The sequence below is a fragment of the Roseobacter sp. FCG-D35 genome (assembly GCF_033436665.1).
Classification (GTDB): Bacteria; Pseudomonadota; Alphaproteobacteria; order Rhodobacterales; family Rhodobacteraceae; genus JAWQFO01.
In genome coordinates this window covers 1-45,004 of record NZ_JAWQFO010000014.1, presented here as the reverse complement: position 1 = coordinate 45,004, position 45,004 = coordinate 1, and the positions used below count along the sequence as shown (strand labels likewise).

The window sequence follows — 45,004 nt, the reverse complement described above, 5'->3', positions numbered from 1 at the left end:
GTGGTCAACGTGACCGATCGTCCCGATGTTCACGTGCGGTTTCGTGCGTTCAAACTTTGCCTTGGCCATCTTTCCGGCGTCCTTCGTTTTCTGCGGGCCGTTCGCGGCCCTGTCCTGACATGGCGGGCGATGTATTGCCTCGCGCCGGGAAAATCAAGCACGTCGTCGCCGATCGAGACCCGCCTCCGATGCCCTTTCCCGGTGCGACGGATCGCCATTTCGCCATGCCCGCGCAACCGCTTATATTATGCCCAAGAGGCAAGGAGATCCGCGCATGTCCCTAGCGACCCAGAACGACACCGGCGCCCCCGCCCTGCCGGTTCGCGTGAGCCTGGTCACCGAGCCCTGGGGCATCTGGCGCAGCCTGACCGAGGTGCGCCGCAACGTGCTGAGCATCATCCCCGAGATCGCGACACGCCAGCCGATGGTGTCCGGCAAGACGGGCGCACGGTGGCACATGGTGATGGACCCAGGTGCGCTCCGGGAGATGCTGCTGGAGCGGCTCGACGCCTACCCCAAGTCGGTGGTCACCAAGAACCTGCTGAAGCCCGCGATCGGCGAGTCGCTCTTCATCGCCGAAGGGGCGCACTGGCGCTGGCAGCGTCGCGCCGCGGCGCCGGTCTTTTCGCATCGCAACGTGATGAACCTCTCTCCGATCATGACGCTGGCCGCCGAACGCGCCTGCGACCGCGTCGCCGCCGCCGGCCCCCGGGCGATCGACCTGCATGCCGAAATGGTCGCCACGACCTTCGAAATCATTTCGGATGTGACCTTCTCGGGCGGCGACACGTTCGACCTGCCGTCAGTTCACAAGGCAATCGAGGATTACATCTCTGAAGCTGGCAAGATTTCTCTCTTCGACATTCTCGGCTTTCCCGACTGGATCCCGCGCCCCGGACGGATGAGTGCGAGCGGCGCGATGAAGGAGATGAAGGCTGTGGCCGACCGGGCCATCGAGGATCGCGCTACGCGCGGCAAGGAGGGCGTGCCAGACCTGCTCGACCTGCTGCTGGCCGGCGAGGACCCAAAGTCGGGTCGCAAGATGACGACGGCGGAAATGCGGGACAACCTGCTGACCTTCATCGTCGCGGGTCACGAGACGACCGCTCTGGCCCTCGCCTGGTCGCTCTACCTCTGCGCTTTCGACCCCGACGTGCAGGAGCGGGTGCGCGCGGAAGCGCAAGGTGTACTCGATGGCGGTCGCGCGGCGACGGGCGCGGATGTCGAGAACCTGCCGTTCACGCGGCAGGTCGTGGACGAAGCACTGCGCCTCTACCCGCCCGCAGGGATGGTATCGCGCACCGCCAAGGAACACGACAGCCTGTGTGGACGCGAGATCCGCCCCGGCGATACGGTGATGATCCCGATCTACGCGCTCGGCCGTCACAAGATGCTGTGGGAAAACCCCGACCACTTCGATCCGGACCGGTTCGCCGACCGCAAGTCGATCGACCGTTACGCCTACCTGCCCTTCGGCGACGGCCCCCGCATCTGCATCGGCGCGTCCTTTGCGCTGCAAGAGGCGGTGATCATCCTGGCCACGCTGCTTGCGCGCTTCCGCTTCAAGCAGGTCCCCGGACGCAACCCGGATCCCGTGATGATCATCACCCTGCGGCCCCAGGGTGGCGTCTGGCTCACGGCCGAGCCGGTCTGAACACTGACCTGCGTGGACTTTTGTGCTATCGTTCTCACCGGGGTGCGCGATGCAATGTACCGAATGCTCAGGGACCGGGTTGAAAACCTGCCCCTCCTGTGACGGTGGGGGTCGAAAAATATCTTCATTCGGAAACCTTATTTTTCCAAACCTGCCGCAGGGATCTTGGTCCGCACCCTGTCCGGAGTGCGGTCGATCGGGAAAAGTGAATTGCCGCGTCTGCGACGGTACCGGAAACGCACCTGAGCAATCGTCTGGACGTGGCGAGCCATGTCGCCTGTGCCTCGGACGTGGAAGCATTCCCTGCAGCAGCATGCGGTGTCAGCAGGGCGGGTACATGACCTCGAGCGGCTATCGGCTCTGCGATACTTGTTTCGGCACCATGCGAGAGCGGTGTTATCTATGCCAAGGCACGGGACGAACCTCGCCTAGGTAAAGCGATTGTCCCGCGGGAACCCGCGCGGGGCCATCCGGCCGGACGAGGCCCGCTTGCCCGACCATTCCTCGAGCGCGGTCTCGGTGCGGGTCCGGCCTGCCGGGTCGCGCCAGCTAAGTCCCGCGGCGCGCTCGAAGGTCGTCGCGTCGCTCAGGCCGCCATCCTTGTACTTCTGCAGCCGCACGCCCTTGCCCCGGTTCATCTCGGGCAATTCGTCGAGACCGAACACCAGAACCTTGCGGTTCTCGCCCACGACGGCCACCGAATCCCCCGTCACGGGCTTGCAGATCATCGCGCGGGTATCGCCGCGCACGTTCAGCACCTGCTTGCCGGACCGGGTCTGCGCGATGACCTCTTCCTCGGGAACGACAAAGCCGTCGCCCGCGCTCGAAGCCACGAGCAGCCTCCGTCCGGGCTGATGGGTGAAGATGGTGACGATCTCGGCCTCCTGCGGCAGATCGACCATCAGGCGCAACGGCTCGCCCATGCCGCGCCCGCCGGGCAGGTTCGCCGAAGAAACGGTGTAGAAGCGCCCGTTCGAGCCGAAGACGACCAGCCGGTCGGTGGTCTCGGCATGGAAGATGAAGCGCGGCCCGTCGCCGTCCTTGAACTTGAGCTCGCGGTTCAGGTCGATATGCCCGGTCATCGCGCGCACCCAACCCATCTGCGAGCAGACCACGGTGATCGGTTCGCGGTCGATCATCGCCTCGAGCGGCACGTCCTCGACCTCGACCGCCTCGGCGAAAGCGGTGCGCCGCGCGCCGCCCGGCCAGTCTCGGCCGAACTGCTTGCGGGTCTCGCGCAATTGCCCCGCGATCTTCTCCCACTGCAGCGCTGGGTTCTCGAGCAGGTCCTCGAGCGCCGCGCGTTCTTCCATCAGCTCGGACTGCTCGCGCATCAGTTCGAGTTCTTCCAGGCGCCGCAGGCTGCGCAGGCGCATGTTGAGGATCGCCTCGGCCTGCACGTCGGACAGACCGTTCTCGCGCCCGGCGAACCGGCGCGGAACGCTTGCCGGCTGCCCCTCGGCGATCTCGGCGGGTGCCACCGCCTCCGCATCCGCCACGAGCACCAGCGCGTCGCGATCCACGCCGGAAAGCGGCGAGGCATAATCGGCCTCGGACGTCGCGCGCGGCACGCCGGACTGGTGCGGTTTCGACCAATCCTCGTACATCAGGGCCGCCTTCGGATCGTCGTCGTAGCGGATGATGTCGATGACCCGATCGAGGTTCAGGAAGGCCGTGATGAACCCCGCCAGAACCTCGAGACGATGGTCGATCTTGCCGAGCCGGTGCCGCGAGCGCCGAAGCAGCACGTCGCGCCGGAAATCGAGGAAGGCGCGCAGAACCTCCTTGAGCGAACAGACCTTTGGCGTCACCCCGTCGATGAGCACGTTCATGTTCATCGAGAAGCGGACCTCGAGGTCCGAGTTCCGGAACAGCATGCCCATCAGAACCTCGGGATCGACCGTTCTCGAGCGCGGCTCGATGATCATCCGTACATCCTCGGCGCTCTCGTCGCGCACATCGGCAAGGATCGGAATCTTCTTGGTCTGGATCAGCTCGGCGATCTTCTCGATCAGCTTCGACTTCTGGACCTGGTAGGGAATCTCGGTGACAACGATCTGCCACTGGCCGCGCCCGAGGTCCTCGACCTCCCACTTGCAGCGCAGGCGGAACGACCCGCGTCCCGTGCGATAGGCCTGCGCGATGTTCTCGCGCGGCTCGACCAGAACGCCGCCGGTCGGAAAGTCCGGCCCGGGTACGTAGTTGAGCAGCGTGTCGTCTCGCGCATCCGGTGTCTTGATCAGGTGAATGCAGGCGTCGCAAAGCTCGGCGATGTTGTGCGGTGGGATGTTCGTCGCCATGCCGACCGCGATCCCGCTCGACCCGTTCGCCAGCAGGTTCGGGAATTGTGCGGGCAGGACGACAGGTTCGCTGAGCGTGCCGTCGTAGTTGTCACGGAAATCGACCGCGTTCTCGTTCAGCCCGTCGAGAAGCGCCTCGGCCACCGCCGTCAGCCGTGCCTCGGTGTAGCGCGAGGCGGCCGGGTTGTCGCCGTCGATGTTGCCGAAATTGCCCTGCCCGTCGACCAGCGGGTAGCGGACGTTGAAATCCTGCGCCAGCCGCGCCATCGCGTCGTAGATCGCGGCATCGCCGTGGGGATGGTAGTTGCCCATCACGTCGCCCGAGATCTTCGCCGACTTGCGGAACCCCCCGGTCGAGGTCAGGCGCAACTCTCTCATGGCATAGAGGATTCGCCGATGGACCGGTTTGAGCCCGTCACGCGCATCCGGCAGCGCCCGGTGCATGATCGTGCTCAGCGCGTAGGTCAGGTAACGTTCGCCGAGCGCGCGGCGGAGCGGCTCGGACGGGTTGATCTGGGGTGTGTCGAGCTCGTCGGCCATAGATGCTGTGTAGCCGCACGTCCGACGACCGACAAGCGGTCAATGGACCTGGAATTGCGCCACACAGGCGTTGACGTCGATGCAACCATACCCGGGAAATGACCTGACAGGGTGGGTCCAATCTGCTAGGAACCGAGCAAAGGCTTTCGTGTTATCATTTCAAACAGTCTTTCCGGAGCCTGCCGTGTTCAAATTCATCCTGCTGACCTTCGCCTTCCTTGCCGTTCTCTTCTACCAGATGAGCGGCGGGTCGTCCTTCGACCCCGAGGCTGCGCGGCAGGCAGCGATGGAAGTTCGGGCAGATCGCGAAGGCGTCGAGCTTCCCGCAAGCGAGGTATCGAGTAGCGTGGTCGCCAAAGCGGATGCCGCGACGACGCAGTCCGAGACCGACCCTACCAGGGACGTCGGTATCGAGCCGCGCGACAACGAGGTCAGCCGTGTGGCGCTGAACCTCACGTCCGTGCGCGACGTGATCGACGAGGACAATACGCCGAAACCGCCAATCCTGCCGGCGGACGAGCTGTCGCCGTCCAACGCGCCGGAGGCTCCGGACGACGCCGACGTTACCGCGGCGCTCGAAGAGGCTCTTGTCGACGCGCCGACATCGCAGGAGGCGACCGAGGTCGTCCTGCCGAGCCTGATCTTCGAGGGTGAAAGCTATGCCGCCAATTCCGCGGCTGCTGCCCCGGGTGCCGATATCCGGCAGGTGACCGGAACGCTCGTCAACGTCCGCGGCGGGCCGGGCACCGACTTCGAGGTCGTCGGCCAGTTGAGTGAGGGCGCACCTGTCGAAATCATCCGCGACAATGGCGCGGGATGGGTGCAGATGCGCCCCGTCGACGGTGGCGAGACCGGCTGGATGGCGGACTTCCTGCTCAGCGACGGCTGACCTTGCATCCCTGCCACGCGCTTGGCATGAGGCTGGCGCGGGAGGGATGATGACCGAAAAATCCATACTGATCACCGGGTGTTCCTCGGGCATCGGACGCGATGCGGCGCTCGAACTGAAGCGGCGCGGGTGGCGCGTCTTCGCTGCCTGCCGAAAAGAGACCGATTGCGCCGCGATGCGCGATCTGGGCCTCGAAAGCCCGCGCCTTGATTACGAGGACCCGGCCACGATCGAGGCCGCGGTGAGCAGCGTTTTGGAGGCGACCGGCGGCACGCTGGATGCGCTGTTCAACAACGGGGCCTATGCGATCCCGGGCCCGGTCGAGGACATTCCGGCCGACGCGATGCGGGCCATCTTCGAGGCCAACCTGATCGGCTGGCACGACCTCACGGTGCGGCTGATCCCGGTCATGCGCCGGCAGGGCCACGGGCGCATCGTCAACTGTTCCTCGGTGCTCGGCTTTGTTCATGCCCCGTGGCGCGGCGCCTATGTCGCGACGAAATTCGCCCTCGAAGGGTTGACCGCGACCTTGCGTCTCGAGATGCGCGGAACCGGCATCGAAGTCGTGCTCATCGAGCCGGGCCCCATTGCCACCGAGTTCCGCAGCAACGCCATCGGCCAGTTCGAACGCTGGGTCGACTGGAAATCCTCTGCCAGACGCACTGAGTACGAGGCGCAGCTGCTGGACAAGCTCTACAAACGCGGCGCCGGCGATCGCTTCGAAAAGTCGGCCTCAGCGGTGACCGCGCGGCTGATCGAGGCGCTCGAGGCCCGGCACCCAAAGCCGCAGTATTTCGTGACGGTCCCCACTCATGCCGCAGGATTCCTGCGCCGGATCCTGCCCGCACGGCTGCTCGATCGGCTGGTCCGCAACGGCTGACAAGCGCGCATCGCCGCTGCCGCGACGCCGTGTCGGGTTCGCTTTCGCGGCGGATGCGGCTACATCTGCGGCAACACGCAAGGAGTCCGCCCCATGTCCGACCCGCTTTTCGTTGTCGTCGTCGTCGCCTGCCTCGCTGTCGTCGTCATTCTGATGATCGGACTCGGCGGGTTCGCCGGCGGCGGCGCGTTCAACCGCAAGAACTCCAACAAGCTGATGCGCTACCGCATTGGCGCGCAGGCCATCGCCGTGGCGCTTATCCTGCTCTACGTCTGGCTTCGGAACTGACGAAAGGCGCGAAGATGGTCGTCCTCAACAGGATCTACACCCGTACCGGCGACGCCGGAGAAACCGCCCTGGGCAACGGCGCACGTGTCGCCAAACACGCGCTGCGCGTCACCGCCTACGGCACCGTGGACGAACTGAACGCCTTCCTCGGTGTCGCCCGCAACGCCGCCGATGGCGACACCGACGCCGCTCTCGCCCGAATTCAGAACGACCTCTTCGATCTCGGCGCCGATCTCTGCCGGCCGGACATGGAGAAGGACGCCGAGGCCGAGTACCCGCCGTTGCGCATGGCGGCCGGCCAGGTCGACCGCCTCGAGACCGAGATCGATGCGATGAACGCAGACCTCGATCCGTTGCGCAGCTTCATCCTGCCCGGCGGTTCTGCGCTGGCCGCGCAGCTTCACGTCTGCCGCACCGTCGCGCGCCGGGCCGAGCGCCAGGCAGTCGAACTCTCCGGCCTCGAAACCGTGAACGCCGACGCGCTGCGCTATCTCAACCGCCTCAGCGACTGGTTCTTCGTGGCTGCGCGCACCGCAAACAACGGCGGTAAAGACGACGTGCTGTGGGTTCCCGGCGCGAACCGCTGACCCTGCGCCCCGGCATTGGGGAAAAACGCGGCGTCCAAGCGCCGCAACGTGACGATTTTGCGCTGTTTTCCGATCCGCGCCTTGGGTAAACCACGGCAGACCACGTCAGGCTGAGGGCCCAGCGCCTTGAGTCGCAACCAAGGAGAAAGACGCAGATGAAGGTTCTGGTACCTGTCAAACGCGTGATCGACTACAACGTCAAGGTGCGCGTCAAAGCGGACGGTTCGGGTGTCGATCTTGCCAACGTGAAGATGTCGATGAACCCGTTCGACGAGATTTCCGTCGAACAGGCGATCCGGCTCAAGGAAGCCGGTCAGGCCGACGAGGTTGTCGTGGTGTCCATCGGCGTCAAGCAGGCACAGGAAACGCTGCGCACGGCACTGGCAATGGGCGCGGACCGCGCCATTCTCGTCGTCGCCGCCGATGACGTCCACCAGGACATCGAACCGCTGAGCGTGGCCAAGATCCTGAAGGCCATCGTCGACGAGGAACAGCCCGGCCTCGTGCTCTGCGGCAAGCAGGCCATCGACAACGACATGAACGCCACGGGCCAGATGCTCGCTGCCCTTCTGGGCTGGAGCCAGGCCACCTTCGCCTCCGAGATCGCGATCGACGGCGACAAGGCCAAGGTCACGCGCGAAGTCGACGGCGGTCTGCAGACCATCGAGGTCGCGATGCCATCCGTGGTCACCGTGGACCTGCGCCTCAACGAGCCGCGATACGCCTCGTTGCCGAACATCATGAAGGCCAAGAAAAAGCCGCTCGACGAGAAGTCGGCCGCCGACTACGGCGTGGACGTCAGCCCGCGGCTGGAGATCCTCAAGACCGCCGAGCCGGAAGCGCGCGCGGCGGGCATCAAGGTGGGTTCGGTCGACGAGCTTGTGACGAAACTGAAGGAAGCGGGGGCAGTCTGATGGCGGTACTTCTCTTGGGTGAAGTGAACGACGGCGAACTGTCGATGGACGCGACCGCCAAGGCGGTCAGCGCTGCAACCAAGCTGGGCGACGTGACTGTGCTTTGCGCCGGCGGATCGGCTGCCGCGGCGGGCGAGGCTGCGGCGAAGATCGACGGCGTGTCCAAGGTTCTCGTGGCCGAGGATGCCACGCTCGGCCATCGGCTGGCGGAATCCACCGCGGCGCTGATCGTGTCGCTGGCCGGTGACTACGATCACATCGTCGCCCCGGCGACGACCGACGCCAAGAACGTGATGCCGCGCGTCGCGGCCCTGCTTGACGTGATGGTGCTCTCGGACGTCTCGGGCATCGTCGACGCCGACACGTTCGAACGCCCGATCTACGCTGGCAACGCGATCCAGACCGTCAAGTCGAAGGATGCAAAGAAGGTCGTCACGATCCGGACGTCGACCTTTGACGCTGCCGGCAGCGGAGACGCCGCCCCGGTGGAAACCATCGGTGCGGCCGAAGATCCGGGTCTGTCGAGCTGGGTCGAAGACAAGGTCGCCGAGAGCGACCGTCCCGAACTGACCTCGGCCGGCATCGTGGTCTCCGGCGGGCGCGGCGTGGGCTCGGAAGAGGACTTCGCGATGATCGAGAAGCTGGCCGACAAGCTCGGAGCGGCGGTCGGGGCCTCGCGCGCCGCGGTCGATTCTGGCTATGCGCCGAACGACTGGCAGGTCGGACAGACCGGAAAGGTCGTGGCTCCCGATCTCTACGTCGCGGTCGGCATCTCGGGCGCCATCCAGCACCTTGCGGGGATGAAGGATTCCAAGATCATCGTGGCGATCAACAAGGACGAGGATGCCCCGATCTTCCAGGTCGCCGACTACGGCCTCGTTGCCGATCTCTTCACGGCCGTTCCGGAGCTGATCGAGAAGCTCTGAACCGTTCTTATGTGCCGATGTCCAAGCCCGCGACCGTCCCGGTCGCGGGCTTTTTCACGTCACCAGCGGTTCCAGGACCGTCTCGAGTTGGGCCGCGACCTCGCCATGCACCTTCGGGCCCAGCATTTCGGCGGCGACCGCGGCATCCATCGGGTTGAAGACCATGCCCTCGGTGCCCGCCGCCAGCGCCGCTTCCGAGGCGACCACCTCGACCACACCATCGGCCTCCTGCGCGACCGCGTCCAGCATGGCGCGGGTCACCATCAGCGGCTCGCAGGCGGTATCGAGCGGCTCGACCTCGAGATCAGGGTTGTCACCCGGGGCCTCCCGGCCAATCCACAGCAACAGCGTCCGCCCCGGGATCCGATCCAGAAAGGTCCGCATTCGTGACACCCAAGCGGTCTGGATCTCGTCGCGCACGACCTCGAAACGATCCGGCGCCAGTGCGTGCAAGTCGCGCAACATGTGCTTGTTGAAGTTGAACTCGGCGAAATCCACGTCCTTGAAAATGCCGCGCAGCGCCTTCGATGCCGCAACGAAGCGGTCGTTGCGCCGCGGATGCACCGTGTAGAAGCGGTTCGAAAGGTTGTGCGCACCAAGAACCTGCAGCACCGTCACCTCGGCGCCGTGGGCCGCGTCGAGAACGAAGATGTCGTTGGCGAAGGCGTCGATCCCCGCGTTCGGTATCCCGAAGTTCACGCAGTTGACGCCCAATGCCGTTTCCACCAGGGCCGGGAATGGCGTTCGGATGTACTTGCCGTAGGTCTCGGTTCCGCCGAGGAAGGCGATGTAGGGCGCATCGAGCCGCCGCCGCGGCCCGCGGAACATCAACCTGGTCCTGTCATACTGGCACGGGCCGTAGTTCAACGACCCTTTTCCCCGTGCGTCGAAGCTCATCTTCTCACCCTTTTCCGACTCACCCGGGGCGGTTGTCGCATCGGCCTCCTACGAAGTTCTTAAGCCGCAAATTCGCGACGACTTTTCACAGTTGGCCGGCCTTGCGGGTGCCGCCGTCCAGCCCTTAGAGTGCGGCAGCGGAACAGGGGTGCATCATGGACATCAAGTCGGTCGGGATCGTTGGCGCAGGCCAGATGGGCAACGGAATCGCCCATGTCATGGCGCTGGCGGGCTATGATGTCCTGCTCAACGACATCAGCGAGGATTCGCTGGCGAAGGCGATGGCGACCATGAATCAGAACATGGAGCGGCAGGTCGGACGCGGAAAGATCAGCGAGAACGACAAGCGCCAGGCCCTTTCGCGCATCCGGACGACCGCCACGCTGACCGAACTGGGATCGTCCGACCTCATCATCGAGGCGGCGACCGAGCGCGAGACGGTCAAGACCGCGATCTTCGAGGACCTTGTCCCGCACCTGAAACCCGACACGATCCTGACATCGAACACCTCCTCGATCTCGATCACGCGCCTTGCCAGCCGAACGGACCGGCCCGAGAAGTTCATGGGGTTTCACTTCATGAACCCCGTGCCTGTGATGCAGCTTGTCGAACTCATCCGCGGCATCGCGACGGACGCGGAAACCTTCGAGACCTGCAAGGCGGTCGTCGACAAGCTCGGCAAGACGGCGGCCTCGGCGGAGGATTTCCCGGCCTTCATCGTCAACCGCATCCTGATGCCGATGATCAACGAGGCGGTCTATACGCTTTATGAGGGCGTGGGATCGGTCCAGTCGATAGACAGCTCGATGAAGCTTGGCGCAAACCATCCCATGGGGCCGCTGGAACTGGCCGATTTCATCGGTCTCGACACCTGCCTCGCGATCATGAACGTGCTGCACGACGGCCTGGCGGACACCAAGTACCGCCCCTGCCCGCTGCTCACGAAATATGTCGAGGCCGGCTGGCTCGGCCGGAAGACCAAGCGCGGGTTCTACGACTACCGCGGAGAGACGCCCGTGCCGACGCGCTGAGGCGCCGCCTCAGCTTTCGAGCGCCAGGGTGTGTTCGCGCAGCCAGGCCATGAAGCCACGAGGATCGTCGGCCCAGCGATCGACCTGCGCCTGCGTCAGAGGATGGCCCACAACGGGCGCTTGCGGCTTGTTCAGCGAATGCACGATCTCGTGCAGCAACAGCCCCTGGCGCAGCAGCGGCGACACCTTGTTGGCGATCTGGTAAGCGCGCGAGTTCTGCCCCGGGAACTTCATCGGAACCACGGTGGCGCCCGAGCGGCGGATCATCTTGGCGGTGAAGACGTTCCATTCACGCTCGATGGCCGGGCCGAAATAGGTGTCCGAGCTTGCGACCACGCCGGAGGGGAACAGGGCCACGACGCCGCCCTCCTTGAGATGCGTCATCGCCTTGTTGCGCATCTCGATGTACTTGCGTTGCGCGTCGGGATCGTGAGGGAATGGCACCGGGATCATGTAGGATCCCGCGACCTCGTCGATGGCGGTCAGCAGCGAGCGCGTGAGGATGCGGTAATCCGGGCGCACCCGGCCGATCAGGTCGGCGAAGATCATGCCGTCGACCATGCCGTGCGGATGGTTGGCCACCACGACGACCGGACCCTCCTTGGGGATGCGGTCGAGCTGTTCGCGCGGCGTGCCGAGATCGATGCCCATCGTGTCCAGGGCCGCGCGCCAGAACGCCTGACCCTGCGGCGCGCCACGGCGCTCGAACTCGCGGATCAGTCGCAGGATGGTGATCTTGCCGGTGAAGATCTCGATCATCCGGATGATCGACGACTTTATCGGATCGTCGAAGGTCGACGCATAGGACAGGCTGCGGCGGTCGTACTTGGTGAAGGTGACCGTTTCCTGCACAGGCGCGGAGTCCGTGTTATGCGTGCTGTCTACCAAGAACCGCCATCCTCTCTTGCGCGGGTGTGGTCCGTCGACCGGGTCAGACGCCCTCGCCGAACCTGTCTGCCACGAGGGCCGACAGGGCCTCGGCCAGCGCTTCCGCGTCCGGGCCGGAGGTCTGCACGTCAATAAAGCTTCCTTTTGACGCTGCCAACATCAAAAGCCCCATGATGCTGTCGCCCGAAGCCGACAGGCCGTCCTTGGTCACCTCGGCATGGGCGTCGAAGCCTTCGACCACTTCGACGAGTTTTGCCGAGGCACGCGCATGCAGCCCCTTTTCGTTGACGATCTTCAGTCTTCGCGTGGTCATATGGAAAGCGGGCTCTTACTTCTCGGCGCTGACGTTCTGGGCATCGATGTATTTCTTACCCGCTTCCAGCGCCGCGCGCACGGCCTCGGGCACCGTCTTCTTGCGGCTTTTCGCCAGCTTGATCAGCATGGGCAGATTAGCGCCGTAAAGGATACGACGGTTTTCCGGCGCGCAGGCCAGAAGGCTCAGGTTCGACGGCGATCCGCCGAAAAGGTCGGTCACGACAACCACCCCGTCCCCCCGGTCCACCTCGTCGGCCGCGATGCAGATCTCGCGCTCCTTCTGGGCCCGGTCGTGATCGGCGAGGATCGAGATCGCGCGGACACCGGGCTGCTTGCCGACGACATGCTCGATCGCGGCGAGGTACTCTCCCGCGAGGCCGCCATGCGCCACAATCACGATCCCGATCACGCGTTACGCCTCTTCTTCTTTCCTGCGGAGGTCCAGTTCGCGGTGTCTTATAGACACCTGCCAGCCATGCTCTGCAAGGCGCAAAGCATGCAGTTCGGCCATCACCACCGAGCGGTGTTGCCCTCCGGTACAGCCGAAGGCGATCGATAGGTAGGACTTGCCCTCCTCGCGATAGGCCGGCAGCAGGAACCGGCTGAGCTCCAGTGTCTTCTCGGCGAAGGGTGCGAAGCGCGGATCGGAGCGGACATGGCGTGCCACGGCCTCGTCGGTTCCGTTGAGCGGGCGCAGTTCGGGCTCCCAGTAGGGATTGGTCAGAAATCGGCAGTCGTAGACCATGTCGACGCTGCGCGGCAGCCCGCGCTTGTAGGAGAACGACTGTACCGAGACCGAAAGCTCGCGCTGGCCGTCCGGCGTGAACCATTGCTCGATCTCCTCTCGCAACTGGTGGACGTTGAGATCGCTGGTGTCGATCAGCACGTCGGCGCGCGACCTGAGCGGTCCCAGCATCTCCAACTCGCGCCGGATCCCGGCCTGCGGCCGGTCGTCCGGGGCTAGCGGGTGGCGGCGGCGGGTTTCGGAGTATCGCCTGAGCAGTACGTCGGTCGTGCAGTCGAGATACAGAAGTTCCGGCACGATCCCCGGCATCGCGCCCAGCCTGCCCAGCGCGTCCATCACCGCGTTGGTCGAGAAATCCCGGTTGCGCGGGTCGATCCCGAGGGCGAGCGACCGGTCAAGTCCAGAGGCATCGAACAGCGCTCCGACCATGCGCAGCGGGAGGTTGTCGATGGACTCGAAGCCGGCATCCTCCAGCACCTTGAGTGCGCTCGACCGGCCGGCGCCCGATGGGCCGGTCACGAGCACGAGCCGTCGTGCGGACTGTTGGTCGCCTGTCATCACGGTTCACTTCTTCCCGCCCTAAGATATTGCACGATTGCGGCCGTGAAATGTGTGGCCTCGACATTGTGAAGGCAGGGCAGTTCGACGCCTTGCACCGTGTGCCGATGCGCTCGCGGGAGCCGGTCGGTTTCGGTGCGGCTGAGATCGACGACCAGCGCGAGCCTGATGCTTGACACATGATGAGCTTTGAGCAGACCGACGCCGCGGGCTTCGATCAGACCGCGAATCGTATCCGGGGCCGTCGCCAGGATCGCGTCGCCCTGCCGCGCCACGATGGTGCGGTCATCCGCGACCAGCTGCGCGCCCAGCGCCATCAGCCGCAGTGCGAGCCCCGACTTGCCGCTGCCGGACGGGCCGAGGATCAGTACGCCCTTCCTGTCAAAGACCACGCAACTCGCGTGCAGCGTTTCGCCACGGTCCCAGGGGTCGCGGGCGTCGGGTGACATGGATCAGATCGGCAGACCGACGATGAAGCGCGCGCCGAGCGGGTCGGAGGTGATGTCGGCCTCGGTCGGGCGGATGTTCTCCGCCCAGATCACGCCGCCATGCGCCTCGACGATCTGTTTCGAGATCGCCAGCCCGAGACCCGAGTTGTTGCCGAAATGCTCTTCGGGCCGCTGCGAGTAGAAGCGCTTGAAAATCTTGGACAATGCCTCATCCGGGATGCCTGGCCCGGTGTCTTCGACCACGATCAGCACACGGTGTTCCTTCTTCCGCGCCCAGACTCGGATCGCGTCGCCGTCCTCGCAGAAGGAGACCGCGTTGGCGATCAGGTTGACGAAGACCTGCGCAAGACGGGCTTCGAGCCCGTGCACGATGATCGGTTCCTCCGGCAGGTCGCTGATGAAGTCGATGCCCTTGGCCTTGGCCTGATCGCCGAGATGCTCGCTGATGTTCTCAAGCGTGGCCAGGACGTTGAAGGGCTCTTCCTCTTCCTTGACCAGTTCGCTGTCGAGTCGCGAGGCATTCGAGATGTCGCTGACCAGCCGGTCGAGCCGTCGCACATCGTGATCGATGACGTCGAGCAGTTTCTCGCGCTGGTCCTCGCGCTTGACGCGCCGCAGCGTGCCGACCGCCGAACGCAGCGAGGCCAGGGGGTTCTTGATTTCGTGCGCCACGTCCGCCGCGAACTGCTCGTTACCCTCGATGCGGTTGTAAAGCGCCGACACCATACCGCGCAGCGCGCCGCTGAGCCGGCCGATTTCGTCAGGGCGCGCGGTCAGGTCGGGAATGCGGATCCGGCCAGGGTTCATCTTCCGGGCGTTCTTGTCGCGCCCGAGTTCCGCAGCCGCGGCGAGGTCCGCGAGCGGGTTGGCGATGGTGGACGCGAGGACCAGACTGAGACCGATCGAGACCAGAGTGGCGATCAGGAACATCTGCAGAACCTGCTCGCGCTCGCCCCGTACGAGGTTGTCGATCTCGCCCGCCGCGGTGGCCACTGCGACCACGCCCACAGCCTCTCCGGACCTCATCACCGGCGTCACGACGGTAAAGAGCGCACCGCCCGCGGCGTTGATCTCGTTCTTGATCTGCGTGCCGTCGCGCAGGCTGCCCGCGATCATCGGCGCGAGCTTCTCGCTCAAGGGGGTCCGGTCGACCTGTTCCGGCCCGTCGAAAGGCGCCGACGCCTTCGCCCAGATCCAGGACAGAGCGTCCGAGATGACCGTCCGGCCGCCGCCGCGGGCACCCTCGCCATCGGCGGCAAGCCGCCCTTCGGTATTGGCCACCAGGCGCTGGTCGTGATCGAAAACGAAGACTTCGATCCCGGTTCGGAGATCGAGCCCGGCCAGTGTGGCCACAACGTCGACCGGCCCGGACGCGTCAAGCTGTTCCGAATCGCCCGAAGGCAACTGCGCCTCAATGACGTCCGCGATCAGCTCGGCCTCGGAGACCAGAGACGCCGCGCGCTGGACGGCAAGACTGTCGCGCGAAGAATTCAGGTACAGGATACCGGCCGCGAGGACATTCAGAGCAATTAGGTTGAACGTGATGATTTTTCGCGTTAGAGGAGAAGTACGAAGGGACATGATCCCCCGCCTCTCCCGCGTGACGCGTATTTCACCGGGGGCTGCGCTGTCGGGCGCTACCCAGTCGTCACCCAGGACGACATCCGCATCCCGGCGCATGGTAGTCATGTCACGCACTTCTGGCTCTCTCGGCTTGCGCCGCGGGGGTTATTCCTCGTTGTATCTATAGCCGATGCCGTAGAGCGTCTCAATCGCCGAGAACTCCTCGTCGGCCGTGCGCATCTTCTTACGCAGGCGCTTGATGTGGCTATCGATCGTGCGGTCGTCGACATAGACCTGATCGTCATAGGCGACGTCCATCAGCTGGTCGCGCGATTTCACGAAGCCGGGGCGCTGCGCCAGCGCCTGCAAAAGAAGGAATTCGGTCACCGTCAGGGACACGTCGCGCCCTTTCCAGCTGACCGCGTGGCGCAGCGGGTCCATCCGCAGGTTCCCACGCTCCATCACCTTGGTGTCCTCGCCGTCGGCGACAACCTCGCCCGACACGGCATCCTGGCGCCGCAGCAGGGCGCGGATGCGCTCGACCAGCAGTCGCTGCGAAAACGGTTTCTTGACGTAATCGTCGGCGCCCATGCGCAGGCCCAGCACCTCGTCGATCTCGTCATCCTTGGAGGTGAGGAAAATCACCGGCATCGAGCTTTTCTGGCGCAGGCGCTGAAGCAGGTCCATGCCGTCCATACGCGGCATCTTGATATCGAGCACGGCCATGTCCGGCATCTTCTTGTTGAACGCGTCCAACGCGGACTGACCATCGTTATAAGTCTCGACCTCGAACCCTTCGGCCTCGAGCGTCATCGACACCGATGTCAGGATGTTCCTGTCATCGTCCACAAGCGCGATCTTCGACATTTCAATTTCCCCCATCCTGCTCATCCTGTGGCCTCTCCGGTCTTTCAGTATCTGACCCACGGATCAATCGTTAACAACGAATCAGTCTCCTGCACGGCAACAATCTGGCCAGAATTTGATTTCTAATGACTAAATTGCCGCAATCCCGCCTTTATCCCGGGATCCCGGGTCGCCCTGTATGGCACCTTTCGAGCGGCCTTAAACAATCTTTGATATGGTGGCGCTAACGCAGGTGCAGCGCCTGTTCAGCTTGCAAAACAACATGCTATGAGGCTGCGAGCCGCCTGTGAGACGGGCGAGGCGACCGGGTCAGACAGGAGTAGGCAGGATGGCGATTGGACGGGTGAACAAGAGTTTCCGTCTCGAGGATCAGGGCATATCCGGGCTCGGTGCCGTCCATTACAACCTGATCGAACCGAACCTGATCGAGGCCGCACTCGCCCGCGGCGAAGGCACGCTCGGCCAGGGCGGCACGTTTCTGGTCTCGACCGGCAAGTTCACCGGGCGCTCTCCCAAGGACAAGCACGTGGTCAAGACCGACAGCGTCGCCGACACCATCTGGTGGGACAACAATGCCGCGATGTCGCCGGAGGGTTTCGACGCGCTTTATGACGACATGATCGCCCATATGCAGGGCAAGGACTACTTCGTCCAGGATCTCGTGGGCGGCGCCGATCCCAAGCACGCCATCAATGTGCGCGTCGTCACCGAACTGGCCTGGCACGGTCTATTCATCCGCCACATGCTGCGCCGTCCCGACCGCGAAGACCTCGACGACTTCACGGCTGATTTCACGGTGATCAACTGCCCCAGCTTCCAGGCGCAGCCGGACCGGCACGGATGTCGCTCGGAAACCGTCATCGCCATGAACTTCGACCGCAAGCTCATTCTGATCGGCGGTACGGAGTACGCCGGCGAGAACAAGAAGTCCGTCTTCACCCTGCTCAACTATCTGCTGCCCGATGCCGGCGTGATGCCGATGCACTGCTCGGCGAACCACGCCAGCAACAACCCCGTCGACGCGGCGGTGTTCTTCGGATTGTCAGGCACCGGCAAGACGACCCTGTCGGCCGATCCCGCGCGCACACTCATCGGCGACGACGAACACGGCTGGTCGGACACCGGTACTTTCAACTTCGAAGGCGGCTGCTACGCCAAGACGATCAACCTCAGCCCCGAAGCCGAGCCCGAGATCTACGCGACGACGCAGAAGTTCGCCACGGTGATCGAGAACATGGTCTTCGACCCGGAGACCAAGGAACTCGACTTCGAGGACGACAGCCTGACGGCGAACATGCGCTGCGCCTATCCGCTGCATTACATCTCGAACGCCTCGAAAACAGCCGTCGGCGGGCACCCCAAGAACATCATCATGCTGACCTGCGACGCCTTCGGCATCCTGCCCCCGATCGCGCGGCTGAGCCCGGCGCAGGCGATGTATCACTTCCTGTCCGGCTTCACCTCGAAGGTCGCGGGTACCGAGCGTGGCGTGACCGAACCCGAACCGACCTTCTCGACCTGCTTCGGCGCACCGTTCATGGCCCGACGTCCGGAAGTCTACGGCAACCTATTGCGTTCGAAGATCGCGGCGCACGGCGCGACTTGCTGGCTGGTCAACACCGGCTGGACCGGCGGCGCCTACGGCACCGGCAGCCGGATGCCGATCAAGGCCACGCGCACGCTGCTGACCGCGGCCCTCGACGGGTCGCTTTCGGACGGCGTGTTTCGCAAGGATCCGAACTTCGGCTTCGAGGTGCCGGTGCATGTCGAGGGCGTCCCGAACATCCTGCTCGACCCGCGGCGCACTTGGGACGACGTCGAGGCCTACGACCGGCAGGCGCAGAAGCTGGTCCGGATGTTCTCCGACAATTTCGAGAAGTACCTGCCCTTCATAGACGACGACGTGAAGGCCGCCGCGATCGGCTGACCCTCTGTTGGCACGAATCGGGGCCGCACAAGCGGCCCCTTTGGTGATCAGGCCGCCATCTCGACGTATTCGCTGAGCGGCAGGTCGAGCATGAAGCGCAGATCCTCGTGGCTCATGTAGACCATCATGCACTCGAACGGCTGGTCGTTGCCTGTGAAGAACCAGCGCAGGCACCCCGGGTCAGTGTGCATGTATCCCTGACGCTCCACGAACCCCTTGTAGGCTACCTGCTTAGGCATGATCCCGAACAGGTAGTCCGGCGCCCAACGCTGCATGGCCGTAAGAAAGGCGATCCGCCCGAGGATCGCCGAAAGGCCGGTGCCGCGGAACTGGCCGCGCGTCCCGCCCAACCATACCTCGCCATGGTAGCAAACCTGGCCGCGAATCTGTCGCGCGCCAGGCCCGGCCCGGTACCGCGAGCGCCGGTAATCAATCGATACATCGGGCGGCGGAAAACTGCGGAAACCCTTCCGCATGTACTCACTGAGCGGAAAATAGCCGATGTCGAGCGCACGCAGAGCTTGCGTGTGCATAATTGTGCCATTTTCGTCACGACCGACGATCCACACCGCGTTTTTCTCGTTCAGATCATGCAACTCGGGGTCGAAAGGCGGTCCGACCGTGTGGTCCGGCCGGCCTTCGGCCAGCAGTTCTTTGTAGTCGCCAAAATTCGAACCGGTAGTGAGTGTTACTCCACACCGACGCAATATGTCGTTGCTTCCCGCGATAAAACGGGTGTCGTCGCTTGTGTTATGGATAGTCATGGGGGCGCTCCACGAGTTGTCGTACGCCCGAATACTAACCTAACGTTTTGATTTCCGCCCGAACTTTAACACATTTTCGTCCACCTCCATCACAAGGTCTTTCGGCATGCTGCGGATCTGGGTGTTTTCAAGGCCTTCGATCCGCAGGTCGTAGCATCGGTCAACGACCGACAGCAGCGCGAAGGAACCGTCAGGGAAGCGCCCTCCCATGAGCAGTCTCTGGTAACTGATTGGAACCAGAGCGTTAGTTCCTTCGCGATGCATCTGGGTATGAATATGGTCCAGTCGCAGCCCCATGGACCGATGCACCTCTTCGTAGGGCATGTTGACAAGACGCCCGAAATCGTCGCCGGCAAGCAGCTGTTCCAGCACGCGACCGATACTGCTGCGCGCATGCGACCATCCGAACCACGACACGTATGAACACTCGTCTCCGAGCTCCACGCAGATCCACCCGTTGGGCGTGTCACGGAAAACCACGAAATAGGGGCGCACATGCTCCATTTCGGAGTCTTCCAGCGCACCGCCGGCCCGCGCCCAGGCCCGCAGGGATTCGCGCAGGAGTGGCCTTGAAGAGGTCCACAGTTCCCCGATCGGCCGTTGCTGCTGCCAGAAGCTCCAGCCGTCGGAATGGGTCTTCTGCACAAGGGGCAGGCCTTGGTAGTTCTGCAGGTGGCCACTCAACCATGAGTTGCCGAGCGCCAGAATATTGAGCGCCTCGGGCAAGGCCTTCTCGCCGGCATCGGTCAACCGGTATTGACGGTCCTCGACGATGAAGAGAGGCGTTCCCTTAGCCTCCTCGAGCTGCGTTATGTGACGCCGCACGGTCTGGCGCGTGCTGCCGAGCTCCTTGACCGCATGGCTCAGGTTCAGTGTTCTTGCAAGGGTCGTGAAGGACCGGATCATTTCATGCAAAAGCGCATGCGAATCCTGTGCCTTCGTGACTTTTGCCGCGGATTTATGCTCTGGGACGATCTGGTTCATTATTCCATTGGATGGTAAATTAATCATCCAATACTGCATCACGGATCATACATCAACAGCACATTTGTAGGTTGAAACAGAAAAAAGGTACTCAGTTGATCGAGTCCGGCATCTGGGGATCACATAGGACATCTGCAACCTGAGGTGTTAACCAGTTATGTCCCATCCTGTTGACGTTCACGTCGGAAAGAAGCTGAAGCAAATCCGAACCATGCGCCGTCTGTCGCAGACGGATGTGGCCCGGAAGCTGAACCTGTCGTTCCAGCAAATTCAGAAATACGAGATCGGCTCGAATCGTATCGCCGCCAGCCGTCTTTACGAACTTTCGGAGATTCTCGGCGTCCCGACCTCCTATTTCTTCGAGGGTCTCGAATCGAAGGACGACCCTGACGCCCGGGACCCAGGGCTCGAGATCGTCGCCGCCCTGTCCAACATCAGCGACGACCAGGTGAAATCGCGAATCGTGACCTTCATTGAAGATGTCTCTGGCGTCACCGTGGCCCGCCAGAGCTAGGCCAGCACGCCCCTCCGCACCAAGTTCAGACCTGCCACAAGCAGAACCACGAGCGTGGCTCTGCCGAACATCTTTTGGTCGATGCGGTCGAGGATCCGGGTCCCGATCCACATGCCGACAACCGCCGACGGCACCAGGGCCAGCGAGAGCGGCAAGGTTTCCGCGCGCAGGACGCCGGAACTGACATGCGCACCGACAAGGGCAACCGCGCCAAGGCCGTATATCACGCCCTGGGCGCGGACCTGCTCGTGCTTCTCGGTGCCCAGCGCCGTGAGATAGGCGACCGTCGGTGGCCCCCAGACGCCCGACAGCCCACCAATAAACCCCGCAAACCCTCCAACCACGGCTTCGACCGGCAGGGACTGGCGCGCCATGCGGAACGCCCATCCGCTCAGCTGAAGCAGTGCAAATCCGATGATCGGGAGGCCGATCGCCAGCAGCAGGACGTTGATCGGCAGAACACGCACCAGCTGGGCCGACAGGACAAGCGTCACGAAGCCGCACAGCAGGAAGACCCGGAACTTGCGCACGGACTGCCAGGCCGCCCCAACCCCCTGGCGCAACGCCTGCATGACATTGGTCACGACGGTCGGCAGAATCAGTCCGGCCAGTGCCGTTTCGGGCGGCAAGAAAACCGTGAGGCCGGAAATCAGCACCATCGGCATGGCGAACCCCACGACCCCTTTCACGACGCCGGCCAGCAGGCCGATGCCGCAGGCGGCGACGAAGGCAAGCGGTGTCATCTGGCTGAAAATGTCTTCCATGGGTCAGTGATAGCAACGTGCGGCGTGACCCGCACCGGCTAATCGCACCGCAACGCACGCGAAACTTTATGCTCTACGCAGCATTGGAAACGAATTATTGTTGCGCTGCACCTGCAAACAAACTAGACCAGCGCCGTGGCAGAGGGGGATGACGGAATGGCACATGACGGGCAGGACATCGACGCGCAGGCCGGCGTCGTGCTGGCAGACCTCATCGGCTTGACCCAAGCAGCACTCGACCCTCTGGATGGGTTGCTTGCCACCGCGAAAGAGCGCGTCGGCGGGCAGGTCCGGGAGGGCGCGCGGGTCAGCGGTGCGCTGCTGGACGCCCATCAGGGGGCGGCGCACGGGCTCGCCTGGCTGGCCACCTATGTCGAATCGCTGCGCCAGATGCAGGTCTGGGCCGACGGCTTGACCGCCGAAGGCCGGTTTGGGGAAATCGAACAGTTGATCCTGCAGATCGCCTTCGGAGAGTACCTCTGCCAGATCCGCGGCGGCATCCCGATGAACCAGGGCGAATTCGTGCGCCTGTCCGACCTCGGCTTGTCCGAGACGGACATATCCATGCTCTCCACACCGGCGATCGCCACGCTTGCACGCGACGGCAACTCACCCGAGGCCCGTACGCGGCTCGTTGCCCTCATGCAGGAGCAGGCCGCGAACATCACCGTCGGCGCCTCCGGCCTCGACGAAGAACTGGAGATGATCCGCGAACAGTTCCGGCGCTACGCGCTCGACAGGATCGAACCGCACGCGCACGACTGGCACCTTAAGGACGAACTGATCCCGATGGAGGTGATTTCGGAGCTCGCCGAGATGGGCGTCTTCGGGCTGACCATCCCCGAGAACCTCGGCGGGCTGGGGCTCGGCAAAGCGGCGATGGTGGTCGTCTCTGAAGAGCTGTCGCGCGGCTACATCGGTGTCGGAAGCCTCGGCACACGCTCCGAGATCGCGGCCGAACTCATCCTCTGCGGCGGCACCGACGCGCAGAAAAGCCGCTGGTTACCCCGCCTCGCCTCCGGCGAAATCCTGCCGACGGCCGTATTCACCGAGCCCAACACAGGCTCCGACCTCGGCGCCCTGCGCACCCGCGCGGTCAAAGGCGCGGACGGTGATTACCGGGTGACCGGCAGCAAGACATGGATCACCCATGCCGCACGCACCCACCTAATGACCCTGCTCGCCCGCACTGATCCCACGACGACGGATTATCGCGGGCTGTCGATGTTTCTGGCCGAAAAGACGCCGGGCACCGACGACATGCCGTTCCCGACACCCGGCATGAGCGGCGGCGAGATCGAGGTGCTGGGCTACCGGGGCATGAAGGAATACGAGCTGGCCTTCGACGGCTTCGAGGTCAGCGGCGAGAACCTGCTGGGCGGCGAGGAAGGCAAAGGCTTCAAACAGCTGATGGAAACCTTCGAAAGCGCCCGCATCCAGACCGCCGCACGCGCCATCGGGGTTGCGCAGTCGGCGCTCGACATCGCGATGCAATACGCTCAGGAACGCCGCCAGTTCGACCGCGCCCTCATCGCCTTTCCCCGGGTGTCCTCCAAGCTGGCGATGATGGCGGTCGAGATCATGATCGCGCGCCAGCTCACCTACTTCAGCGCCCGCGAGAAAGACCAGGGCCACCGCTGCGATCTCGAGGCGGGCATGGCCAAGCTGCTCGGCGCACGGGTCGCCTGGGCGGCGGCGGACAACGGTCTGCAGATTCACGGCGGCAATGGCTTCGCGCTGGAATACAAGATCAGCCGGGTGCTATGCGACGCCCGCATCCTCAACATCTTCGAGGGCGCCGGCGAGATCCAGGCGCAGGTCATCGCCCGCCGGCTGCTTGCCTGAAGCCCGTCGCGTCTACCGCTTTCGATGGCAGTCGCGCACAGGTGATCGGCCATCGGTCGCCTGCGACGATGCGCGGGCTTGCGAGCGGTCGTCGGGCTGCGTAGGTGCTGCGGCATGTCCAAGCCGCGACTCACACGCCAATCCTGGATCGACGCCGCTCTCGAAGCGCTTGTCGCCCACGGTCCGTCCGCGCTGGCCGCCGAGCCTCTGGCGCGTCGGCTCGGAGCGACGAAAGGATCGTTTTACTGGCACTTCAAGGACGTTCCCGCACTGCACGAAGCGGTATCGAAGGATTGGCAGGCGCGCGCGCTCGCGGTGGTGGCCGCGGCGCTTGCCGACGACGCGCCGGCGGACGAACGGCTGCGCCGCTTCGGCCAGAGCCTGCTTGCGGATCGCCAGGATCCCGCGATGCGCGGCTGGGCCCGGATCAATCCCATGGTGTCCGACATCGTCGCCGAGGTCGATGCCGAGCGGATGACCTACATCGGTGCGCTCCTGAGCCAGCTCGGGATCACCAACCGGGCTTTCGCCCAGACCAGCCTCGGCTCTCTGGTGGGCATGCCGCAGCTTCCCGGCGCGGCCACGCCGGCCGCTGCCTTCGACACGCTCGTGGACATGGTGGTTGCGCTGCGCTGAGGCGCGCAGCAAGATCGAAAACACGCCAGCAAGGGATTTCCACCATGCGCATCGCTGCCCTGATCTCGCTTTTTCTGCCCGTTGCCGCCTGCTACGGCGGCGACGAAACCGCCCATTCTTACGGCGGGGCCGACAGGATCTGGACGCTGGCCGAGATCGACGGCGCCGCGTTTTCCGCCCGCGCCACGCTGGTCTTCCCCGGTGACGGGCAGGTCGCCGGCGAATCTCCCTGCAACTCCTATAGCGGCACCAACACCGCGCCCTACCCCTGGTTCGAACTCGGACCGGTCCGCAGCACACGCCGGGCCTGCCCGGAACTCGAGGCCGAAAGCCGCTTCTTCGCGGCGCTCGAGGCGATGCGGCTGGTCGAGATCCAGAGCGACACGATGATCCTGAGCAACGACGCCGGGCGGCAGATGGTGTTCAGAGCCGCCGACTGAAGGCCGCCACAAAGCGCTGGCGCGCCTCGGGCAGCGGCTTCTGGCCGAGGTTCTGAGCAAGATGGGCGTCGAAGAAATAGCCTGTCGTCTGAAGGCCCTGCGCGATTTCCGTGTCCGGTGCCGCGCCAAGGCCGCGCAGCACCTCCGGTAGCGGCAGCATCCGGTCGGCCCAGTCGCCCGCGCCGGCGCGCGACACCGCCCGGCCCGATTTCGGAGACACATAGACAAGGTCTTCCTGCGTACCTGTCACGGCGCAGCGCGTCAGATCGAGCCCATAGCCCATCTCTTCGAGCAACCCCAGCTCCCAGCGCAGGTAGGCCAGCGGCCAGAGATCCTCCTCTCCGAGCAGATCCAGAAGCGCCTCGGTCCGGGCATAAAGCGCCGGGTGCGGCTCGCGGTCGGGCAGGCAGAAGGACAGCAGCCCCGTCACCGCATTGAGCCCCGCGAGCGTCAGCCGGGTACCCATCGCCGCCGCCGCGCGGCTGCGGACCGGTTCCACCGTGAACGACCCGATATGGTCCTCGAGCCGCGCCCGCCAGGAGAGATCGAGCTGCGCTCCGGGCTGCAGCACCGGTGCGATCCTGCGGCTGGTGCCGCCGCGCACCACGCCTGCGTGCCGGCCATGCGCCGGCGTGAACACTTCGATGATCGCCGAGGTCTCGCCATGCTTGCGCGCGCTCAGAAGGATGCCCTCGTCGCGCCACGCCAGCATCAGGCCAGTCCCGGCTCGTCCAGCAGGTGCCGCCCGGCGCGGTCCTCGACCTCGATCACCCAGAGGTCCGGATCGAACCCGCGCTGGCGCGCGACCGCCGCGTCCATCTCGTCCTGGTCGCCTTCGGCCAGAACCGTCCAGCGCTGCGCCCCGGTCCCGAGGTCGAAGCCGCGCTGATAGAGCGCCGCCTGCCCGTCGAGCGTGTTGAGCTTGACCAGCACCGCGCCCCCAGTGTCATCGCCATGCGCCACAACGAAGGCCGGGATATCCTGCAACCGCAGCCGCGCGAGGTAGGCGTCGACCCAGAACCGCGCCGTCAGCCGCACGATGCCGCCTCTTGCCGCTTCTCTGGTTCCAAAATATCCCCGCCGGAGGCTCCCGTCCTCGCGACCCGCTCAGGCGTTGCCATCCTTGAACTCCAGCCCCATCTCGGAATAGCGCTCGGCCTCATCGAGCCAGTTCGGCCGCACCTTCACCTGCAGGAACAGGTGCACCCGGCGGCCCAGGAACGTCTCGATTTCCTCGCGTGCCGCTTTGGACACCGCCTTGATCGTCTCGCCCTTGTTGCCCAGCACGATGCCCTTGTGCCCGTCGCGCACGACATAGATCACCTGATCGATGCGCGCCGAGCCGTCCTTGCGCTCCTCCCAGCTCTCGGTCTCCACCGTCAGCTGGTAGGGCAGTTCCTGGTGCAGGCGCAGGGTCAGCTTCTCGCGGGTCATCTCGGCCGCGATCATCCGCATCGGCAGGTCGGCGATCTGATCCTCTGGGTAAAGCCAGGGCCCTTCGGGCAGCGCATCGGCGAGCCAGTGCCGCAGATCTTCGACCCCGTGGCCGCGCTCGGCCGAAATCATGAAGGTCTCTCCAAAGTCGAACCGTGCGTTGAGATCCTGCGTCAGCCCCAGCAGCGCCTCGGCCTGAACCCGGTCGATCTTGTTGATCGCCAGCGCCACCCGTGCAGCACCGCCCAGATCGCGCAGCCCCTCGAGGATGCGCTCGACGCCCTCGGTGACGCCGCGGTGCGCCTCGACCAGAAGCACGATGATGTCCGCATCCGCCGCCCCGCCCCAGGCCGCGGCGACCATGGCCCGGTCGAGCCGCCGGCGCGGCGCGAAAAGGCCCGGCGTGTCGACAAAGACGATCTGGCTGTCGCCCTCCATCGCCACCCCACGGATGCGGGCCCGCGTGGTCTGTACCTTGTGGGTCACGATCGACACCTTGGCGCCGACCATGCGATTGAGCAGCGTCGACTTGCCCGCGTTGGGCTCTCCGATCAGGGCGACGAATCCCGCACGTGTCGTCATGTTCCGGTCTCCAACCGCTCGAGCAGGGCCTTGGCCGCGGCCTGCTGGGCCTCGCGTTTCGATCCGGCGGTGGCCGTCTCGCTCTCGCCGGTCTCGAGCTCGGCCGCCAGCGTGAAGACCGGCGCGTGGTCCGGCCCCTCGCGCGCCGTCTCGACATAGCGCGGCGGCGGCAGACCGCGCGCCTGCGCCCATTCCTGCAGCGCCGTCTTGGCATCCCGCGCATCCGCATCGACGCCGGTCACCCGATCGCCCCACAGCCGCAGGATCAGCGCCTTGGCCGCGTCGAACCCGGCATCGACATAAACTGCGGCGATCACCGCCTCGATCCCGTCGCCCAGAAGCGCCTGCTTGCGCCGCCCGCCCGACAGCATCTCGGACCGTCCCAGCCGCATCACCGCGCCGAGCCCGATCTCGCGCGCCACGTCGGCGCAGGTTTCCTTGCGCACCAGCGCGTTGAAGCGCGGCGCAAGCTGACCCTCGGAGGCCGAGCGGTCCTGCGCCAGCAACGCCTCTGCCATGACCAGCCCGAGCACCCGGTCGCCGAGGAACTCCAGGCGCTGGTTGTCGCCACGGGCCGGCGAGGACATCGATGCATGGGTGATGGCGCGGTTCAGCAGCTCCGGCCGGTCAAAGCTGTGGCCGAGACGCGTCTCGAACGCGCGGAGTTCGGCCGAAAGCTTCACCTGACCGCCTTGAAGAACCGGTCTCCGCGCCAGGTCCAGAAGAACAGCATGGACCGGCCCGCGGAAGAGAACATGATCCGGTCGGCACGACCGATCAGGTTCTCGTAAGGCACGAAACCGACGCCCTGTGCCTGCTGCGCAAGCCGGCTGTCGGCGGAATTGTCGCGGTTGTCGCCCATGAAGAAGTAGTGACCCTCCGGCACGGTATAGACACCGGTATTGTCCGAAGCCTGCGTCCCGATGTCGAGCACCGTGTGCGACACGCCGCCCGGCAGCGTCTCGACATAGCGCGTCTTGAGGCACTGCGCCCCCTCGCCCACCGGACCGTTGGTGCAGCGCGGATACCGGCCCTCGGGCCCCTGCCGCTCCATCACTTCCGCGAACTCTCCGGCCGGTTCCTGAGGCGCCAATTCGCCGTTGAGATAGACCTTGCCGTCCTTGAGCTGCACCGTGTCACCCGGCATCCCGATCAGGCGCTTGATGTAGTCGCGCCCCGACACCGGGTGCCGGAACACGACCACGTCGCCGCGTTCCGGATCGCCGCCGAAGAGCCGCGTGTTGTCGGCGTCGAAGACCCCGCAGACATCCTTGGCGTCGATGTCGATGCCGAAGCGCGGCAGGATCAGGCTGGGACAGGAGGCGTAGGAATAACCGTAGGCCATCTTGTTGACGAAGAGGAAATCGCCGATCAGCAGCGTTTCCTTCATCGAGCCCGAGGGAATCCAGAACGGCTGGAAGAACAGCGTGCGGAAGACGCCTGCGATCAGCAGCGCATAGACGATCGTCTTGACCGTCTCCACGAAGGCGTTTCCGCCGGTCTTTTCCTTGGTGGCCATTGCGGCCCTCCTGCTCGAAAGGTTTGCGCCTAGATGCGGGGCATGGCCCTGCGTGTCAAGGCGATGCGGGCCGCGGCGACATCACGTCCGGATGCGTCGGCGTCGATGGGTCGCGCACCCCGTTCAGCGCGCGAGGGGCCGCGCCTCGATCAGCACGAAGGCCTGCGCCCAGGGGTGATCGTCGGTGAGTGTGACGTGGATGATCGCCTCATGCCCGGGTGGCGTCATCTCGTCGAGGCGCGACTTCGCCCATCCGGTGACCTCCATCACCGGCTGGCCGGTCCGCAGGTTGCTCACAGCCATGTCCTTCCACGCGATGCCCATCCGCAGCCCGGTGCCCAGCGCCTTCGAGCAGGCCTCCTTTGCCGCCCAGCGCTTGGCATAGGTGCCGGCGGTATCGGCGCGGCGCTCGGCCTTGCGCTGCTCGGTTTCGGTGAAGACGCGGTTGCGAAAGCGGTCCCCGAACCGGTCGAGCGTACTAGCGATGCGTTCGATATTGGCGAGATCGGTGCCGATGCCCAGGATCATCTGCGCGCTTTCATGGCCGGACAACGGGCGTGAGAACCCCGGTCGACTGGTTGATCGTGAGCGCAAGCGTCATCGGACGGAAATCTCCCGAGCTTGCGTCGAAGCGAGAGCCGGCCAGCGACAGCGTCAACCCTGCGCCCGGGTCGTAGGCCGCCGCGAGCGTGGAGAAGTCGAGCCCGCCGAAGCCCATCCCGCCGGTCTCGGCGATGACGGAGCAGCCCGGCAGGCCAAGCTCATCGTAGGGCGGCGCGATGACAAGCAGGTAGAACGCCGCCGCCGCCGGTTCGACCGTGTCGAGCAGCGCCACGCGGATGTCCCCGTTGGCGAATGTCGCGCTATGCGCCTCCCAGGGTTCGACGAGGTTGTAGGCACTGGCCTGATAGCCGGTGCAGTCCAGAACCTGCTGTCCCTGCGCCGGAAACCCGGCGAGGATCGCGAGTAGCAACGGAAGACGTTTCGGCGCGATCATCGGCCTGTTCCTGGGTGGTTTGGTTCTGGTTACAGTCCCGTTGGCTTCGGGTCCAGCGCGCCGGGCCGGCTATTGCTCTGCCGACGGCGCAAAGGTCGGATCGTCCGGAACCGGGTCCCCTGCTTCGAAAAAGGACCCTACCCAGTCGATCACCGTGGTCACAACAGAACCCGCCGCCCCGGTCCAATCGTATTCGGTAACACTGATCCCCGCGGCCTTTGCCTTGTCGTAGGCCGCCGACGGGGCCGACTTCATGCTGACCCAGATATCATCGGTTCCGGGGAGGTCGTCGTACTCGGGAATCAACGACGCGCAATCGAAGCTCGCAACCGCCTGCGCCCGGACCGCTTCGAGCTCCTCCTCGCTCCCCTCGGCGGCAAGCGCGGCTTCCAGCCCCGCCATGTCTGCAGCGGTGTCGCAAGCGTCCCGGACCTCGAGCGTCAGCGCGCCTGCGATCACGGCGATGCCGATCACCGGGATGGCCTCGCCGCCGACCGAGGCGATGTTCCGCGCGGCACCACGCTGCGCGCGCCGCGTGACCTTTTGCGATGACTTGCGCACGATGCTCTGCGTGACCTTGCGCTGGCTGGCGAGCTTTGCACCCGCCTCGCGCGCCGCGACGGTCGTGACGCCCACCGCGTTCAGGCCCGTGGTCACCGCGGCATAGACGCTGGCCACTGTCAGGGTGGCCACGTTGAAGGCCAGCGACGCCACCAGAGCAAGCACGGCGAAGAACGTGGCGAACCGCCGGATCAGGCGGAACGGCAGCGCGAGAAACCATAGCATGAGGCGCATGCGATCACCCGCCGCGCGCTTCGTCCATCAGCCGGCGCATCTCGGCGATCGAGGGTTTCAGACCGCGGAAGATCGCCTCGCCGATCAGGAAATGGCCGATGTTGAGTTCCATCAGTTCGGGGAAGGCGGCCACCGGCTTGACCGTGTCGTAGGTCAGCCCGTGGCCCGCATGCACCTCGAGGCCGAGATCGTCGGCAAAGGCCGACATCTCGCGCAGGCGTTCGAGTTCGGCGTCGCGCTCCTCGATGCGGCCCTCGGCATGGGCATCGCAATAGGCCCCGGTGTGCAGTTCGATCACCGCCGCCCCGATCCGGTGCGCAGCCTCGATCTGGCGTTTCTCGGCGGCGATGAAGATCGATACTCGGCACCCGGCGTCCCGCAAGGGCGCAATGAAATGTGCCAGCCGGTTCTCTTCGCGTGCGACCTCGAGCCCGCCTTCGGTCGTGCGCTCTTCGCGCTTTTCGGGAACGATGCAGACCGCGTGCGGTTTGTGGCGCAGAGCGATCTTCTGCATCTCGTCGGTCGCGGCCATCTCGAAGTTGAGCGGCAGCGACAGCGTGTCCATCAGCCCTTCGATGTCGGCGTCCGAGATATGCCGCCGGTCCTCGCGCAGATGCGCCGTGATCCCGTCGGCACCGGCCTCTTCGGCCAGTTTCGCCGCGCGCAGCGGATCCGGGTAGGCGCTGCCGCGCGCGTTGCGCACCGTGGCGACGTGATCGATGTTCACCCCCAGGCGTAACTTGCCCCTGGACTTCTGCTCTTCGGCCATTGCGGCTCTCCCACCCAGTCGGTTCGTGTCAGCTGTCGACGGATCCGGCGCCGCGCTTGGCCTCGGCCTTGGCCGCCGCCTTTGCCTTCAACGCGTCGAACTTGGCCTTGATGACACCCTTTCGACGCTTCTGGTAGGCCCGGATCACCGGAACCGAAAGATAGTAACAGATGGTCGCGCAGATGATGCCCGGGAGGATCCCGCCGATGAGGTAGGGAAAGAATATGTCGTGATAGAAGATCGCCAGATGCTGCCAGTCCGCCGTCTTGTCGGTGAACACCGCAAGAAAGTTGTCCCACAGGTCGTGGCCGGCATCGACGAACTTGCCGCCCAGCGACCGTTCGATGCCCTCTTCCATCCGGCTGCCCAGCAGCCAGTGACCGGTCGTGAGCGACGCGATCCCGATCGGCAGGTAGGTCAGCGGATTTCCGAAGAACGTGGCCATCAGGGCGGCCAGGATATTGCCGCGACCGATGCTGGCGATCAGGGCCGCGACGACGAAGTGAAGCCCGTAGAACGGCGTGAAGGTGGTGAAAACGCCCGCCCAGACCCCACGCGCGATGCGTTCGGGGCTGTCGGGCAACCGACGCACGCGATGCTTGACGTAGTGGAATGCACGTGTCCAGCCTCCGCGCGGCCAGAGAAACTCGGCCAGGGCGGTGAAGATCGGCTTGGGATCGCGGCGTTTAAAGACCAAGGGACAAGTCCCGAATTCTCCAGGTTCGTGATCGGCTACATCCAGACGTAACCGCTGAAATGTGACCGGCACGTGTTGCGACCGGGGCTTTATGCTTCCACGGCATCCTCGGCCCGGGCCATGTTGCGGTAACGTGAAACCGCGGCCACGTCGGCCTCTGCCTCCAACGTCAGCATCAGCGAATGAAGATGCGAGACATCCCGCAGTTCCACGTAGACCAGCAACCGGTAAAAGTCAGGTTTGCGGTCCAGAAACTGCAGGTCCGAGATATTGGCCTTGGTCTCTCCGATCAAGGTGCAGATTCGTCCCAGCACCCCGGCATCGTTCCCGATCGTAATGTCCAGCGTCGCGCCGTAGACCGCCGGGTGGGTGCCGTCGTGCCAGTGCAGGTCGACCCAGCGCTCGGGCTGTTCCTCGTACTGGCCCAGCCGGTCGCAGTCGATGGCATGTACGACAACGCCCTTTCCGCGGAAGGTGATACCCACGATACGCTCGCCCGGCAGCGGCTCGCAGCAATGCGCACGCTCGAAGGACTGCCCCGGTTGCAGGCCGATCACGGCGCGCCGGGAATCAACGTTGCCGGAGGTTTTCGGCGCAAGGTCAGGATAGACCGCCTGCACCACGTCCCGGCCCGAGATCTCGGCGCTGCCGAGCCGTGCCAACAGGTCTTCGGCGCTGTCGAGGCGCATGTTGCGCGCCGCCGTGCGCAGCGCCTTGTCGGTGGCCTTGCGCCCGACATGCTCGAAGGCCGACCGCGCCAGTTCCTGCCCGAGCTTGACGAAGCGTGCCCGGTCCGCTTCTCGCAGGGCGCGCCGGATCGCGGCCTTGGCCTTGCCGGTCGTGGCGATGTCCAGCCAGGTCGCCTGTGGCATCTGGCCTTCGGCGGTGATGATCGTCACCGACTGCCCGTTCTTCAGCCGGGTCCAGAGCGGCACGCGCATCCCGTCGACCTTTGCCCCGACACAAGCGGTGCCGATCCGGGTATGGATGGCGAAGGCGAAGTCGATGGGCGTGGCGCCGCGCGGAAGCTTGACCACCTCGCCCTTCGGCGTGAAGCAGAACACCTGGTCCGAATACATCTCGAGCTTGACTGCCTCGAGGAAATCCTCGTGATCCTCCTCGGCGTCGAACTGCTCGGTCAGGGTCGCGATCCATTTCGCGGGATCGACGGCAAAGGGGTTCTGGCTGCGTACGCCGTCGCGGTAGGACCAGTGCGCGGCGACTCCGGTCTCGGCCACGTCGTGCATCTGGCGCGTGCGGATCTGCACCTCGACACGCTTGCCGTCGCGGCCCGACACGGTCGTGTGGATCGAGCGGTAGCCGTTCGACTTCGGCTGGCTGATGTAATCCTTGAACCGACCCGGCACCGCGCGCCAGCGCTGGTGAATGGCTCCCAGCGCGCGATAGCAGTCCTCTTCGGTCCCGGTGATGATGCGGAAGCCGTAGATGTCCGAGAGGCGCGAGAAGGACTGCTCCTTCTCCTGCATCTTGCGCCAGATCGAATAGGGCTTCTTGGCACGTCCGAAGACCTCGGCCTCGACGCCTGCCTTTTCCAGTTCGACGCGCATGTCGCCGGTGATCCGCGGGATCACGTCGCCGGCCTCGCGCTGCAAGTTGATGAACCGCCGGATGATGCTGGCGCGCCCATCGGGGTTCAGCACGCGGAACGCGAGGTCCTCGAGTTCCTCGCGCATCCACTGCATCCCCATGCGCCCGGCCAGTGGCGCGTAGATATCCATCGTCTCGCGCGATTTCTGATGCTGCTTTTCGGGCCGCATCGCCTTGATCGTGCGCATGTTGTGCAGACGGTCGGCAAGCTTGACGAGGATCACGCGCAGATCCTTGGACATCGCCATGAAGAGCTTGCGGAAGTTCTCGGCCTGCTTGGTCTCGGAAGAGTTGAGCTGCAGGTTGGTCAGCTTGGTGACGCCGTCGACAAGCATGGCGACCTCGTCACCGAAGCGCGTGGCCAGGTCCTTGTAGGAGGCCTTGGTGTCCTCGATCGTGTCGTGCAGCAGCGCGGTGACGATCGTGGCGTCGTCCAGCTGCTGCTCGGTCAGGATCGCGGCGACGGCGACCGGGTGGCTGAAGTAGGGTTCGCCCGAATGCCGGGTCTGGCCCTCGTGCATCGCGCGCCCGAAGTCGTACGCGCCCCGGATAAGCTTTTCGTTGGTCTTGGGATTGTAGGGCAGGATCAGTTCGATCAGATCGTCGGAGGTCATCATCCCGTCTGCCCCCGGTGGGAGAGGCCGTACTGCTGTCAGCCCTGCCCCTGTGCAGCCATCAGTTGCCGCAGAAGCATTTCCTCGGACAGGCCGTCCTCTTCGGGCTTGTCCTGCTCGGCACCCATGAGAAGCGCCATGGCGTCCTCTTCCGGCTCGTCGACCTCGATCTGGCTCTGGTGGCTCTCGATCAGGCGCTCACGAAGCTCGTCGGCACTTTGCGTCTCCTCGGCGATCTCGCGCAGCGACACGACCGGGTTCTTGTCGTTGTCCCGCGACACGGTGATGGCGGCACCCGACGAGATCTCACGCGCACGGTGCGCGGCAAGCATGACCAGTTCGAAGCGGTTCGGAACCTTGTCTACACAATCTTCGACGGTTACGCGGGCCATGAGAGTCTCCGATGAGGGGGTTTTTCAGAAGTGGTGTATTTAGAGGGCTTTCGGCCGGTTTACAAGCGCCTATTGCAGCGCCGTGACCTCTTCGAGGGCCTCCCGAGGCAGCCGGTCGCGCATCTCGCGGACGGTCAGACCCAGCACCGGATGTCGCCAGTCCGGGGCGATCTCGGCCAAGGGGACCAGCACGAAGGCGCGGTCCGGCAGGCGCGGATGCGGCAGGATCAACGTGTCCGGCGTCTCGGTGATCTGGCGCTCGGGAGACAAAGAAGCCCATTTCTCGTGGGTTGCAGGGTCCGGGCACACCTGGTCTGCGACCGCCACGAGGTCGAGATCGAGCGACCGCGCCGCCCAGCGCGCGCCACGGACCCTGCCGGCGTCAGCCTCGATTCCGTGCAAATGCTCCAGGATCCGCTCCGGAGGCAGATCCGAGGCGACACATGCGACGGCGTTCACGAAGTCGGGACCGGCCCCGCGCGGAAACGCAGGTGTCCGGTAGAATTGGCTCACGCGGCGAATCACCCCGACCCGCTCTCCCAATAGTTGAAGGGCCTTCCGCAGCGTCGCGCGGGGCGCGCCGAAGGGTGACGTAAGGTTAGCTCCGGCGGCTACGAGGCAAATGGTGCCGTTTTCAGGCAGATTCTCGCCCGCAATCATGTGTAGTCTCCCTTGCGGGATAATCAAATTCACCTATTTTAGTCCGTTGAACGGATGGCTGATGTTTAAACATTGATACTCACGGAACTCCAGCGATCCGGAAATCGGAAGGACCGTTTATGTTTTATAAGGACGAGCGTCTTGCTCTGTTCATTGACGGCTCGAATCTTTATGCGGCAGCGAAGTCGCTGGGGTTCGACATCGACTACAAGCTGCTTCGACAGGAGTTCATGCGACGCGGCAAGCTGTTGAGGGCATTTTATTACACCGCCCTGCTCGAGAACGACGAGTATTCTCCGATCCGCCCCCTCGTGGACTGGCTGAATTACAACGGCTTCACGATGGTGACCAAACCCGCCAAGGAATACACCGACAGCATGGGCCGGCGGAAGGTCAAGGGCAACATGGACATCGAACTTGCGGTGGACGCGATGGAGCTCGCTCCGCGGGTCGATCACATTGTGCTGTTCTCGGGCGACGGCGACTTCCGCCCGCTGGTCGAAAGCCTGCAGCGCTCGGGCGTGCGCGTGTCGGTTGTCTCGACCATCCGCAGCCAGCCGCCAATGATCGCCGACGACCTGCGCCGCCAGGCCGACAACTTCATAGAGCTCGATGAACTAAAGGAGGTCATCGGGCGGCCTCCTCGCGACTACCAGGAAGCCGCCCAGGCCTGACCGCCTCGAGCCTTGCCGACACGAGCGCCCGCATCCCTCCGGATCGCGGGCGCTCGACTTTCCGGGCCGCTTGCTCTGGACCCGCGCGGGGTGAGCCTTTAGGTACGGCCTGACCGACGGAGAGCCCGATGACCAAGCCGCCCCTGACCCTGCATCTCGCCGCACCGCGCGGTTTTTGTGCAGGCGTGGACCGCGCAATCAAGATCGTCGAGATGGCGCTGGAGAAATGGGGCGCCCCGGTCTACGTGCGGCATGAGATCGTGCACAACAAGTTCGTGGTCGATGGTCTGCGTGCCAAGGGCGCCATATTCGTCGAAGACTTGGAAGACTGCCCCGATGATCGCCCGGTGATCTTTTCGGCACATGGCGTCCCTAAGGCCGTGCCGGCGGAGGCCGCCAAGCGCGAGATGGTCTATGTCGACGCCACCTGCCCGCTGGTCTCGAAGGTCCATATCGAAGCGCAACGGCATTCGGACAACGGGCTGCAGATGATCATGATTGGCCATGCCGGTCACCCGGAGACGGTCGGCACGATGGGCCAATTGCCCGAGGGCGAGGTACTGTTGGTCGAGACCGTCGAGGATGTGGACGGCGTCGAGGTCCGCGACCCCGAACGGCTTGCCTTCGTGACCCAGACCACGCTGAGCGTCGATGACACGGCCGACATCGTGGCGGCGCTGAAACGCCGCTTTCCTGCGATCATCGGCCCGCACAAGGAAGACATCTGCTACGCCACCACCAACCGGCAGGAAGCGGTCAAGGCGATGGCGCCGGACTGCGATGCGCTGCTCGTGGTCGGTGCGCCGAACTCGTCGAATTCGCGACGGCTGGTTGAAGTCGGCGCGCGGGCGGGCTGTCGCTATGCCCAGCTTGTCCAGCGTGCGGGCGACATCGACTGGCGCGCGCTCGAGGGTATTCGCAGCGTCGGCATCACGGCCGGCGCCTCCGCACCCGAAGTGCTGATCGACGAGGTCATCGAGGCTTTCCGCGCGCGCTACGACGTGACGCTCAATCCCGTCGAGACCGTGGTGGAGAATGTCGAGTTCAAGGTGCCGCGCGTGCTGCGGATGCCGGTGACCGGATGAGCGCCGAGATGACGCACGCCCCGGCGCCGGGATCGCGACGTGCGCACCGCTGCCTAGGGACTTCCGCGTGACCGGCATCCCTCGCGCGCCGCTGTTGCTTGGCCTCGCCGGGTTGATCCCGTTCGTCTGGGGGGCTGCGACCTACCTCAGTGCGCCGCTGGCGGCGTGGGGTTCGGAAGTATTGGGGCCGCGCTTTGTCGGTCCCTACGTGCAACACTTCTACGGCTCGGTGATCCTGTCGTTCATGTCCGGCGTGCTCTGGGGCTTCGCGACCAAGGCCGACGGCAGCCGTGCCGCCACCGGGTATGCGCTTTCGGTGATCCCGGCGCTCTGGGCCTTCTTCATGACCGGCGGCGGGCCGACCAGCGCCGGCCTGAACCTGATCTTCGGGTTCGCCGGCCTGCTGATCCTCGACTATGCCTTTGCCGCCTGGGGCCTTGCACCCGCGTGGTGGATGTCGCTGCGGGTCTTGCTGACCGGCGTTGTGATCGCCTGCCTGTCCGTGGGGGTCTTCCTGTGAGCGACCGGCAAACCCTGCAAGTCTACGCGGAGAAGGCCGAGGATTACGCGCAGATGGCGGCCGACCTCGACGACCCGCGGCTCGATGCGTTCATCGCGGACTTGCCCGAGGACGCGCGGGTGCTCGACCTCGGCTGTGGTCCCGGGCGCGAGGCGGGGCGCATGGCCGACGCCGGGTTTCGCGTGACGGCGGTGGATGCCGTGCCCGAGATGGTCGAAATGGCGGCCCGACATCCGGGCGTGACGGCCAAGGAGATGCACTTTGCGGATCTGGCGGATGTCGATCTCTATGACGGCGTCTGGGCCAACTTCAGCCTTTTGCACGCCCCGCGCGCAGACATGCCGCGGCACCTCGCCGCAATCAAGCGGGCCTTGAAACCGGGCGGGCGCTTCCACCTCGCCCTGAAGACCGGTGCGGGATCGCAGCGCGACGGGCTTTCGCGCCTCTACACGTACTTTGCCGAAGACGAATTGCGCGGACTGCTGGCCGCTGCCGGGCTGACCTGGACCGGATCCGAGACCGGACGATCCGCGGGCCTGAGCGGCGAGATGTCCGACCGGATCGCGGTGACCGCCCATGCCTGAGCTTTTCGCTTATACCGATGGCGCCTGCAGCGGAAATCCCGGCCCCGGCGGCTGGGGCGTGCTGTTGCGCGCGACGGAGGGCGACACCGTCCTGCGTGAACGCGAGATGAGCGGCGGCGAGACGCGGACGACCAACAACCGGATGGAGCTTCTGGCCGCGATCAGCGCGCTCGAGGCGCTCGACCGGCGCAGCGCGATCACGATCGTGACGGACAGCAACTACGTCAAGAACGGCATCACCGGCTGGATCCACGGTTGGAAGCGCAACGGCTGGAAGAACGCCGCCAAGAAGCCGGTCGCAAACGCCGAACTCTGGCAGCGGCTCGACGCCGCCAACGCGCGCCACGACGTGACATGGAAATGGGTCAAGGGCCATGCTGGCCACCCCGAGAACGAACGCGCAGACGCGCTGGCGCGCGCAGGGATGGCGCCGTTCAAGAAGACCGGTTGAATGCCGCTGCTTGCGCTGCTCGACTTCGCCTCGGTGCTGGTCTTCGCGCTGACCGGCGCGCTCGTGGCCAGCCGCGCACAGCTCGACATCGTGGGCTTTGCCTTCATTGCCTGCCTGACGGCGGTCGGCGGGGGCACCGTGCGCGACGTGCTGCTCGACCGGAACCCGATCTTCTGGATCGCGCAGCCCGGCTATCTCTGGGTGGCCTGTGCCGCCGCGCTCGTGGTGTTCCTGACCGCGCACCGGTTCGAGAACCGGCTCAGGACGCTGATCTGGCTCGACAGTTTTGCGCTGGCCATCGCGGTCGCCGCCGGGACCGGCGTGGCCCTGTCCCTCCGCAGCCCGCCGACGGTCGTTGTTCTGATGGGCATGGTCACGGGCTGCATGGGCGGGCTGATGCGGGACGTTGTGGTCGGAGACGTTCCCGTGGTGCTGCGGCAAGGAGAGCTTTACGTTTCGGCGGCCTTTGCAGGCGCTCTGGTCGCCGTTCTCACGGCGCCTTATGTCGCCCACGACCTTCTCCCGCTCGGGGTCTGTGCCCTGACGACCTGGGTGCTGCGCGCAGGATCTCTGCTCTTCGGGTGGAAAATCCCCGTCTACAAGGGGTTCCCACCCCGGCACGACTGACGAAAAGCCAGAGCCATTCCCGCGCCAGACCGCACTCCGGTCCGGCAGCTCGCCGCAATCGCCTCAGCCCGTCGTGAGAGATTTCCGGAACGTGATCTTGTCATCGCCAGGCGCCCAGAAATCCCGGATCCGGGCCTCCTGCGCGTAGCCGATGCCTTCATAGAACGCACGCGCCGCCGCGAAATCATCGGTTCCGGACGTATCGACGAGGAGCATCCGCTGGCCCTGTTCGCGCAGACGCTCTTCGGCGGCCGCCACCAGTGCCGCGCCGAGACCGGACCGCCGGTGCGCAGACGCGACACCGAGCGCCAGCATGTTCCAGGTGCCATCGGCCATCTCTTCGGCCCGCGTGTAACACAGGCCCACCGGCTCGGACCCCAGATGACATGTCAGCCAGAAGGCGCTGGGATCTCCGTCGCGTGCGGGTGCAAACATCTCGGGCAACAGATCGGGCGGGAAGAGCCCGGTGTCCTCCAGCACCCGCTGAAGCCCCGGAATGTCCTCCGCCACCGTCGGCGCGATCCTGTGCGTCGTCATCCGTCTGCCTCTGCAATCTGTTGCGCTTCGGCGGCGCCATCCGGCCGCCGAAAACCGAGGCCGGTCTAGTCGCGACGCGCGGTACGCGCAAGCCGTTCCGAGCGGGCTTCGGGGTTCGGCGGCAAGCGCCCAACTGTAAATTGACGCAGCGGGACGCTGCACGTTAAACTGGTACGGTCATCCACGGTCGGAAGGGGGTTGCAGAATGCCACCAGTGAACGACACGACGGCTTCCGGCGGCGGAGGGGACGGCACACTCATCACGACAGCGCCCCCGACACAGCTGCAACTCGGCGGGACCGCGCTTGGCAGCCTTGGCATTTCCGGCGTCGTGGTCTTCGGCGACAGCCTCAGCGACAACGGAAACTTCCATGACCTTGCCGCGGATTTCCTGAAACAGGACAGCGGCGGGACGCCGCTCTACAGCGTGCCGTTCCAGTACGACGGCGACGGATCGGTACGCACCTACAGCGCAACCGCCTTCACCGACGGAACGGTCTATGCCGACACGCTCGCCGGCCTGCTTGCGCTCGAGACGGGTTATGAAAACTACGCCTTCGGCGGGGCGCAGGCGCTTGGAGAGAAGCGCGGCGAAAGTTACATCAACGAATACTCGAACCTCGACTACACGATGGCAGGCGGCGGCGCTGGCAGCTTCTCGATCGTCGAGGATACTGCCGCGGCGCTGGCCCAATACGGCGACTTCGACATCAACCTCTCGGCGCAGGTCGACCGCTACCTCGCCGCCATCCCGAATGGCGCGCCGGACGGAACGCTGGCGATCCTGAACATCGGCGCCAACGACCTCGGCGAGTTCGACACGAGCTTTTTCAACGTTCTTTTCGGCGGCGTCGATGCCTTCGCGGAAGACGTGGGCGAAGAGGTCGAGTCGCAATCGCGCCGGCTTGCGGATGCGGGGGTGGACGCGATCGCGCTTTACACCCTGCCGGTGGCGGAGTTCTTCCTTGGATATGGCGATCTCAACTGGTTTGAGCGCCCGGTGGCACGCGACCTTCTCGACTCGGTCAACGACGAGATCCGGGATGCCGCGGATCGCCTGGAAGCGGACGGAATCGTGACCGAGGTGGTGCGCGTCGACATCCTGGCCGAGGAAATCCTTGCGGACATGCAGACGCACGGGTTTCTTTACCAAGGGCCGTATCTCTTCGGCTATTCCGGCGATCCGGACTGGGTCGAAACCGGCGACGGGGACATCGTGCCGGTGTTCGACGTGAATTTCACGGCGGAAGCCTACCGGCCCGAGCAGATCCTGTTCTTCGACGAGATCCACCCATCGGGCGCGCTGCATGACGTGATCGCGGTCTTTTCACAGGAAGTTCTCACCACGCGGCAAATCATGGCCTCCAGCGCCTCGGACACGATCACCACCACCAGCGACGACGATTTCATCTTCGCGCGCGACGGGTCCGACACGCTGACGCTGGACACGGGCGACGACACCGCCCTGGGCGGTCGCGGGAACGACACGGTCTTCGCCAAGGCGGGCTCGGATCTCGTCATCGGCGGCAGCGGCGAAGACGACCTGCGCGGCGGCGGCGGCAGCGACCTTCTGGCGGGAAGCGCGGGCGATGACCACCTCGTCGGCGGAAGCGCGATGGACTTCCTGATCGGAGGCGTTGGCAGCGACGCGGTGAAGGGCAACGGCGGCAACGACGTCTTCGTTTTCTTCGAACAATTGCTCTGGGGCGGGTCGGACACGAGTGCGGACATCTACACCGGCGGAAAGGGCATCGACACGCTGCTTGTCTTCCTGTCTCCGGACAGTGCGCCGGCCCAAAGCGCGCAGACTTCGGGCGGCGCAACCGTCTTAACCTTCGACGACGGATCGACGTTGAAGGCCCGCGGAATGGAGAACATCCTCTTCTGGTCCGGTCTGCCCGAGGACTCCGGCAGCCCGATCGAGTCGCTGGACCTGAACGAGGATCTGCTGGCGCGCTACGACGAAGGCCAGCTTTGGGGAATCGTCTGACGACCGGATAGATGCGACGCGAGAACGGGCGTCGCGCCGACGCCCGCTCTTTGCTCAGCACACCGGTTCACGAAAGCGGCATGCCGATCAGGCGCCGCCCCTCATCGGTCTTGAGAGAGAAGTCGGTGCCGCGGTAGCCGTCCGCCTCGGCCGTCGTCAACCACTCGATCGCCTTCGCGACCCACTCGGCGCCGATATGAGCGGACCAGTCCAACCGGCTTACCGGATTGATGCCGGACGCACTGATCTGCCTCTGCATCTGCGTGGCAACCGTGCCGGGGCTCAAGCCGATGACGCGCACGCCATGATCCCGGTATTCGGTGTCGGCCACCCGGGTCAGAGACAAGACGGCCGCCTTGGTGCTGCAATAATGGCTCCAGCCTTCAAGGGCCGAGACGGCCGCGCCCGAAGAGATGTTCACGACCGTTCCGCCGCCCTGCGCGATCATCACCGGAATCGCATAGCGCAGTCCGTGATAGACGCCCTTGAGGTTCACGTCGACGACGTGGCCCCAGGCCTCGGGATCGCTGTCGCCCAACCGGGCGATAGGATCGATGAGACCGGCATTGTTGACCAGCAGGTCGATCCGTCCGGTTTCCTCGACAGTCGCGTCGATCAGCGATTTCACCTGCGCGGCCTGGGCTACGTCCGTCGGCCAGACACAGGCGGAGAGGCCGGCATGGTTGAGCTCTGCAGAAATCGAATTGATACGGTTTGCGTCACGCGCCGCCAGGACCACATGGGCGCCCGCGCTCGCGAAATGGCGCGCGGTCGCTTCTCCGATACCCCGGCTGGCGCCGGTCACGATGACTGTTTTGTTGTTGGTAGGCACGGTGTCTCTCCAGTAAGGGCCGGGACCAAAGATCCCGGTCGTATCTCACGCCCTCGCGGTCGCCATCGACGAACTTGGAACGCAGTCGGATGCTGCGGTGGGGATGCGCGGCTAAGCCTCGTGTCTTCGGTCCCGAACCTGACAGTCTCTGACAAACGAAGAATTATTCGCTACAAGAATCGCAATAAACGTTATCTTTGGCTTTAGTCTCATGCGAATCTTGCACGAATGAACCTGAATGACCTTACCCTGATCCAGGATGTCGCCAGACTGGGCAGCTTTGCCGCCGTTGCCCGTCAGCGCGATGTGGACCCGTCCTCGATCGGACGGGTCGTCGCGGGGATCGAGACCGAACTGGGCTTGCGGCTGTTCTCACGCACGACGCGGCGCATGGAACTGACGGAGGCTGGGGCGCTGTATCTTACGCGGATCACGCCGCTGACCGAAGAACTCGAACGTGCGCGAGAAGACGCCCTCGCCATACAGACGGAACCGCGCGGCACGCTCCGAATCTCCGCCTCGGCCACGTTCGGGCAGCGCGTCATCGTTCCGCGCCTAGCCGATTTTCGTACACTCTTCCCCGAGGTGGCTGTCGAAGGCATCTTTTCCGACACCATCATCGATCTCGTGGCGGACCGGATAGACCTTGCCGTCCGACTGGCCCCGGAGATCGCAGGCGACTATGTTGTCAGCAAGCTGATGGATACGCGCTACCGGGTTGTCGCCGCGCCGGGCTATCTGGAGACCGCACCGCCTCTGCTGCGCCCCCGGGATCTGGCGAACCACCGCGCCCTTTTATTTCCCTTCCGCGAGTACCGGTCGCGCTGGCTGTTCCGGGATGCGACCGGCGCTGTATTCGACCAGCCTGTCACGGGCGACATCGTCCTGTCTCCTGCCGGAGCGATCCGCGATGCGGCCCTCGCTCGGCTTGGCCCGGCGCTGCTGCCTGACTGGCTGATCCAGGGGGACCTCGAGGCGGGGCGACTGCGGACATGCATCGCGGGCTGGGACGTGACGGCCACCACCTTTGACACGGCGGCGTGGCTGGTATTCCCAAGCCGCAGTTTCGTGCCCGGCAAGGTGCGCGCGATGATCGACTTCCTGAAGGACGCGCGCGTAGCGTAAGGCCTGTGCCCTATGGCGCAGGTTGGTCCCGGCTCCGGTCGGCGCGTGCAAGAGGAGTTGCCTTCCGCGTTGCGCCCGACCGCAGAGCGTCGATCATGGTCCCGCCTGCCGTCGTGCCGCGTCCCAGATGTCGCAAAGCCGTTCGAACCGTTCGGCCATCCCGGTCACGGCATCTGAGTCGCTCATTTCGCCTTTCATCCACGACCGCGCGACGTCACCGAAGATGGTCCGTCCCACGGCGAAGCCCTTCACCAGCGGCTGCTTCGCGGCCAGCGCGAAGCTGGTCGCAAGTTCGGTCTCCGGCGCGTCGAGACCCAGGACCACGATTCCGCGGGTCCGCGGGTCGTTGCGTTGGATGGCGGCAACGGCGTTCGCCCATGCGGTCTGGGTCCTGAACGGCTCGAGCTTCCACCAATCGGGATAAACACCCGCGTCGTAGAAGGTCTGAATCAGCGTTCCGGTCGTTGTGTCGTCTACCGGACCGACCTTCGACGGGATGACCTCGAGCAGGAATTCCAGACCGTTGCGGCGTGCAGCGGTGAAAAGCCGTCTGACCCGCGCGATCTGCATTCTGGCAGTCTTGTCACCGTCGTTGGGGTGACACAATACCAGCAGCTTTACCACGTTCTCCCGCGCCCATTCGCGCAGCAGGCCGACATCCTCGCCCAGGTCCGGCTCGAACTCGATGGGCCGCGATCCGGGTAGCTCGGTCGGCCGCCCGATCCAGAGTCCGGTGCCGATTGCCTTGTGCAGCGCGTCGCGCCCGATCCGGTTGTCGCAGAGAATGCCGTAGCCGGGCCGCCCGGACTGAACCTTCAGCGCCGCCTGCAGGCAGAGCTCCTTGAAGGCACCGCCCTTGGTTTCGGTGTAGCCCTCCATCTCTTCGAATTGCGACCGGTGATCGAAGGCGAAGGTCCGGATCTGCGCCCAGTCGCCCGCACGGTTCGTCGCCCAGTGCACCTGTTCCAGTTCCGCATCGTTGCGCAGGTCCGGCCGTACGATGCCGCGGTTGAAGAAGAACTGCAGTTCCTCCCAGCTCGGGTAGGCCGGGGTGCAGCCGTGGCGGCTGACGGCAAGCGCTCCGCAGGCATTGGCGTATTTCAGCGCGGTGGACCAGTCCGCGCCGTCGAGCCAGCCCTTCAGGAGGCCCGACATGAAACCGTCACCTGCCCCCAGCACGTTGAAAACCTCGATCGGAAAGCCAGGTCCGGTCTCACCGTCATCAAGACTTTCCGGGATCTCGCCGGTGAAGGCCACAGCCCCCGCCGCGCCGCGCTTGCAAACCAGCGTCGCGCCCGAGACCTTGCGGACCGCGCGCAGCGCCTCGACGGTGTCGGTCGACCCGCCGGCGATATGAAACTCCTCCTCGGTTCCGACGATCAGGTCAAAAAGATGCAGCGTCGACTGCAGCTTTTCCGTCACCGCGGCACTTTTCACGAAACGGCTTTCCCCTTCGCCGTGGCCTGCCACACCCCAAAGGTTCGGCCGGTAGTCGATGTCGAGCGCGGTCTGCTGCCCGTTTTCCCGTGCAATTCGCAACGCCTTGAGCGTCGCCGCCTCGACCTGGGGGTGGCTAAGATGCGTGCCGGTCGCCACAACCGCCCGCGCCCGGCGGATGAAGGTCTCGTCGATGTCGGCCTCGGTCAGCCCCATGTCGGCACAGTTCTCGCGATAGAAGATGAGCGGAAACTGTTCCTGGTTTCGAATGCCCAAGAGTACCAGAGCCGTCAGCCTTTCGGGGTCTGTCTTCACCCCTTCCGTGTTCACGCCCTCGCGGTCCAACTGCTCGCGGATGAACCGGCCCATGTGCTCGTCGCCGACGCCGGTGATTACCGCCGACTTCAGCCCCAGCCGCGCCGTCCCGCAAGCGATGTTGGTCGGGGAGCCGCCGATGTACTTGTCGAAAGACCCCACGTCCTCTAGACGCCCGCCGATCTGCGCGCCGTAGAGATCCACCGAGGACCGGCCAATGGTGATTAGATCGAGTTCAGACATTGAGGTGCCCTGAGGTGTGTTCCCGGTGGCGTGCACGCGGCTGTTTTTCGCCCCCGTCACCATCCACTCCGAACAGGCGAATGTGAATGGTCTGCGGCGATCGCTGCTTCTATTTTCTGTGCCCGCGTCCAGTTTCGTCGAATCGCACCGTTCAAAGCGGTTGTCTTTTTCCCATGCCGGAAATGTGATGATGGGTCCGGTCCGCCTGACCGTGCCACTGATGGGCCTGGCGACGAAACCGTTCTCCCTTGCGCCCTACGCCTTCGCACGTTGGAAAACAAAGTAGGCTCCAGACTCATTGATTTTCAGAGCCAGAATATGACTGCGGCGGCGAGCGCGATGGCTGATAGGA

The 45,004-nt window shown here is 64.8% G+C and carries 49 protein-coding genes; 21 read left to right on the top strand and 28 right to left on the bottom strand.

Going from position 1 to position 45,004, the window contains the following annotated elements:
* Positions 1-274 precede the first annotated feature (274 nt).
* A complete protein-coding gene (locus tag R5H30_RS21340) occupies positions 275-1,654 on the top strand; it encodes a cytochrome P450 (RefSeq protein WP_318330796.1) in 1,380 nt (459 codons plus the stop codon).
* 428 nt (positions 1,655-2,082) lie between these two features.
* Here R5H30_RS21340 and R5H30_RS21335 read toward each other — a convergent pair whose 3' ends face one another.
* A complete protein-coding gene (locus R5H30_RS21335; protein WP_318330795.1) occupies positions 2,083-4,494 on the bottom strand; it encodes a DNA topoisomerase IV subunit A in 2,412 nt (803 codons plus the stop codon).
* A 184-nt stretch (positions 4,495-4,678) separates the two neighbouring features.
* Between R5H30_RS21335 and R5H30_RS21330 the strand changes: the two genes are divergently transcribed.
* From R5H30_RS21330 to R5H30_RS21305, 6 genes are all read left to right on the top strand, one after another.
* Positions 4,679-5,383, top strand: a complete 705-nt coding sequence (locus tag R5H30_RS21330; RefSeq protein WP_318330794.1) for an SH3 domain-containing protein — start codon at positions 4,679-4,681, stop codon at positions 5,381-5,383.
* 49 nt (positions 5,384-5,432) lie between these two features.
* Entirely contained in the window at positions 5,433-6,263 is an 831-nt protein-coding gene (locus R5H30_RS21325) for an SDR family NAD(P)-dependent oxidoreductase (protein WP_318330793.1), read from the top strand.
* Between the two features lie 93 nt (positions 6,264-6,356).
* On the top strand, positions 6,357-6,551 hold the full coding sequence (locus R5H30_RS21320; protein WP_318330792.1) for a twin transmembrane helix small protein: 195 nt from the start codon (positions 6,357-6,359) through the stop codon (positions 6,549-6,551).
* Positions 6,552-6,565: 14 nt separating this feature from the next.
* Positions 6,566-7,138 carry a cob(I)yrinic acid a,c-diamide adenosyltransferase gene (locus R5H30_RS21315; RefSeq protein ID WP_318330791.1) on the top strand — a complete coding sequence of 191 codons (573 nt, stop codon included), beginning with the start codon at positions 6,566-6,568 and terminating at the stop codon, positions 7,136-7,138.
* Between the two features lie 155 nt (positions 7,139-7,293).
* Positions 7,294-8,052, top strand: a complete 759-nt coding sequence (locus R5H30_RS21310; RefSeq protein ID WP_318330790.1) for an electron transfer flavoprotein subunit beta/FixA family protein — start codon at positions 7,294-7,296, stop codon at positions 8,050-8,052.
* The gene (locus tag R5H30_RS21305; protein WP_318330789.1) at positions 8,052-8,978 is read left to right on the top strand and encodes an electron transfer flavoprotein subunit alpha/FixB family protein; all 927 of its coding nucleotides are present in this window, start codon (positions 8,052-8,054) and stop codon (positions 8,976-8,978) included. Before R5H30_RS21310 ends, R5H30_RS21305 begins: the two co-directional genes overlap by 1 nt.
* A gap of 54 nt (positions 8,979-9,032) precedes the next feature.
* Here R5H30_RS21305 and R5H30_RS21300 read toward each other — a convergent pair whose 3' ends face one another.
* Positions 9,033-9,875, bottom strand: a complete 843-nt coding sequence (locus tag R5H30_RS21300) for a DUF6473 family protein (protein WP_318330788.1) — start codon at positions 9,873-9,875, stop codon at positions 9,033-9,035.
* A gap of 155 nt (positions 9,876-10,030) precedes the next feature.
* Between R5H30_RS21300 and R5H30_RS21295 the strand changes: the two genes are divergently transcribed.
* The gene (locus R5H30_RS21295; RefSeq protein ID WP_318330787.1) at positions 10,031-10,906 is read left to right on the top strand and encodes a 3-hydroxybutyryl-CoA dehydrogenase; all 876 of its coding nucleotides are present in this window, start codon (positions 10,031-10,033) and stop codon (positions 10,904-10,906) included.
* Between the two features lie 9 nt (positions 10,907-10,915).
* Here R5H30_RS21295 and R5H30_RS21290 read toward each other — a convergent pair whose 3' ends face one another.
* The 7 genes from R5H30_RS21290 to R5H30_RS21260 all read right to left on the bottom strand — a co-directional run bounded on the left by R5H30_RS21290 (position 10,916) and on the right by R5H30_RS21260 (position 16,291).
* Positions 10,916-11,758, bottom strand: a complete 843-nt coding sequence (locus R5H30_RS21290; RefSeq protein WP_318330786.1) for a lysophospholipid acyltransferase family protein — start codon at positions 11,756-11,758, stop codon at positions 10,916-10,918.
* Positions 11,759-11,837: 79 nt separating this feature from the next.
* Positions 11,838-12,107 carry an HPr family phosphocarrier protein gene (locus R5H30_RS21285; RefSeq protein ID WP_318330785.1) on the bottom strand — a complete coding sequence of 90 codons (270 nt, stop codon included), beginning with the start codon at positions 12,105-12,107 and terminating at the stop codon, positions 11,838-11,840.
* Between the two features lie 15 nt (positions 12,108-12,122).
* Complete coding sequence (locus R5H30_RS21280) at positions 12,123-12,518, bottom strand: PTS sugar transporter subunit IIA (RefSeq protein WP_318330784.1); 396 nt, start codon at positions 12,516-12,518, stop codon at positions 12,123-12,125.
* Positions 12,519-12,521: 3 nt separating this feature from the next.
* Entirely contained in the window at positions 12,522-13,412 is an 891-nt protein-coding gene (rapZ, locus tag R5H30_RS21275; RefSeq protein ID WP_318330782.1) for an RNase adapter RapZ, read from the bottom strand.
* Positions 13,412-13,861, bottom strand: coding sequence for an HPr kinase/phosphorylase (locus tag R5H30_RS21270; protein ID WP_318330780.1), 450 nt, complete (start codon positions 13,859-13,861; stop codon positions 13,412-13,414). The genes rapZ and R5H30_RS21270 overlap by 1 nt, the downstream gene beginning before the upstream one ends.
* Positions 13,862-13,864: 3 nt before the next feature.
* Positions 13,865-15,550 carry a sensor histidine kinase gene (locus tag R5H30_RS21265; RefSeq protein WP_318330779.1) on the bottom strand — a complete coding sequence of 562 codons (1,686 nt, stop codon included), beginning with the start codon at positions 15,548-15,550 and terminating at the stop codon, positions 13,865-13,867.
* 39 nt (positions 15,551-15,589) lie between these two features.
* On the bottom strand, positions 15,590-16,291 hold the full coding sequence (locus R5H30_RS21260) for a response regulator transcription factor (RefSeq protein WP_318330799.1): 702 nt from the start codon (positions 16,289-16,291) through the stop codon (positions 15,590-15,592).
* A 328-nt stretch (positions 16,292-16,619) separates the two neighbouring features.
* Between R5H30_RS21260 and R5H30_RS21255 the strand changes: the two genes are divergently transcribed.
* Complete coding sequence (locus R5H30_RS21255) at positions 16,620-18,218, top strand: phosphoenolpyruvate carboxykinase (protein ID WP_318330778.1); 1,599 nt, start codon at positions 16,620-16,622, stop codon at positions 18,216-18,218.
* A 47-nt stretch (positions 18,219-18,265) separates the two neighbouring features.
* Here the strand turns inward: R5H30_RS21255 and R5H30_RS21250 are convergent, their stop codons facing one another.
* A complete protein-coding gene (locus R5H30_RS21250; RefSeq protein WP_318330776.1) occupies positions 18,266-18,982 on the bottom strand; it encodes a hypothetical protein in 717 nt (238 codons plus the stop codon).
* 39 nt (positions 18,983-19,021) lie between these two features.
* Entirely contained in the window at positions 19,022-19,966 is a 945-nt protein-coding gene (locus R5H30_RS21245) for a helix-turn-helix domain-containing protein (protein ID WP_318330775.1), read from the bottom strand.
* 157 nt (positions 19,967-20,123) lie between these two features.
* Here R5H30_RS21245 and R5H30_RS21240 point away from each other — a divergent pair, with 157 nt between their 5' ends.
* The gene (locus R5H30_RS21240; RefSeq protein WP_318330774.1) at positions 20,124-20,480 is read left to right on the top strand and encodes a helix-turn-helix domain-containing protein; all 357 of its coding nucleotides are present in this window, start codon (positions 20,124-20,126) and stop codon (positions 20,478-20,480) included.
* Here the strand turns inward: R5H30_RS21240 and R5H30_RS21235 are convergent.
* The gene (locus R5H30_RS21235; protein WP_318330773.1) at positions 20,477-21,244 is read right to left on the bottom strand and encodes a sulfite exporter TauE/SafE family protein; all 768 of its coding nucleotides are present in this window, start codon (positions 21,242-21,244) and stop codon (positions 20,477-20,479) included. The two genes, R5H30_RS21240 and R5H30_RS21235, sit on opposite strands and share 4 nt — an antisense overlap.
* A gap of 156 nt (positions 21,245-21,400) precedes the next feature.
* On the opposite strand from R5H30_RS21235, the gene R5H30_RS21230 reads away from it, so the two are divergent.
* The 3 genes from R5H30_RS21230 (at position 21,401) to R5H30_RS21220 (ending at position 24,165) form a co-directional block, all read left to right on the top strand.
* On the top strand, positions 21,401-23,089 hold the full coding sequence (locus R5H30_RS21230; RefSeq protein ID WP_318330772.1) for an acyl-CoA dehydrogenase family protein: 1,689 nt from the start codon (positions 21,401-21,403) through the stop codon (positions 23,087-23,089).
* Positions 23,090-23,203: 114 nt separating this feature from the next.
* Positions 23,204-23,725, top strand: a complete 522-nt coding sequence (locus R5H30_RS21225) for a TetR/AcrR family transcriptional regulator (protein ID WP_318330770.1) — start codon at positions 23,204-23,206, stop codon at positions 23,723-23,725.
* A 44-nt stretch (positions 23,726-23,769) separates the two neighbouring features.
* Positions 23,770-24,165: an META domain-containing protein gene (locus R5H30_RS21220; RefSeq protein ID WP_318330769.1), complete on the top strand. Its 396-nt coding sequence runs from the start codon at positions 23,770-23,772 to the stop codon at positions 24,163-24,165.
* Here R5H30_RS21220 and recO read toward each other — a convergent pair.
* The 13 genes from recO to folK all read right to left on the bottom strand — a co-directional run bounded on the left by recO (position 24,149) and on the right by folK (position 34,232).
* Positions 24,149-24,874 carry a DNA repair protein RecO gene (recO, locus tag R5H30_RS21215; protein ID WP_318330798.1) on the bottom strand — a complete coding sequence of 242 codons (726 nt, stop codon included), beginning with the start codon at positions 24,872-24,874 and terminating at the stop codon, positions 24,149-24,151. The genes R5H30_RS21220 and recO overlap by 17 nt on opposite strands.
* Before the next feature lie 2 nt (positions 24,875-24,876).
* Positions 24,877-25,206 carry a DUF1491 family protein gene (locus tag R5H30_RS21210; RefSeq protein ID WP_318330797.1) on the bottom strand — a complete coding sequence of 110 codons (330 nt, stop codon included), beginning with the start codon at positions 25,204-25,206 and terminating at the stop codon, positions 24,877-24,879.
* Positions 25,207-25,272: 66 nt separating this feature from the next.
* Positions 25,273-26,181: a GTPase Era gene (gene era / locus R5H30_RS21205; protein ID WP_318330768.1), complete on the bottom strand. Its 909-nt coding sequence runs from the start codon at positions 26,179-26,181 to the stop codon at positions 25,273-25,275.
* Positions 26,178-26,864 carry a ribonuclease III gene (rnc, locus tag R5H30_RS21200; protein WP_318330766.1) on the bottom strand — a complete coding sequence of 229 codons (687 nt, stop codon included), beginning with the start codon at positions 26,862-26,864 and terminating at the stop codon, positions 26,178-26,180. Before rnc ends, era begins: the two co-directional genes overlap by 4 nt.
* Positions 26,861-27,700, bottom strand: coding sequence for a signal peptidase I (gene lepB / locus R5H30_RS21195; protein WP_318330765.1), 840 nt, complete (start codon positions 27,698-27,700; stop codon positions 26,861-26,863). Before lepB ends, rnc begins: the two co-directional genes overlap by 4 nt.
* A 123-nt stretch (positions 27,701-27,823) precedes the next feature.
* A complete protein-coding gene (acpS, locus tag R5H30_RS21190) occupies positions 27,824-28,228 on the bottom strand; it encodes a holo-ACP synthase (protein ID WP_318330764.1) in 405 nt (134 codons plus the stop codon).
* A 10-nt stretch (positions 28,229-28,238) separates the two neighbouring features.
* The gene (locus tag R5H30_RS21185; protein WP_318330763.1) at positions 28,239-28,697 is read right to left on the bottom strand and encodes a hypothetical protein; all 459 of its coding nucleotides are present in this window, start codon (positions 28,695-28,697) and stop codon (positions 28,239-28,241) included.
* Positions 28,698-28,766: 69 nt separating this feature from the next.
* Positions 28,767-29,492 carry a hypothetical protein gene (locus tag R5H30_RS21180; protein WP_318330761.1) on the bottom strand — a complete coding sequence of 242 codons (726 nt, stop codon included), beginning with the start codon at positions 29,490-29,492 and terminating at the stop codon, positions 28,767-28,769.
* A 4-nt stretch (positions 29,493-29,496) separates the two neighbouring features.
* On the bottom strand, positions 29,497-30,261 hold the full coding sequence (locus tag R5H30_RS21175) for a pyridoxine 5'-phosphate synthase (RefSeq protein ID WP_318330760.1): 765 nt from the start codon (positions 30,259-30,261) through the stop codon (positions 29,497-29,499).
* A 28-nt stretch (positions 30,262-30,289) separates the two neighbouring features.
* Positions 30,290-30,958: a DUF2062 domain-containing protein gene (locus R5H30_RS21170; protein WP_318330758.1), complete on the bottom strand. Its 669-nt coding sequence runs from the start codon at positions 30,956-30,958 to the stop codon at positions 30,290-30,292.
* Between the two features lie 89 nt (positions 30,959-31,047).
* The gene (locus R5H30_RS21165) at positions 31,048-33,183 is read right to left on the bottom strand and encodes a RelA/SpoT family protein (protein WP_318330756.1); all 2,136 of its coding nucleotides are present in this window, start codon (positions 33,181-33,183) and stop codon (positions 31,048-31,050) included.
* Between the two features lie 35 nt (positions 33,184-33,218).
* Complete coding sequence (rpoZ, locus tag R5H30_RS21160; RefSeq protein ID WP_318330755.1) at positions 33,219-33,572, bottom strand: DNA-directed RNA polymerase subunit omega; 354 nt, start codon at positions 33,570-33,572, stop codon at positions 33,219-33,221.
* 69 nt (positions 33,573-33,641) lie between these two features.
* Positions 33,642-34,232 carry a 2-amino-4-hydroxy-6-hydroxymethyldihydropteridine diphosphokinase gene (gene folK, locus R5H30_RS21155; RefSeq protein ID WP_318330754.1) on the bottom strand — a complete coding sequence of 197 codons (591 nt, stop codon included), beginning with the start codon at positions 34,230-34,232 and terminating at the stop codon, positions 33,642-33,644.
* Between the two features lie 119 nt (positions 34,233-34,351).
* Between folK and R5H30_RS21150 the strand changes: the two genes are divergently transcribed.
* The 6 genes from R5H30_RS21150 (at position 34,352) to R5H30_RS21125 (ending at position 38,173) form a co-directional block, all read left to right on the top strand.
* Positions 34,352-34,906, top strand: a complete 555-nt coding sequence (locus tag R5H30_RS21150) for a LabA-like NYN domain-containing protein (protein WP_318330753.1) — start codon at positions 34,352-34,354, stop codon at positions 34,904-34,906.
* 128 nt (positions 34,907-35,034) lie between these two features.
* Positions 35,035-35,991: a 4-hydroxy-3-methylbut-2-enyl diphosphate reductase gene (ispH, locus tag R5H30_RS21145; protein ID WP_318330751.1), complete on the top strand. Its 957-nt coding sequence runs from the start codon at positions 35,035-35,037 to the stop codon at positions 35,989-35,991.
* Positions 35,992-36,058: 67 nt separating this feature from the next.
* Complete coding sequence (locus R5H30_RS21140; RefSeq protein ID WP_318330750.1) at positions 36,059-36,511, top strand: DUF3429 domain-containing protein; 453 nt, start codon at positions 36,059-36,061, stop codon at positions 36,509-36,511.
* Positions 36,508-37,095 carry a class I SAM-dependent methyltransferase gene (locus R5H30_RS21135; RefSeq protein ID WP_318330749.1) on the top strand — a complete coding sequence of 196 codons (588 nt, stop codon included), beginning with the start codon at positions 36,508-36,510 and terminating at the stop codon, positions 37,093-37,095. The genes R5H30_RS21140 and R5H30_RS21135 overlap by 4 nt, the downstream gene beginning before the upstream one ends.
* Positions 37,088-37,546, top strand: coding sequence for a ribonuclease HI (gene rnhA / locus R5H30_RS21130; protein ID WP_318330748.1), 459 nt, complete (start codon positions 37,088-37,090; stop codon positions 37,544-37,546). Before R5H30_RS21135 ends, rnhA begins: the two co-directional genes overlap by 8 nt.
* Positions 37,547-38,173, top strand: coding sequence for a trimeric intracellular cation channel family protein (locus tag R5H30_RS21125; RefSeq protein ID WP_318330747.1), 627 nt, complete (start codon positions 37,547-37,549; stop codon positions 38,171-38,173). It begins immediately after the preceding gene.
* Positions 38,174-38,236: 63 nt separating this feature from the next.
* On the opposite strand, the gene R5H30_RS21120 is transcribed toward R5H30_RS21125, so the two are convergent.
* A complete protein-coding gene (locus R5H30_RS21120; RefSeq protein WP_318330746.1) occupies positions 38,237-38,710 on the bottom strand; it encodes a GNAT family N-acetyltransferase in 474 nt (157 codons plus the stop codon).
* A gap of 205 nt (positions 38,711-38,915) precedes the next feature.
* Between R5H30_RS21120 and R5H30_RS21115 the strand changes: the two genes are divergently transcribed.
* On the top strand, positions 38,916-40,700 hold the full coding sequence (locus R5H30_RS21115; RefSeq protein ID WP_318330744.1) for an SGNH/GDSL hydrolase family protein: 1,785 nt from the start codon (positions 38,916-38,918) through the stop codon (positions 40,698-40,700).
* A 67-nt stretch (positions 40,701-40,767) separates the two neighbouring features.
* Here the strand turns inward: R5H30_RS21115 and R5H30_RS21110 are convergent, their stop codons facing one another.
* Positions 40,768-41,505, bottom strand: coding sequence for an SDR family oxidoreductase (locus R5H30_RS21110; protein WP_318330743.1), 738 nt, complete (start codon positions 41,503-41,505; stop codon positions 40,768-40,770).
* 255 nt (positions 41,506-41,760) lie between these two features.
* Between R5H30_RS21110 and R5H30_RS21105 the strand changes: the two genes are divergently transcribed.
* Positions 41,761-42,657, top strand: a complete 897-nt coding sequence (locus R5H30_RS21105; RefSeq protein ID WP_318330741.1) for a LysR family transcriptional regulator — start codon at positions 41,761-41,763, stop codon at positions 42,655-42,657.
* Positions 42,658-42,750: 93 nt separating this feature from the next.
* On the opposite strand, the gene R5H30_RS21100 is transcribed toward R5H30_RS21105, so the two are convergent.
* Positions 42,751-44,652, bottom strand: a complete 1,902-nt coding sequence (locus R5H30_RS21100) for a bifunctional 5-dehydro-2-deoxygluconokinase/5-dehydro-2-deoxyphosphogluconate aldolase (protein ID WP_318330739.1) — start codon at positions 44,650-44,652, stop codon at positions 42,751-42,753.
* Between the last annotated feature and the right edge of the window lie 352 nt (positions 44,653-45,004).

Bases quoted from the DNA above. Each gene is read 5' to 3' on its own strand.
- R5H30_RS21340 (WP_318330796.1), top strand. From the start codon at position 275: ATGTCCCTAGCGACCCAGAACGACACCGGCGCCCCCGCCCTGCCGGTT.
- R5H30_RS21335 (WP_318330795.1), bottom strand. From the start codon at position 4,494: ATGGCCGACGAGCTCGACACACCCCAGATCAACCCGTCCGAGCCGCTC.
- R5H30_RS21325 (WP_318330793.1), top strand. From the start codon at position 5,433: ATGACCGAAAAATCCATACTGATCACCGGGTGTTCCTCGGGCATCGGA.
- R5H30_RS21320 (WP_318330792.1), top strand. From the start codon at position 6,357: ATGTCCGACCCGCTTTTCGTTGTCGTCGTCGTCGCCTGCCTCGCTGTC.
- R5H30_RS21315 (WP_318330791.1), top strand. From the start codon at position 6,566: ATGGTCGTCCTCAACAGGATCTACACCCGTACCGGCGACGCCGGAGAA.
- R5H30_RS21310 (WP_318330790.1), top strand. From the start codon at position 7,294: ATGAAGGTTCTGGTACCTGTCAAACGCGTGATCGACTACAACGTCAAG.
- R5H30_RS21305 (WP_318330789.1), top strand. From the start codon at position 8,052: ATGGCGGTACTTCTCTTGGGTGAAGTGAACGACGGCGAACTGTCGATG.
- R5H30_RS21300 (WP_318330788.1), bottom strand. From the start codon at position 9,875: ATGAGCTTCGACGCACGGGGAAAAGGGTCGTTGAACTACGGCCCGTGC.
- R5H30_RS21295 (WP_318330787.1), top strand. From the start codon at position 10,031: ATGGACATCAAGTCGGTCGGGATCGTTGGCGCAGGCCAGATGGGCAAC.
- R5H30_RS21285 (WP_318330785.1), bottom strand. From the start codon at position 12,107: ATGACCACGCGAAGACTGAAGATCGTCAACGAAAAGGGGCTGCATGCG.
- rapZ (WP_318330782.1), bottom strand. From the start codon at position 13,412: ATGACAGGCGACCAACAGTCCGCACGACGGCTCGTGCTCGTGACCGGC.
- R5H30_RS21270 (WP_318330780.1), bottom strand. From the start codon at position 13,861: ATGTCACCCGACGCCCGCGACCCCTGGGACCGTGGCGAAACGCTGCAC.
- R5H30_RS21265 (WP_318330779.1), bottom strand. From the start codon at position 15,550: ATGACTACCATGCGCCGGGATGCGGATGTCGTCCTGGGTGACGACTGG.
- R5H30_RS21260 (WP_318330799.1), bottom strand. From the start codon at position 16,291: ATGTCGAAGATCGCGCTTGTGGACGATGACAGGAACATCCTGACATCG.
- R5H30_RS21255 (WP_318330778.1), top strand. From the start codon at position 16,620: ATGGCGATTGGACGGGTGAACAAGAGTTTCCGTCTCGAGGATCAGGGC.
- R5H30_RS21250 (WP_318330776.1), bottom strand. From the start codon at position 18,982: ATGACTATCCATAACACAAGCGACGACACCCGTTTTATCGCGGGAAGC.
- R5H30_RS21245 (WP_318330775.1), bottom strand. From the start codon at position 19,966: ATGAACCAGATCGTCCCAGAGCATAAATCCGCGGCAAAAGTCACGAAG.
- R5H30_RS21240 (WP_318330774.1), top strand. From the start codon at position 20,124: ATGTCCCATCCTGTTGACGTTCACGTCGGAAAGAAGCTGAAGCAAATC.
- R5H30_RS21235 (WP_318330773.1), bottom strand. From the start codon at position 21,244: ATGGAAGACATTTTCAGCCAGATGACACCGCTTGCCTTCGTCGCCGCC.
- R5H30_RS21230 (WP_318330772.1), top strand. From the start codon at position 21,401: ATGGCACATGACGGGCAGGACATCGACGCGCAGGCCGGCGTCGTGCTG.
- R5H30_RS21225 (WP_318330770.1), top strand. From the start codon at position 23,204: ATGTCCAAGCCGCGACTCACACGCCAATCCTGGATCGACGCCGCTCTC.
- R5H30_RS21220 (WP_318330769.1), top strand. From the start codon at position 23,770: ATGCGCATCGCTGCCCTGATCTCGCTTTTTCTGCCCGTTGCCGCCTGC.
- era (WP_318330768.1), bottom strand. From the start codon at position 26,181: ATGACGACACGTGCGGGATTCGTCGCCCTGATCGGAGAGCCCAACGCG.
- lepB (WP_318330765.1), bottom strand. From the start codon at position 27,700: ATGGCCACCAAGGAAAAGACCGGCGGAAACGCCTTCGTGGAGACGGTC.
- acpS (WP_318330764.1), bottom strand. From the start codon at position 28,228: ATGATCCTGGGCATCGGCACCGATCTCGCCAATATCGAACGCATCGCT.
- R5H30_RS21185 (WP_318330763.1), bottom strand. From the start codon at position 28,697: ATGATCGCGCCGAAACGTCTTCCGTTGCTACTCGCGATCCTCGCCGGG.
- R5H30_RS21180 (WP_318330761.1), bottom strand. From the start codon at position 29,492: ATGCGCCTCATGCTATGGTTTCTCGCGCTGCCGTTCCGCCTGATCCGG.
- R5H30_RS21175 (WP_318330760.1), bottom strand. From the start codon at position 30,261: ATGGCCGAAGAGCAGAAGTCCAGGGGCAAGTTACGCCTGGGGGTGAAC.
- R5H30_RS21165 (WP_318330756.1), bottom strand. From the start codon at position 33,183: ATGATGACCTCCGACGATCTGATCGAACTGATCCTGCCCTACAATCCC.
- rpoZ (WP_318330755.1), bottom strand. From the start codon at position 33,572: ATGGCCCGCGTAACCGTCGAAGATTGTGTAGACAAGGTTCCGAACCGC.
- folK (WP_318330754.1), bottom strand. From the start codon at position 34,232: ATGATTGCGGGCGAGAATCTGCCTGAAAACGGCACCATTTGCCTCGTA.
- R5H30_RS21150 (WP_318330753.1), top strand. From the start codon at position 34,352: ATGTTTTATAAGGACGAGCGTCTTGCTCTGTTCATTGACGGCTCGAAT.
- ispH (WP_318330751.1), top strand. From the start codon at position 35,035: ATGACCAAGCCGCCCCTGACCCTGCATCTCGCCGCACCGCGCGGTTTT.
- rnhA (WP_318330748.1), top strand. From the start codon at position 37,088: ATGCCTGAGCTTTTCGCTTATACCGATGGCGCCTGCAGCGGAAATCCC.
- R5H30_RS21125 (WP_318330747.1), top strand. From the start codon at position 37,547: ATGCCGCTGCTTGCGCTGCTCGACTTCGCCTCGGTGCTGGTCTTCGCG.
- R5H30_RS21120 (WP_318330746.1), bottom strand. From the start codon at position 38,710: ATGACGACGCACAGGATCGCGCCGACGGTGGCGGAGGACATTCCGGGG.
- R5H30_RS21115 (WP_318330744.1), top strand. From the start codon at position 38,916: ATGCCACCAGTGAACGACACGACGGCTTCCGGCGGCGGAGGGGACGGC.
- R5H30_RS21105 (WP_318330741.1), top strand. From the start codon at position 41,761: ATGAACCTGAATGACCTTACCCTGATCCAGGATGTCGCCAGACTGGGC.
- R5H30_RS21100 (WP_318330739.1), bottom strand. From the start codon at position 44,652: ATGTCTGAACTCGATCTAATCACCATTGGCCGGTCCTCGGTGGATCTC.